51 protein-coding genes, 1 tRNA gene and 1 pseudogene (1 of these 53 running past the window's edge) are annotated in these 57,671 nt (G+C 61.1%); 18 read left to right on the forward strand and 35 right to left on the reverse strand.

Annotated features, from left to right (window positions below):
- The 12 genes and pseudogenes from J5M73_RS15545 to J5M73_RS15600 all read left to right on the forward strand — a co-directional run.
- A pseudogene (locus tag J5M73_RS15545) lies at window positions 1-194 on the forward strand (arginine-ornithine antiporter); the annotation flags it as partial.
- A gap of 52 nt (window positions 195-246) precedes the next feature.
- Complete coding sequence (arcA, locus tag J5M73_RS15550) at window positions 247-1,503, forward strand: arginine deiminase (RefSeq protein ID WP_102860582.1); 1,257 nt, start codon at window positions 247-249, stop codon at window positions 1,501-1,503.
- Window positions 1,504-1,580: 77 nt separating this feature from the next.
- Window positions 1,581-2,591 carry an ornithine carbamoyltransferase gene (locus J5M73_RS15555; RefSeq protein ID WP_015636749.1) on the forward strand — a complete coding sequence of 337 codons (1,011 nt, stop codon included), beginning with the start codon at window positions 1,581-1,583 and terminating at the stop codon, window positions 2,589-2,591.
- Window positions 2,592-2,679: 88 nt separating this feature from the next.
- A complete protein-coding gene (gene arcC, locus J5M73_RS15560) occupies window positions 2,680-3,609 on the forward strand; it encodes a carbamate kinase (RefSeq protein ID WP_102860581.1) in 930 nt (309 codons plus the stop codon).
- Between the two features lie 71 nt (window positions 3,610-3,680).
- The gene (locus J5M73_RS15565) at window positions 3,681-4,040 is read left to right on the forward strand and encodes a DUF5064 family protein (protein ID WP_102860580.1); all 360 of its coding nucleotides are present in this window, start codon (window positions 3,681-3,683) and stop codon (window positions 4,038-4,040) included.
- A 125-nt stretch (window positions 4,041-4,165) separates the two neighbouring features.
- Entirely contained in the window at window positions 4,166-5,674 is a 1,509-nt protein-coding gene (locus J5M73_RS15570) for a sigma-54-dependent transcriptional regulator (RefSeq protein WP_102860579.1), read from the forward strand.
- A 433-nt stretch (window positions 5,675-6,107) separates the two neighbouring features.
- Window positions 6,108-6,491: a glycine cleavage system protein GcvH gene (gene gcvH / locus J5M73_RS15575; RefSeq protein WP_102860578.1), complete on the forward strand. Its 384-nt coding sequence runs from the start codon at window positions 6,108-6,110 to the stop codon at window positions 6,489-6,491.
- A 10-nt stretch (window positions 6,492-6,501) separates the two neighbouring features.
- The gene (gene gcvP / locus J5M73_RS15580) at window positions 6,502-9,357 is read left to right on the forward strand and encodes an aminomethyl-transferring glycine dehydrogenase (protein ID WP_102860577.1); all 2,856 of its coding nucleotides are present in this window, start codon (window positions 6,502-6,504) and stop codon (window positions 9,355-9,357) included.
- 180 nt (window positions 9,358-9,537) lie between these two features.
- Complete coding sequence (locus J5M73_RS15585; RefSeq protein ID WP_102860576.1) at window positions 9,538-10,914, forward strand: L-serine ammonia-lyase; 1,377 nt, start codon at window positions 9,538-9,540, stop codon at window positions 10,912-10,914.
- Window positions 10,915-10,954: 40 nt separating this feature from the next.
- Entirely contained in the window at window positions 10,955-12,079 is a 1,125-nt protein-coding gene (gene gcvT, locus J5M73_RS15590) for a glycine cleavage system aminomethyltransferase GcvT (RefSeq protein ID WP_102860575.1), read from the forward strand.
- 392 nt (window positions 12,080-12,471) lie between these two features.
- A complete protein-coding gene (locus J5M73_RS15595; RefSeq protein ID WP_007977299.1) occupies window positions 12,472-12,684 on the forward strand; it encodes a cold-shock protein in 213 nt (70 codons plus the stop codon).
- Between the two features lie 96 nt (window positions 12,685-12,780).
- Complete coding sequence (locus tag J5M73_RS15600) at window positions 12,781-13,266, forward strand: RDD family protein (protein WP_102860574.1); 486 nt, start codon at window positions 12,781-12,783, stop codon at window positions 13,264-13,266.
- Window positions 13,267-13,329: 63 nt separating this feature from the next.
- On the opposite strand, the gene nadA is transcribed toward J5M73_RS15600, so the two are convergent.
- From nadA to J5M73_RS15735, 27 genes are all read right to left on the reverse strand, one after another.
- Window positions 13,330-14,388, reverse strand: coding sequence for a quinolinate synthase NadA (gene nadA / locus J5M73_RS15605; protein ID WP_102860573.1), 1,059 nt, complete (start codon window positions 14,386-14,388; stop codon window positions 13,330-13,332).
- A 331-nt stretch (window positions 14,389-14,719) separates the two neighbouring features.
- Window positions 14,720-15,361, reverse strand: a complete 642-nt coding sequence (locus J5M73_RS15610; protein WP_207815846.1) for a thioesterase domain-containing protein — start codon at window positions 15,359-15,361, stop codon at window positions 14,720-14,722.
- Entirely contained in the window at window positions 15,358-18,426 is a 3,069-nt protein-coding gene (locus J5M73_RS15615) for an AMP-binding protein (RefSeq protein ID WP_102860571.1), read from the reverse strand. Before J5M73_RS15615 ends, J5M73_RS15610 begins: the two co-directional genes overlap by 4 nt.
- Window positions 18,427-18,430: 4 nt before the next feature.
- Entirely contained in the window at window positions 18,431-19,441 is a 1,011-nt protein-coding gene (locus J5M73_RS15620) for a zinc-binding alcohol dehydrogenase (protein WP_102860570.1), read from the reverse strand.
- On the reverse strand, window positions 19,441-20,784 hold the full coding sequence (locus tag J5M73_RS15625; protein WP_102860569.1) for a 3-phosphoshikimate 1-carboxyvinyltransferase: 1,344 nt from the start codon (window positions 20,782-20,784) through the stop codon (window positions 19,441-19,443). Before J5M73_RS15625 ends, J5M73_RS15620 begins: the two co-directional genes overlap by 1 nt.
- A complete protein-coding gene (locus J5M73_RS15630; RefSeq protein ID WP_243433818.1) occupies window positions 20,781-21,989 on the reverse strand; it encodes a Coenzyme F420 hydrogenase/dehydrogenase, beta subunit C-terminal domain in 1,209 nt (402 codons plus the stop codon). The genes J5M73_RS15625 and J5M73_RS15630 overlap by 4 nt, the downstream gene beginning before the upstream one ends.
- 113 nt (window positions 21,990-22,102) lie before the next feature.
- A complete protein-coding gene (locus J5M73_RS15635; protein ID WP_102860567.1) occupies window positions 22,103-22,570 on the reverse strand; it encodes a GNAT family N-acetyltransferase in 468 nt (155 codons plus the stop codon).
- Entirely contained in the window at window positions 22,571-23,506 is a 936-nt protein-coding gene (locus J5M73_RS15640; RefSeq protein WP_102860566.1) for a DMT family transporter, read from the reverse strand.
- Complete coding sequence (locus J5M73_RS15645; RefSeq protein ID WP_102860565.1) at window positions 23,487-26,387, reverse strand: AMP-binding protein; 2,901 nt, start codon at window positions 26,385-26,387, stop codon at window positions 23,487-23,489. The genes J5M73_RS15640 and J5M73_RS15645 overlap by 20 nt, the downstream gene beginning before the upstream one ends.
- 21 nt (window positions 26,388-26,408) lie before the next feature.
- Window positions 26,409-27,647: an aspartate aminotransferase family protein gene (locus J5M73_RS15650; RefSeq protein ID WP_102860564.1), complete on the reverse strand. Its 1,239-nt coding sequence runs from the start codon at window positions 27,645-27,647 to the stop codon at window positions 26,409-26,411.
- 451 nt (window positions 27,648-28,098) lie between these two features.
- Window positions 28,099-28,174 (reverse strand) — tRNA-Lys (locus J5M73_RS15655).
- A 63-nt stretch (window positions 28,175-28,237) separates the two neighbouring features.
- Window positions 28,238-28,939, reverse strand: coding sequence for a 7-cyano-7-deazaguanine synthase QueC (gene queC / locus J5M73_RS15660; protein ID WP_102860563.1), 702 nt, complete (start codon window positions 28,937-28,939; stop codon window positions 28,238-28,240).
- 1 nt (window position 28,940) lies between these two features.
- Window positions 28,941-29,588, reverse strand: a complete 648-nt coding sequence (gene queE / locus J5M73_RS15665) for a 7-carboxy-7-deazaguanine synthase QueE (protein WP_102860562.1) — start codon at window positions 29,586-29,588, stop codon at window positions 28,941-28,943.
- Between the two features lie 167 nt (window positions 29,589-29,755).
- Window positions 29,756-30,577, reverse strand: a complete 822-nt coding sequence (gene ybgF / locus J5M73_RS15670; RefSeq protein ID WP_102860561.1) for a tol-pal system protein YbgF — start codon at window positions 30,575-30,577, stop codon at window positions 29,756-29,758.
- Window positions 30,578-30,583: 6 nt separating this feature from the next.
- Entirely contained in the window at window positions 30,584-31,081 is a 498-nt protein-coding gene (pal, locus tag J5M73_RS15675) for a peptidoglycan-associated lipoprotein Pal (RefSeq protein WP_003227510.1), read from the reverse strand.
- Between the two features lie 53 nt (window positions 31,082-31,134).
- Window positions 31,135-32,415 carry a Tol-Pal system beta propeller repeat protein TolB gene (gene tolB / locus J5M73_RS15680; protein ID WP_170001676.1) on the reverse strand — a complete coding sequence of 427 codons (1,281 nt, stop codon included), beginning with the start codon at window positions 32,413-32,415 and terminating at the stop codon, window positions 31,135-31,137.
- Between the two features lie 17 nt (window positions 32,416-32,432).
- The gene (gene tolA, locus J5M73_RS15685; protein ID WP_102860559.1) at window positions 32,433-33,494 is read right to left on the reverse strand and encodes a cell envelope integrity protein TolA; all 1,062 of its coding nucleotides are present in this window, start codon (window positions 33,492-33,494) and stop codon (window positions 32,433-32,435) included.
- On the reverse strand, window positions 33,494-33,946 hold the full coding sequence (tolR, locus tag J5M73_RS15690; protein ID WP_011063015.1) for a protein TolR: 453 nt from the start codon (window positions 33,944-33,946) through the stop codon (window positions 33,494-33,496). The genes tolA and tolR overlap by 1 nt, the downstream gene beginning before the upstream one ends.
- Before the next feature lie 13 nt (window positions 33,947-33,959).
- Window positions 33,960-34,655 carry a protein TolQ gene (gene tolQ / locus J5M73_RS15695; RefSeq protein WP_011063016.1) on the reverse strand — a complete coding sequence of 232 codons (696 nt, stop codon included), beginning with the start codon at window positions 34,653-34,655 and terminating at the stop codon, window positions 33,960-33,962.
- The gene (ybgC, locus tag J5M73_RS15700) at window positions 34,645-35,112 is read right to left on the reverse strand and encodes a tol-pal system-associated acyl-CoA thioesterase (protein WP_102860558.1); all 468 of its coding nucleotides are present in this window, start codon (window positions 35,110-35,112) and stop codon (window positions 34,645-34,647) included. The genes tolQ and ybgC overlap by 11 nt, the downstream gene beginning before the upstream one ends.
- A gap of 138 nt (window positions 35,113-35,250) precedes the next feature.
- Window positions 35,251-36,309 (reverse strand): Holliday junction branch migration DNA helicase RuvB, encoded by a 1,059-nt coding sequence (ruvB, locus tag J5M73_RS15705; protein ID WP_011063018.1) that lies wholly within the window; start codon window positions 36,307-36,309, stop codon window positions 35,251-35,253.
- The gene (ruvA, locus tag J5M73_RS15710; RefSeq protein ID WP_110594877.1) at window positions 36,310-36,918 is read right to left on the reverse strand and encodes a Holliday junction branch migration protein RuvA; all 609 of its coding nucleotides are present in this window, start codon (window positions 36,916-36,918) and stop codon (window positions 36,310-36,312) included.
- Between the two features lie 114 nt (window positions 36,919-37,032).
- Complete coding sequence (gene ruvC / locus J5M73_RS15715) at window positions 37,033-37,557, reverse strand: crossover junction endodeoxyribonuclease RuvC (protein ID WP_016963215.1); 525 nt, start codon at window positions 37,555-37,557, stop codon at window positions 37,033-37,035.
- Between the two features lie 129 nt (window positions 37,558-37,686).
- Window positions 37,687-38,433 carry a YebC/PmpR family DNA-binding transcriptional regulator gene (locus J5M73_RS15720; protein WP_102860556.1) on the reverse strand — a complete coding sequence of 249 codons (747 nt, stop codon included), beginning with the start codon at window positions 38,431-38,433 and terminating at the stop codon, window positions 37,687-37,689.
- A 112-nt stretch (window positions 38,434-38,545) separates the two neighbouring features.
- On the reverse strand, window positions 38,546-40,321 hold the full coding sequence (gene aspS / locus J5M73_RS15725) for an aspartate--tRNA ligase (protein ID WP_011063022.1): 1,776 nt from the start codon (window positions 40,319-40,321) through the stop codon (window positions 38,546-38,548).
- A 95-nt stretch (window positions 40,322-40,416) separates the two neighbouring features.
- Window positions 40,417-40,638, reverse strand: a complete 222-nt coding sequence (locus tag J5M73_RS15730) for a zinc ribbon domain-containing protein (RefSeq protein ID WP_207815848.1) — start codon at window positions 40,636-40,638, stop codon at window positions 40,417-40,419.
- Window positions 40,639-40,826: 188 nt separating this feature from the next.
- Window positions 40,827-41,300 carry a Dps family protein gene (locus J5M73_RS15735; protein WP_011063023.1) on the reverse strand — a complete coding sequence of 158 codons (474 nt, stop codon included), beginning with the start codon at window positions 41,298-41,300 and terminating at the stop codon, window positions 40,827-40,829.
- A gap of 464 nt (window positions 41,301-41,764) precedes the next feature.
- On the opposite strand from J5M73_RS15735, the gene J5M73_RS32065 reads away from it, so the two are divergent.
- Window positions 41,765-42,370 carry a cold-shock protein gene (locus J5M73_RS32065; protein ID WP_102860555.1) on the forward strand — a complete coding sequence of 202 codons (606 nt, stop codon included), beginning with the start codon at window positions 41,765-41,767 and terminating at the stop codon, window positions 42,368-42,370.
- Between the two features lie 66 nt (window positions 42,371-42,436).
- Here the strand turns inward: J5M73_RS32065 and J5M73_RS15745 are convergent, their stop codons facing one another.
- Together J5M73_RS15745 and J5M73_RS15750 are read right to left on the reverse strand one after the other, a co-directional pair.
- Window positions 42,437-42,643 carry a SlyX family protein gene (locus J5M73_RS15745; RefSeq protein WP_207815850.1) on the reverse strand — a complete coding sequence of 69 codons (207 nt, stop codon included), beginning with the start codon at window positions 42,641-42,643 and terminating at the stop codon, window positions 42,437-42,439.
- A 3-nt stretch (window positions 42,644-42,646) separates the two neighbouring features.
- Entirely contained in the window at window positions 42,647-43,072 is a 426-nt protein-coding gene (locus J5M73_RS15750; protein ID WP_102860553.1) for an HIT domain-containing protein, read from the reverse strand.
- 933 nt (window positions 43,073-44,005) lie between these two features.
- On the opposite strand from J5M73_RS15750, the gene J5M73_RS15755 reads away from it, so the two are divergent.
- On the forward strand, window positions 44,006-45,346 hold the full coding sequence (locus J5M73_RS15755) for an OprD family porin (RefSeq protein WP_102860552.1): 1,341 nt from the start codon (window positions 44,006-44,008) through the stop codon (window positions 45,344-45,346).
- A 278-nt stretch (window positions 45,347-45,624) separates the two neighbouring features.
- Here the strand turns inward: J5M73_RS15755 and J5M73_RS15760 are convergent, their stop codons facing one another.
- Both J5M73_RS15760 and J5M73_RS15765 read right to left on the reverse strand, forming a co-directional pair.
- Complete coding sequence (locus tag J5M73_RS15760; protein WP_102860551.1) at window positions 45,625-46,464, reverse strand: mechanosensitive ion channel family protein; 840 nt, start codon at window positions 46,462-46,464, stop codon at window positions 45,625-45,627.
- Between the two features lie 136 nt (window positions 46,465-46,600).
- Window positions 46,601-47,086 carry a YajQ family cyclic di-GMP-binding protein gene (locus J5M73_RS15765; protein WP_102860550.1) on the reverse strand — a complete coding sequence of 162 codons (486 nt, stop codon included), beginning with the start codon at window positions 47,084-47,086 and terminating at the stop codon, window positions 46,601-46,603.
- Between the two features lie 143 nt (window positions 47,087-47,229).
- On the opposite strand from J5M73_RS15765, the gene J5M73_RS15770 reads away from it, so the two are divergent.
- Genes J5M73_RS15770 through J5M73_RS15780 form a run of 3 tightly spaced genes read left to right on the forward strand, consistent with a single transcriptional unit; the run spans window position 47,230 to window position 50,813 of the window.
- Entirely contained in the window at window positions 47,230-48,147 is a 918-nt protein-coding gene (locus J5M73_RS15770; RefSeq protein WP_102860549.1) for a putative 2-dehydropantoate 2-reductase, read from the forward strand.
- Window positions 48,148-48,192: 45 nt separating this feature from the next.
- The gene (locus J5M73_RS15775; protein ID WP_102860548.1) at window positions 48,193-50,229 is read left to right on the forward strand and encodes an ATP-binding protein; all 2,037 of its coding nucleotides are present in this window, start codon (window positions 48,193-48,195) and stop codon (window positions 50,227-50,229) included.
- Between the two features lie 2 nt (window positions 50,230-50,231).
- Complete coding sequence (locus tag J5M73_RS15780; RefSeq protein ID WP_102860547.1) at window positions 50,232-50,813, forward strand: cob(I)yrinic acid a,c-diamide adenosyltransferase; 582 nt, start codon at window positions 50,232-50,234, stop codon at window positions 50,811-50,813.
- A 110-nt stretch (window positions 50,814-50,923) separates the two neighbouring features.
- Here J5M73_RS15780 and J5M73_RS15785 read toward each other — a convergent pair whose 3' ends face one another.
- The 3 genes from J5M73_RS15785 to secA form a co-directional block, all read right to left on the reverse strand.
- Window positions 50,924-51,868, reverse strand: a complete 945-nt coding sequence (locus J5M73_RS15785; protein WP_102860546.1) for a Nudix family hydrolase — start codon at window positions 51,866-51,868, stop codon at window positions 50,924-50,926.
- A gap of 118 nt (window positions 51,869-51,986) precedes the next feature.
- Window positions 51,987-53,204, reverse strand: a complete 1,218-nt coding sequence (argJ, locus tag J5M73_RS15790; RefSeq protein ID WP_102860545.1) for a bifunctional glutamate N-acetyltransferase/amino-acid acetyltransferase ArgJ — start codon at window positions 53,202-53,204, stop codon at window positions 51,987-51,989.
- A 120-nt stretch (window positions 53,205-53,324) separates the two neighbouring features.
- Window positions 53,325-56,066: a preprotein translocase subunit SecA gene (secA, locus tag J5M73_RS15795; protein WP_102860544.1), complete on the reverse strand. Its 2,742-nt coding sequence runs from the start codon at window positions 56,064-56,066 to the stop codon at window positions 53,325-53,327.
- A 322-nt stretch (window positions 56,067-56,388) separates the two neighbouring features.
- Between secA and J5M73_RS15800 the strand changes: the two genes are divergently transcribed.
- Window positions 56,389-56,844, forward strand: a complete 456-nt coding sequence (locus tag J5M73_RS15800) for a DciA family protein (protein WP_102860543.1) — start codon at window positions 56,389-56,391, stop codon at window positions 56,842-56,844.
- Window positions 56,845-56,859: 15 nt separating this feature from the next.
- Here J5M73_RS15800 and J5M73_RS15805 read toward each other — a convergent pair whose 3' ends face one another.
- Window positions 56,860-57,671, reverse strand: partial view of a helicase HerA-like domain-containing protein gene (locus J5M73_RS15805; RefSeq protein WP_102860542.1) — the 3' portion only. 676 nt of this gene lie beyond the right edge of the window; the window shows 812 of its 1,488 coding nt (coding positions 677-1,488); its start codon lies beyond the right edge, outside the window; it ends in the stop codon at window positions 56,860-56,862.

Here is a 57,671-nt window from a genome sequence, read left to right on the forward strand (position 1 = left end):
TGTACGCCGGCGGGGTCAAGTACCTGCTGCTCTCGGCCCTGCTCTACGCCCCCGGCGTGGTGCTGTTCGCCAAGGCCAAGATGGAACTGCACAAACCGATTTTCACCAACGTCGAGAAGCTGATTTTTGCCGCGGTGGTCATAGGCGCCCTGGTGGCGGCCTACGGGCTCTACGACGGCTTCCTGACCCTGTAACACCGCCTTTCAAGCAACACCCCGATTGTTTTGTCTCTGGAGGATCACAGTAATGACCACGGAAAAAGTTAAGTACGGCGTCCATTCCGAAGCCGGTAAACTGCGCAAAGTCATGGTTTGCTCCCCAGGCCTGGCCCACCAGCGGCTGACCCCGAACAACTGCGACGAACTGCTGTTCGATGATGTGCTGTGGGTGGCCCAGGCCAAACGCGACCATTTCGACTTCGTCACCAAGATGCGCGAGCGGGACATTGATGTGCTGGAAATGCACAACCTGCTGACCGACATCGTCGCCATCCCCGAAGCCCTGGACTGGATTCTGGAGCGCAAGATCACCGCCAATCAGGTCGGCCTGGGCCTGGTCAACGAAGTCGGCTCGTGGCTGCGCAGCCTGGAACCACGCAAGGTCGCCGAGTTCCTCATTGGCGGCGTCTCCGCCGACGACCTGCCCAGCAGCTTCGGCGGCAAGACCATCGAGATGTTCCGCGACTTCCTCGGCCACTCCAGCTTCATCCTGCCGCCACTGCCCAACACTCAGTTCACCCGCGACACCACTTGCTGGATTTATGGCGGCGTGACCCTGAACCCGATGTACTGGCCGGCGCGACGTCAGGAAACCCTGCTGACCACCGCCATCTACAAATTCCACCCCGAGTTCACCCACGCCGACTTCCAGATCTGGTACGGCGACCCGGACCAGGAACACGGCAATGCCACCCTGGAAGGCGGCGACGTGATGCCGATCGGCAATGGCGTGGTCCTGATCGGCATGGGCGAACGCTCATCGCGCCAGGCCATCGGCCAACTGGCACTGAGCCTGTTCAAGCACAAGGCCGTGGAGCGCGTGATCGTTGCCGGCCTGCCCAAATCCCGCGCGGCCATGCACCTGGATACCGTGTTCAGCTTCTGCGACCGCGACCTGGTCACGGTCTTCCCGGAAGTGGTGAGCCAGATCGTCGCCTTCAGCCTGCGCCCTGACGAAAGCAAACCGGGTGGCATTGACGTGCGCCGCGAGGAAACCAGCTTCCTCGACACCGTGGCCAAGGCCCTCAACCTCAAGGCCCTGCGCGTGGTGGAAACCGGTGGCAACAGCTTCGCCGCCGAGCGCGAGCAATGGGACGACGGCAACAACGTGGTGGCCGTGGAGCCGGGCGTGGTCATCGGCTACGACCGCAACACCTACACCAACACCCTGCTGCGCAAGGCCGGGGTCGAGGTCATCACCATCAGCGCCGGCGAACTGGGTCGCGGCCGTGGCGGTGGCCACTGCATGACCTGCCCGATCATCCGCGATCCGATCGACTACTAAGCCTTTAGACGACACCCTCTCCGACCGCGCCTACCCGGCGCCGGTCGGACCGATTACCGAATCCGAGGAAAACAATCATGGCGTTCAACATCCACAACCGTAACCTGCTGAGCCTGGAACACCACACCCCACGCGAACTGCGCTACCTGCTGGACCTGTCCCGTGACCTCAAGCGCGCCAAGTACACCGGCACCGAGCAGCAGCACCTCAAGGGCAACAACATCGCCCTGATCTTCGAAAAGACCTCCACCCGTACCCGCTGTGCCTTCGAAGTGGCCGCCTATGACCAGGGCGCCAACGTCACCTACATCGACCCCAACTCGTCGCAGATCGGCCACAAGGAAAGCATGAAGGACACCGCCCGGGTGCTGGGGCGCATGTACGACGCCATCGAGTACCGCGGCTTCAAGCAGGAAATCGTCGAAGAACTGGCGAAGTTCGCCGGGGTGCCGGTGTTCAACGGCCTGACCGACGAATACCACCCAACCCAGATGATCGCCGACGTGCTGACCATGCGTGAACACGCCGACAAGCCGATCCACGAGATCAGCTACGCCTACCTGGGCGACGCCCGCAACAACATGGGCAACTCGCTGCTGCTGGTGGGCGCCAAGCTCGGCATGGACGTGCGCATCTGCGCGCCCAAGGCCCTGTGGCCCCATGACGACCTGGTGCAGCGCTGCAAGCAATACGCCGAGGAAAGCGGTGCCCGCATCACCCTCACCGAAGACCCGAAGGCTGCGGTCAAGGGCGTGGACTTCATCCACACCGACGTCTGGGTCTCCATGGGCGAGCCAGTGGAAGCCTGGGCCGAACGTATCGAACAACTGCTGCCGTATCAGGTCAACGCCCAGTTGATGAAAGCCACCGGCAACCCTCGGACCAAGTTCATGCACTGCCTGCCGGCCTTCCACAACAGCGACACCAAGGTGGGCAAGCAGATCGCCGAGCAGTATCCGCACCTGGCCAACGGCATCGAAGTCACCGACGACGTATTTGAGTCCCCGGCCTGCATCGCCTTCGAGCAAGCGGAAAACCGCATGCACACCATCAAGGCGATCCTGGTTTCGACCCTGGCCGACCTCTAACCCGCCTCCCCCTGCCGGGGCCGGCTTGCCAGCGAACCGCTGTTCGCCGGCAAGCCGGCTCCTACAGAGCCTCTAGAAGGACTGCATTATGCGTATCGTCGTTGCACTGGGCGGTAACGCCCTGCTCCGCCGTGGTGAACCCATGACCGCGGACAACCAACGCGCCAATATCCGCATCGCCACCGAACAGATCGCCAAGATCCATCCCGGCAACCAGCTGGTGATCGCTCACGGCAATGGTCCGCAGGTGGGCCTGCTGTCGCTGCAGGCGGCGGCCTATACCCAGGTTTCGCCCTACCCGCTGGACGTGCTCGGTGCCGAGACCGAAGGCATGATCGGCTACATCATCGAACAGGAACTGGGCAACCTGCTGGACTTCGAGGTGCCCTTCGCCACCTTGCTGACCCAGGTGGAAGTGGACGCCAAGGACCCGGCCTTCAAGAACCCGACCAAGCCCATCGGCCCGGTCTACAGCCAGGAAGAAGCCGAGAAGCTGGCCAAGGAGAAAGGCTGGGCCATCGCCCCGGACGGCGACAAGTACCGCCGGGTGGTGGCCAGCCCGAAACCCAAGCGCATCTTCGAGATCCGCCCGATCAAGTGGCTGCTGGAAAAGAGCAGCATCGTGATCTGCGCCGGCGGTGGCGGCATTCCGACCATGTACGGCGAGGACGGCAAGCTCAAGGGTATCGAGGCGGTGATCGACAAGGACCTGTGTTCGGCGCTGCTGGCCGAGCAACTCGAAGCCGATCTGCTAGTGATCGCCACCGACGTCAACGCGGCATTCATCGACTTCGGCAAGCCGACCCAGAAGGCCATCGCCCAGGCCCACCCGGATGAAATGGACAAGCTGGGCTTTGCCGCCGGCTCCATGGGGCCCAAGGTCCAGGCTGCCTGCGAATTTGCCCGGCACACTGGCAAAGTCGCGGTGATCGGTTCACTCTCGGACATCGAAGCGATCGTCCAGGGCAAGGCCGGCACCCGCATCAGCACAGCGAAAACCGGCATCAGCTACCTGTAAGACGCTTGCTGTGAGAACACGGGGCAGGCCCGCTGCCTGCCCTCATTCAAAGCCCTGGAGGAGAGACGCCTATGGCCATGTTTGAGCCCGGTCACCTGCATATAGAGCGCCATGCGCTGAGCAAGGACGACTTCAGCTACAACCTGTGCATCGACTATGAACTGGCCCAGGACCCCAAGGAGGGTCATGGCATGCTGTTCACCCTGCACGGCACCATTGAAGACAAATCCTTGAAAGAGCAGTTCTTCCTGGCCAAGGACCTGGCCTTTGACTTCGCCCGTCACGCCACCCGCATCGCCCAACAGTACGGCTTGCCCAAGAGCGCCAGCATTGCCTCCATGCACAAGTACTACGACGAGATGTTCGAAGACGTACGCAAACAACTGAACGTCAAGCCCGGCGACCCGATCAACCCCGAACACCTGGCATGACCCCCCTTCTGTAGGAGCCGGCTTGCCGGCACGCCGGCTCCTACAACGCCCCCATCGATTTCGACTAAGGCCCTCGCCCAAGGCATACTGGCGCACTTCAGTGTCCCAGAATCTTCTGTCATCCCATGCGTATCCACGTCAGTTTCATCGACCGCGTCGGCATTACCCAGGAAGTCCTGGCCCTGCTGGGCGGACGCAATCTCAACCTGGATGCGGTGGAGATGGTGCCGCCCAACGTCTATATCGATGCCCCGACCCTGAGCCCCCAGGTACTGGAAGAGCTGCGTGATGCGCTGTTCAACGTACAGGGCGTGCAGGCGGTAACGGTGGTCGATATCCTGCCCGGCCAGCGTCGCCACTTGCAGTTGGACGCCTTGCTGGCGGCCATGACCGATCCGGTACTGGCCCTGGACAGCGCCGGCAAGGTATTGCTGGCCAACCCGGCGCTGATCGCCCTGTATGGTCGTGAACCGGCGGGAGAAAGCGTCGCCGAACTGTTTGCCGATGCCGCACTGCTGGAGGCCCTGCTGGAAAACGGCTTTCGCCTGCCGCTGCGGGAAATCATGGTCAACGGACAGACGCTGCTGCTGGATGCCACGCCCATTACCGATGCCGGCGCGCTGCTGACCCTGTATCAACCCAACCGCATCGGCGAGCGTCTCTCGGCCCTGCACCATGATCACGCCGAAGGCTTCGATGCCCTGCTCGGCGAATCCCCGGCGATCCGCACGCTCAAGGCCCGGGCCCAACGGGTCGCGGCCCTGGATGCACCGCTGTTGATCCAAGGGGAAACCGGCACCGGCAAGGAGCTGGTGGCCCGCGCCTGCCACGCCATCAGCGCTCGGCACAGTGCGCCCTTCCTGGCCTTGAACTGCGCAGCACTACCGGAAAACCTCGCCGAGAGCGAACTGTTCGGCTACGCCCCCGGGGCCTTCACCGGGGCCCAGCGCGGCGGCAAGCCGGGGCTGATGGAGCTGGCCAACCAGGGCACGGTGTTTCTCGATGAGATCGGCGAGATGTCGCCTTACCTGCAAGCCAAGCTGCTGCGTTTTCTCAACGACGGCAGTTTTCGCCGGGTCGGTGGCGATCGCGAGATCAAGGTCAATGTGCGCATCCTCAGCGCCACCCATCGTGACCTGGAAAAGATGGTCGGCGAAGGCAGCTTCCGCGAAGACCTGTTCTACCGCCTCAACGTATTGAATGTCGAAGTGCCGCCGCTGCGCGAACGTGGCCAGGACATCCTGCTGCTGGCCCGCTACTTCATGCAGCAGGCCTGCGCGCAGATCCAGCGCCCGGTGTGTCGCCTGACCCCGGGCACCTACCCCGCCCTGCTGGGCAACCGCTGGCCGGGCAACGTGCGGCAGTTGCAGAACGTGATCTTTCGCGCGGCGGCCATCTGCGAAAGCAACCTGGTGGATATCGGCGACCTGGACATCGCCGGCACCTCGGTGGCACGGCAGAACGACACCGAAATCGAAAGCCTGGAACAGGCCGTGGAAAGCTTCGAGAAAGAGCTGCTGGAAAACCTCTACGTGCACTACCCCTCGACCCGGCAACTGGCCAACCGCCTGCAGACCTCCCACACCGCCATCGCCCATCGCCTGCGCAAGTACGGCATTCCCAACAAGGCCTGACCTGCCCCCTCACCCGTAGGAGCCGGCTCGCCGGCGAAGAGGCCCTCAAGCCCTGTGTAGTTCATCAGGGTGCCTTCGCTGACAAACCCGCCCCCACACCAGCCCCTCACTGTCAGAGCCAGTCGCCGATATAGGTCTGAAAGCGACCTGCAACTGTACTGAAAGCGCTACAGCGGAACGATTTCGCTACACAGCCTTGTAATCGCTGCCGTGCAAGGCTTTGATCCTCAAAGCCTTTTTTCTACAGCATCAGGTGTAGCGATTTCGCTACACGCGAAAATTTCAGGCCAAAGAGAAAATCACTCAAGCCATTGTTTTTAAAGGATTAAATATTTATTGGCCGTGTTCTTGCTATGGTCATTGTCATTCGGCTCGGCCCTGCACGAGCATTCAATCGCGTCCACCAGACGAGTCTGGCCCTTGAGGAGTTTCCATGAGCGAGTTGCGTTTTACTGAAGATCACGAATGGCTGCGTAGCGAAGCGGATGGCAGTGTCACCGTCGGCATCACGGCTTTCGCCCAGAACGCTCTGGGTGATGTGGTGTTTGTGCAACTGCCGGAGCTGCAGAGCTACGACAAGGGCGCCGAAGCCGCCACCGTGGAATCGGTAAAGGCCGCCAGCGGCGTGTACATGCCACTGGACGGTGAAGTGGTCGCCACCAACCCGGCCCTGGAAGACAGCCCGGAACTGGTCAACGAAGATCCGCTGGGTGAAGGCTGGTTCTTCCGCTTCATTCCCGCCGATGCCGCCGCTGTCGGCCAACTGCTGGATCAGGACGCCTACGACCGCCTGATCAAAGCCAGCGCCGAAGCCTGAGGAGCCCGTCATGACCGTCAACCTGACTACCGCCAACGAATTCATCGCGCGCCACATCGGCCCGCGCCAGGCCGATGAGCAAGCCATGCTCAACAGCCTGGGCTTCGACTCCCTGGAAGCCCTGAGCGCCAGCGTGATTCCCGACAGCATCAAGGGCACCAGCGTGCTGGACCTGGGTCAGGGCCAGAGCGAAGCCCAGGCCCTGGCCTCGATCAAGGCCATCGCTGCCAAGAACCAGCTGTTCAAGACCTACATCGGCCAGGGCTACTACAGCTGTCACACCCCCTCGCCAATCCTGCGCAACCTGCTGGAAAACCCGGCCTGGTACACCGCCTACACCCCCTACCAGCCAGAAATCTCCCAAGGTCGCCTGGAAGCCCTGCTGAACTTCCAGACCCTGATCAGCGACCTGACCGGCCTGCCGATCGCCAACGCCTCGCTGCTGGACGAAGGCACTGCCGCCGCCGAAGCCATGACCTTCTGCAAGCGCCTGAGCAAGAACAAGGGCAGCCACGCCTTCTTCGCTTCCGTGCATTGCCACCCGCAAACCCTGGACGTACTGCGCACTCGCGCCGAGCCCCTGGGGATCAACGTGGTGGTTGGCGATGAGCGCAAACTGACCGATGTCAGCCCGTTCTTCGGTGCCCTTCTGCAATACCCGGCGAGCAACGGCGACCTGTTCGACTACCGCGAACTGGCCGAGCGCTTCCACAACGCCAACGCCCTGGTGGCCGTGGCCGCCGACCTGCTGGCCCTGACCCTGCTGACCCCGCCGGGCGAATTCGGTGCCGACGTGGCCATCGGCAGCGCCCAGCGCTTCGGTGTACCACTGGGCTTCGGTGGCCCGCACGCGGCTTACTTCTCCACTCGCGATGCGTTCAAGCGCGACATGCCGGGCCGTCTGGTCGGTGTCTCGGTAGACCGTTTCGGCAAGCCGGCCCTGCGCCTGGCCATGCAGACCCGCGAGCAGCATATCCGCCGTGAAAAGGCCACCAGCAACATCTGCACCGCCCAGGTACTGCTGGCCAACATCGCCAGCATGTACGCCGTGTACCACGGCCCCAAAGGCCTGATCCAGATTGCCCAGCGCATCCACCAACTGACCGCGATCCTGGCCAAGGGCCTGAAGGATCTGGGGCTGGCCGTGGAGCAGGACAACTTCTTCGACACCCTGAGCCTGCGCACCGGTGCCGACACCGCCGCGCTGCACGACAAGGCTCATGCCCGAGGCATCAACCTGCGGGTGATCGACGCCGAGCGCCTGGGCCTGTCCCTGGACGAAACCACCACCCAGGCCGACGTTGAAGGCCTGTGGAACCTGCTGGGCGAAGGCAAGGCCGCACCGGACTTCGCCGCCCTGGCGGCTGCGGTCACCAGCAGCATCCCCGCCGCCCTGGTCCGTCAGTCGGCAATCCTCAGCCACCCGGTGTTCAACCGCTATCACTCGGAAACCGAGCTGATGCGCTACCTGCGCAAATTGGCGGACAAGGACCTGGCCCTGGATCGCACCATGATCCCGCTGGGTTCCTGCACCATGAAGCTCAACGCCGCCAGCGAGATGATCCCGATCACCTGGGCCGAGTTCGGTGCTCTGCACCCCTTCGCTCCGGCCGAGCAGAGTGCTGGCTACCAGCAACTGACCACCGAGCTGGAAGCCATGCTCTGCGCCGCCACCGGCTACGACGCCGTCTCCCTGCAGCCCAACGCCGGCTCCCAGGGTGAGTACGCCGGTCTCCTGGCCATCCGCGCCTATCACCAGAGTCGTGGCGATGACCGTCGCGACATCTGCCTGATTCCTTCCTCGGCCCACGGCACCAACCCGGCCACCGCCAACATGGCCGGCATGCGCGTGGTGGTCACCGCCTGCGACGCCCGCGGCAACGTCGATATTGAAGACCTGCGGGCCAAGGCCATCGAGCACCGCGAACACCTCGCCGCGCTGATGATCACTTACCCGTCGACCCACGGTGTGTTCGAAGAAGGCATCCGCGAAATCTGCGGCATCATTCATGACAACGGCGGCCAGGTGTACATCGACGGCGCCAACATGAACGCCATGGTCGGCCTCTGCGCGCCGGGCAAATTCGGTGGCGATGTGTCCCACCTGAACCTGCACAAGACCTTCTGCATTCCCCACGGCGGTGGCGGCCCGGGCGTTGGCCCGATCGGCGTCAAATCGCACCTGGCGCCTTTCCTGCCGGGCCACGCGGCGCTGGAAAACAAGACAGGCGCGGTGTGTGCCGCGCCGTTCGGCAGCGCCAGCATCCTGCCGATCACCTGGATGTACATCCGCATGATGGGCGGCGTCGGCCTCAAGCGCGCATCGCAGCTGGCGATCCTCAATGCCAACTACATTTCCCGGCGCCTGGAAGAGCACTACCCCGTGCTCTACACCGGCAGCAACGGCCTGGTGGCCCACGAATGCATCCTCGACCTGCGTCCTTTGAAAGACAGCAGCGGCATCAGCGTCGATGACGTGGCCAAGCGCCTGATCGATTTTGGCTTCCACGCGCCGACCATGTCGTTCCCGGTGGCCGGTACCCTGATGATCGAACCGACCGAAAGCGAATCCAAGGAAGAACTGGACCGCTTCTGCGACGCCATGATCCGCATCCGCGAGGAAATCCGCGCCGTGGAAAACGGCACTCTGGACAAGGACGACAACCCGCTGAAGAACGCTCCGCACACAGCAGCAGAACTGGTGGGCGAATGGTCCCATCCGTACAGCCGCGAGCAGGCCGTGTACCCAGTGGCATCGCTGATCGAAGGCAAGTACTGGCCGCCGGTTGGTCGGGTCGACAACGTGTTTGGCGACCGCAACCTGGTGTGCGCCTGCCCGTCGATCGAAAGCTACCAGGACGCCTAAGCCGTCCATCACAGGAGAGCCGTGCCCCTGCAGATACCGCGTATACCTGTAGGAGCCGGCTCGCCGGCGATGAGCGATAACGCATCAATCGGGCAGAGCAGCGGCGCCTGAATCGCGGGCAAGCCCGCTCCTGCAAGTGCCTGCTTGCCGATCAATACAATAAGAAACCGGAGAACCAACATGTCCCTGAGCGTGTTCGACCTGTTCAAGATTGGCATCGGCCCCTCCAGCTCCCACACCGTCGGCCCGATGCGCGCCGCCGCGCGTTTTGTCGAAGGCCTGCGGCGCGATCAGCTGCTGGCCAGCACCACCTGCGTCAAAGTCGAGCTGTACGGCTCGCTGGGCGCCACCGGTAAAGGCCATGGCAGCGACAAGGCGGTGCTGCTGGGCCTGGAAGGTGAACACCCGGACACCGTGAACACCGAAAACATCTCCGCACGCCTGCAGCAAATACGCAGCAGCGGACGTATCGATCTGCTCGGCGAACACAGCATTGCGTTCAACGAGAAAGAACACCTGGCAATGATCCGCAAACCCCTGGCCTATCACCCCAATGGCATGATTTTCCGTGCCTTCGATAGCGCCGGTCTGCAGATCCGCAGCCGTGAGTACTATTCCGTTGGCGGCGGTTTCGTGGTCGATGAAGACGCCGCCGGCGCCGACCGTATCGTCGAAGACACCACCCGTTTGACCTTTCCTTTCAGGAACGCCAAGGAACTGCTGCAGCACTGCAGCACTTACGGCTTGTCCATCAGCCAGGTGATGCTGACCAACGAAAGCGCCTGGCGCCCGGAAGCGGAAACCCGTGCCGGGCTGCTGAAAATCTGGCAGGTGATGCAGGACTGCGTGGACGCCGGTTGTCGCAATGAAGGGATTCTGCCCGGCGGACTCAAGGTCAAGCGCCGCGCCGCCGCCTTGCATCGCCAACTGTGCAAACACCCGGAAGCGGCACTGCGCGATGCCCTGTCAGTACTGGACTGGGTCAACCTCTACGCCCTGGCGGTGAATGAAGAAAACGCCAACGGCGGGCGAGTGGTCACCGCCCCTACCAATGGCGCGGCCGGAATCATTCCGGCGGTGCTGCATTACTACATGCGCTTCATCCCCGGGGCCAACGAAGACGGGGTGGTGCGCTTTCTCCTCACGGCTGCGGCCATCGGCATTCTGTACAAGGAAAACGCCTCGATCTCCGGCGCCGAAGTCGGCTGCCAGGGCGAAGTGGGCGTGGCCTGCTCAATGGCGGCCGGGGCCTTGTGCGAAGTCCTCGGAGGCAGCGTGCAGCAGGTGGAGAACGCCGCGGAAATCGGCATGGAACACAATCTGGGTTTGACCTGCGACCCGATTGGCGGCCTGGTGCAAGTGCCCTGCATCGAGCGCAACGCCATGGGTTCGGTCAAAGCCATCAACGCGGTGCGCATGGCTCTGCGCGGCGACGGGCAGCATTTCGTCTCCCTGGACAAGGTCATTCGCACCATGCGCCAGACCGGCGCCGACATGAAAAGCAAATACAAGGAAACCGCCCGTGGCGGTCTGGCCGTGAACATTATCGAGTGCTGATGCCCAAGCGACGCATCCGCACATTTTTCAGGAGTTGCCCATGTCCACCGAAACACTGTTGAAAACCCCATTGCACAGCCTGCACCTGGAACTCGGCGCCCGCATGGTGCCGTTCGCCGGCTACGACATGCCGGTGCAGTACCCGCTTGGGGTGATGAAAGAGCATCAGCACACCCGTGAGCACGCCGGTCTGTTCGATGTGTCCCACATGGGGCAGATCCGCTTGAGCGGCGCCAATGCCGCCCAGGCCCTGGAAACCCTGGTGCCGGTAGACATCATCGACTTGCCGGTGGGCATGCAGCGCTACGCCATGTTCACCAACGAACAGGGCGGCATCCTCGACGACCTGATGGTCGCCAACCTGGGCGACGGGCAACTGTTCCTGGTGGTCAACGCCGCGTGCAAGGAGCAGGACCTGGCCCATCTGCGCCAGCACATCGGCGATCAATGCGACATCCAACCCCTGTTCGAAGAACGCGCCCTGCTGGCACTGCAAGGACCGGCAGCAGTCACCGTACTGGCACGCCTGGCGCCGGAAGTGGCGCAGATGACCTTCATGCAGTTCAAGCCGGTGCAGGTGCTGGGCGCCGACTGTTTTGTCAGCCGTTCGGGTTACACCGGAGAGGACGGCTTCGAAATCTCGGTACCGGCTGATCAGGCGGAAAAACTTGCCCGGGCGCTGTTGGCCGAGCCAGAAGTGGCGGCCATTGGGCTGGGCGCCCGTGACTCCCTGCGCCTGGAAGCCGGCCTGTGCCTGTATGGCCACGATATGAACAGCGACACCACGCCGATCCAGGCCAGCCTGCTGTGGGCTATCTCCAAGGTCCGCCGTGCCGATGGTGCCAGGGCTGGGGGTTTCCCAGGCGCCCAGGCGATCTTTGCCCAACAGCAAGATGGCGTCAGTCGCAAACGCGTCGGCCTGCTGCCCCAGGAACGGACACCGGTACGAGAAGGCGCGGAAATCGTCGACGCCGAAGGCAACATCATCGGTAGCGTCTGCAGCGGCGGCTTCGGCCCCACCTTGGGCGGTCCATTGGCCATGGGTTACCTCGATGTGAAGCACAGCGCACTTGATACGCCGGTTGCTGCAATAGTTCGTGGGAAAAAGGTGCCAATGCTTGTAAGCAAAATGCCATTCGTGCCACAACGCTACTACCGTGGCTAAAGGACTGTTTCTATAAGTAACGCGGTTGCGTTAGAAGTGCACTAATCTGTAACGCAACCGCCATAAAACAGTGCATATTTTCGATACTGAACGCTACTTATAACGCCCGAAAACAATTGAACAACTCTATCGAATAAGCCCTGCACGCTAGTTCCGCCAAACCTCGGAAAGCTGAGTAAAACCGGGGCTTCGCGGGGCTTGTTTTTTCTCCCATAGTTGGCGTAGAGTTTCCCCACTGTGTTTGCATGGGTCGCTTGGAATCGTGACCTGGGCAGTAGCTAACAAGTTTGCTACAACCCGTTCGACGTCTCTTACTTTCCTGCAACCCAGCCCAGTACTCTTTCATGAGGAAGAGACTGTCATTAATTTTTTAGCGTCAAAGGAAATAAGAAATGTCCCAACGTCAGAGCGGTACCGTCAAGTGGTTTAACGACGAGAAAGGTTTTGGTTTTATCACTCCAGAAAGCGGTCCGGATCTGTTCGTACACTTCCGCGCCATTCAGGGCAACGGCTTCAAGAGCCTGAAAGAAGGCCAAAAAGTGACCTTCATCGCTGTGCAAGGCCAGAAAGGCATGCAGGCTGACGAAGTACAAGCAGAAGCTTAATCGTCTGTAACGAAAAAGCCCCTGATGCTGACATCAGGGGCTTTTTTGTGCGCGCAATTCCGTAAAATGGCTTCTTTTTTCAGTCGAGAGCCTGTCATGTCGAAGCATCTGCTAAGCCCCCAAGGCGATTTCCCTACTGTCGGCCTGGGACGTCGCCTGGCAGCGATGTTCTATGATTTTCTACTGTGCGTCGCCCTGCTGATCGTCACCGGCGGCATCTACAAATTTATCCAGATGCAGATCATCGGCGAAGCGCGGATGCGTGCCTTGACCGAATCCGGCGCTCTGGATGGCGACCCGCTGTACTCCACCGTCCTGCTGTTTGTGCTGTTCGGCTTCTTCGCCAAATTTTGGACCCATTCAGGGCAGACCCTGGGCATGCAGGTCTGGGGCATCCGCGTACAGAACGCCGATGGCAGCCGCATCAGCCTGTGGCAGGCATTGCTGCGCTTCATGGTATCGATCGCGTCCTGGCTGTGCGCCGGCCTGGGCTTCTTCTGGGTGCTGGTGGACAAGCAGAAACGCAGCTGGCACGACATCTATTCCAATACCCAGCTGGTGCGTATCCCCAAGAAGAAATAGCCCGCCACTCACAAAAACGCCCCGACAGATCGGGGCGTTTTCATGACCACGGGAGAAAACCGATCAGGCGTTACCCGCCAGTTTCATCCGCGCCGCCTGGGTGAAGTCCAGCATGCGCTTGAGCGGCCGAACCGCATTAGGGATCAGCGCCGGGTCCACATGGATCTCGTTGCTGCCCTGCTGCAGGCACTGCAAGGTGCGCTCAAGGGTATTCATGGCCATCCACGGGCAATGGGCGCAACTGCGGCATGCCGCGCCGTTACCGGCAGTAGGCGCCTCGATGAACACCTTGTCCGGGCACAGCTGCTGCATCTTGTAGAAGATGCCGCGGTCGGTAGCGACGATGAAGGTCTTGTTCGGCAAGCGCTGCGCGGCCGCGATCAACTGGCTGGTGGAGCCAACCGCGTCAGCCAGATCGATCACCGAACTGGGGGACTCCGGGTGCACCAGGATCGCCGCCTCTGGGTACAGCGCCTTCATGTCTTCCAGTTGCTTGGACTTGAACTCTTCATGAACGATGCATGCACCGTCCCAGAGCAGCATGTCGGCACCGGTCTGGCGCTGGATGTAAGTCCCCAGGTGCTTGTCCGGACCCCAGATGATCTTCTCGCCGTTATCCATCAGGCTTTCGACGATCTCCAGGGCGCAGCTGGAGGTGACCACCCAATCGGCGCGGGCTTTGACCGCAGCCGAGGTGTTGGCATACACCACCACGGTACGCTCGGGATGCTGATCGCAAAAAGCCGAGAACTCATCCACCGGGCAACCCAGATCGAGAGAGCAAGTGGCTTCCAGCGTCGGCATCAGCACGCGTTTTTCAGGATTGAGAATCTTCGCCGTTTCCCCCATGAAGCGGACACCGGCAACCACGACGGTCTTGGCCGGATGGGCATTGCCGAAGCGCGCCATTTCCAGGGAGTCGGAAACACAGCCACCGGTTTCTTCGGCCAGGGCCTGAATCACCGGATCACAATAGAAATGTGCAACCAGCACCGCATCCTGAGCCTTGAGCTCGGCAGCGATGGCGGTACGCAGATGGGCCTCTTGCTCAGCGCTCAAGGGTTTGGGCTGCTTGGCGTCGAGGTGGGCTTGAACCAGAAGGCGTTCAGAAATTTGCGTCATGTTCGCAAGACCTGCAGGCGCTTGGGCGCGAAAGTCGAGTATACCACCGGCTCCGGACCGCTTAGGGCCCCGCCGGGAGAGTGAGTTCATCAGATACGGACAGCATTGGAGCCGCGCAAGGCTACAGAATATCCAGGGTATTCAAAAGCCTATTCTGCCCAACAGCCACGCCCCGCCCCGCCGGCTCCGTATCTGCCCCGGGCGGGTTCAAGACGCGCCTGGACCGTCGGTCGGGCCGAACACTACCCTGCCCCGGTCCGGCATGCACCAGCAGGAGGTACAAGGAACGACCCGACGGGAACTTCACTCGCCTCGAACAACCCACAACCGCTCACCAAGCGATTCGCGGCAGGGCGCTGCGATCCAGAAGCCAGGTCGCCACATCAGGGCTGTTGATCACTGAAGCATGGTGACTCCGCTCATCCCGCCAGTAGCGATTGTCCTGGGCCGGATCGAGGCCCAAGCCCTGGGCCAGCGCCTCGGCGCTGCGGCCAGCAGACAGCAGCACATCCACCGAGCGCCCCTTCAGCGACACAGCCTGCCACTCAGAGAGCAGCAGGATATTGCCGTGAACGCAGTCACGGCTGACCAACTGTGCATCCACCAAGTCGTCGATATAGGCGTACTGCGGGTCGGCTTCCAGGCGCTGGGCAATGGCGGCCGGGGCCAGTCCCCGTAGCTCCGCCAGCCGTGGCGGGTCCACCAGCAATACGGGCTGCGGCGCACTCGCCGGGCCCCGCTGTGCCACGCAACAAGCGGCCACATAGGCGCCGAATGAGTAACCCAGCACCGCGTCCACTGTATTCAGGTCGTGCTCCTGGGCAATGTTTCGGGCCAGGGCGCCGACACTGGAATAGGGCCAGTAGTCGCTGTAGTTGACCTGCACCAGCGACACCCGCCCCTTGAGCGCCCGCCCCAGGGCGGAGAAACAGATCGGATGGCCGACAAAGTCGGGAAAGCAGATCAGCTTCATCGCCGTTCCCCTGCCGCAACAAAAGACTCAAGGAAGGCCCGGGCCTGCGGCTCTGGCAAATAGCTGTTGAGCAGCACCTCGCAGCCCTGGGCCGACTTGACCACTGTCAGGTCAAGCAGGGTCTTGGGCCACTCCGTGACCGGGTTGGCGATCCGGGTGTGCAGCCACTGTGCATCACTGGCCGGCAGCTCGACGAAGTTGCACAGGAACGCCGGGGCAAAGCCATACAAGCCCAGCGCGGCGAGTATCTCCTCATAGCCGAGCGCCGCTCGGGCCAGCTTGGCATTCAGGTAGTCCATGGTGGCTTGCGGCTCGCAACCCTGGGCAAATCGCTCCGGTGTCAGCGGCACCGGCACGGTGTAAGTGGAGAAACCGCTGATCACCGCCTGCTCGGCCCAGGCGAACAGCAGATTGACGATAGGCGCTTCGATCCCCAATCCCCCGGCACAGCCCTGGCGAAACGCCTGCAACAGGTGGAACAGACGTTGCGGCGAGGCCAGCTTCAACGGGTCCATGGCCAACCGCGCCCGCATCTGTACCGGCTGGGCGGTGGCCGCCGGCGCCGCGACATCGGCCAGCGGCGCATACTCCTCGGCCTCCTGCTCCCAGGCCTCGGTGCCGCCATCCGCCAGGCGTTCATAGTCCTCGACCTGCATCAGGTTGTTGCCGATAAAGGAAAAATCCGCCCCCTCCGCTGTCAACTGCGGGTCCTGCGCCAACTGCTCAACGCTGCGCAGCAGGCTCAGTTGTCCAACGTGGTTGCCGAGAATGTGATGCAGCCACAGCCCCAGGTGCAGGACGCCGTCGATGCGCACCTTGAACAGGCTGCACAGGTCCTGTTCGAACAACGACAGCGGCCGCTGGAGGAAGTGTTCCACGCAGGCCTCCTGGCTGGGGAACTCCGCCACGGCGTCTAGCCACAGGCGCGCCGGCGGCTCGGGAGCCAGGTCGAAACAGTACTCGCCCTCGACCCGGGCCACTCGACAGCCCGCTAGCGGATAACGCTGCTTCAGCCCCTGGGCCAGCGTCGCCAGGTCCAGCCCGGCGGCCGGCAACTGCTCGGGCCGGAACAGATAGAGCACGTTGTTGGCCCGCAGGTCCTTGTGCAACAGCTCGGCATACACCATCGACAGCTGGCTCTTGTTCAGGCCGATCCAGCGACTGTCGCCAGCCGCCTGCAACGGCTCGGGAACGTTGCGCAACACCTCCCGGGCCTGGCTGGCGGAGGTGGCGCGGAGCACGGCAAAACGCCCCAGGTGGCTGTTGATCGAAAACCCTGCATGGGCTTCGGACAGCGACTCCTGCTGCAGTGGCGTGACGTAGTACTGCTCGGTGCCCCTTTCCAGCAACGACGCCAAAATGGGCTGCGCCTGCAGCCAGTCCAGCAACTGCTGCAGGCTGCTCATGCGGTAGAACTGCTCCAGGCCCAGGCCCTCCCGACCCAGGTGCCGGTTCACCGTATCCACCAGCTTGATTGCACCCAGTGAGTTGCCTCCGTTGTCGAAGAAACTGCGCTGACGGTCATGAGCCAACACGCCAAAGCGCGCGAGAAAACGCCCCGCAGCCGAATCGTCCACGTCCCGGGGCCGATGCTCGCCGCACAGGCGCTGCTTCAGTTCAGCGATATCCAGCTTGCCGGACGCCCGCAGGGGAAAGCGTTCAAGCCCGACAAAGCGCTGCGGCAGCATGAACGGCGGCAGGCGTTGCCGACCATACTCGGCCAGCGCCCCAGGCTCGACACCGGGGGCTTGCAGGTACACCAGCAGCAACTGCGCCTCGCTCCCCAGATCATCCAGCAGCACCGCACAGTCGAGCATTCCCGGATAACGCTTGAAGGCCGCAGCCACCTCAGTCAACGACAGGCGCTGGCCACGCAACTTGATCTGGTCATCGCTGCGGCCGTGAAAGTGATACAGCCCCTGGCCATCGCGGGAAACCAGATCACCGCTGCGGTAGCAACGCAGCGTCTGGCCCTGCCACGGCCGTTCGATGAAGCGCTCCCGGGTCAGCGCCGCGTCCCCAAGATAACCGGGGGACAGCCCATCTCCGGCAATCAGCAATTCACCGGGCTCATCCACATCGCATTCCTGCCCGTCGGCCCGCACCAGCAGCAAGACAGCATCGTCCACGCCATGGCCGATGGGAATCTCCCGGGTGCTGTCAAAGTCCCGGGGAATGGCATAGACACAGGTGCCCATGGTGTTTTCCGTGGGGCCATAACCGTTGTACAGCGTCAGCCCGTCGGCGGCGGCATAGGCCTGCTGGATATGCCCCGCGGACAGCACCTCACCGCCGACCATCAGCCGCTGGACACCCCGCAGCCAGTCGCGATCGATGTCGATGAAGGTGTTGAACAGGGTCGAGGTCAGCCACAGGCTGTCGACCCCGGCGTCATGGATGTAACGCCGCAGGTGCCCGAGGGTCAGCGGACCGGGGACATGAATATGCAGCTCGCCGCCATTGAGCAGCGCAGTCCAGATCTCGAACTGCGAGGCATCGAAGGTCAGGTTCGAGGCATAGAGCATGCGAAAACCCGGCTGCAACGGAAAGTGTCGCGGGCGGTCGCAAAAGCCCAACACCCCGCGATGGGTGCAGGGAATGATCTTCGGTGCGCCGGTAGTGCCGCTGGAAAAGTTCACGTACACCGGCTCGGCACCGGTTAGCTGTGGCCAGCACGGCCGCTCGTCCGGCGGCGCCAGCAATGGCCCCAGTGCCAGATACCCGGGGCCACCGGCAGCCTCCTGAGTGATGCGCCAATGCACGCCGCTGCGTTCACAGACCGACTGGTTCCACTGGGGCGGATTGCTGCGGTCCAGATAGCAGTACGACAGGCCTGCCCGGACCATGCCCACCAGCAGCACCAGTTGCTCGATCGAACGCTCCACTTCCAGGCCCAGGGTGCTGCCCGGCGACAGGCCGAGGCCCAGCAGCCGCGCCGCCACAGCGGCCGAGCGCTGCTCCAGCTCTCGGTAGCTGAGCCGTGCGCCGTTGCAGCTCAGTGCGGTGTCCGTGGCGTGGCGAGCGAAGACTTCATCCAGGCGCGAAGCAATAGATAGATGGCCCATGCCGTTAATCGTCCCTGTGCTTGATCAGGTTGATTCCAGGGGCGAAGAACGCCTCTGAGTTGTAGGTCTGCAACGCCTTGTCCAGGTTCATCTCGACACGTTGCAAGTGCTCCAACCAGGCCTTGCCGGCCACCAGGTAGTCGAGGCAGCGCGCGATGTTGCGCTCCACACTGGCTTCCCCCGCCGGACACTGCACATTCTTGAGGCCATGATGGTAGGCGTCGTCGCGATAACCGTTACCGCAGCGGGAAACGTTGACGATGTCGATGTTGCCCATTTGCGGCGAGAGCTCCAGGGTCAGGCTGACTCGCCCGACATTCACCAGCCGCGAACGGGTTTGCCCGTTGCCCTGCGGATCGAGCAGCGCCAGCAAGCGCGGGAACAAGGCGCTGATATCGCCGTCGATGCACAGGAAGATCCGGGTGAAGCGCCCGGCCATCGCCCCAGGCTCGGCCAGCAGGTCGAGCACCCGCACCGGCAGGCCCGGATCGATGGCGGCCGGGTTCAGGTCGGCCACCCAGATCTGCGCGTCATGACAGGCCGCCACCAGGCCGAGCATCTTGCCCACCAGGCCCATGCCCACCACCAGGATCTGTTCCCCCGCCTGCAATTGCGCACGGTCCACCGCATGCACGGCCGTGGCGCCCAGGGTGGCGAGAATCGCCTGGTCCTGAGTCAGTGACGGCGGCACCTTGCACACCAGGCGCTGCGGCACCTGGATCCAGTTGGAATGGGTGGCGATCCTCCAGCCCATGGCCACCACCCGGTCCCCCGGTTGCAAGCCTGCAACCTTGGCCCCCACTGCGTGAACCACCCCGACCGCGCAATAGCCCAGTGGCAACTGCTCGCCCGTCTCGCGAACCTGCTGCAGGTAGTGGCGCTCGGTCCCCGGACTGACCATGGAATAGTCCACCGCCACCCGCACTTCGGTGGCCGCCAGTGCGGCGAGCGGCGCCTCAAGGGCGATCACGCCATTGGCGCCACAGGCGGTGAGTGTGTAGCAATCGGCGCGCATCAGGCCTCCCGTCCGGTCAGGCGATCCAGGCATTGGGCGAACCCTGGAAAGGAAGTCTGGTAGCAATGCCCTTCGAGGATGGTGGCCTTGAGCCCGTGGGCCAGCAGTAGCACATGGGCAGTCATCGACAGGCGATGATCGCCGAAGGTCGGGATCGCCCCCTGCACTCGCGGTGTCTGCCCGCCCGACACCTGCACGTCGTAGCCCTCGACCCGATAGTCCAGGCCCAGGGCGTTGAGCATGCTGCGGGTGGCGGCGATCCGGTCCGACTCCTTGAAGGTCAGTTCGTAAAGGTCACTGAAGGTCGCACTTCCCGGCAGCACGCAGCTGATGGCCAGGGCCAGCGGCACCTCGTCGATCATCGCGTGGAACTGATGCTTGTCGCGCAAGTCGTGGGCCCTGGGTCGGCCACCGCCGCGCAGCAGCAGACGCCCCACCGGCTCGCCATGGCGAATGCTGTCCACTTCCAGCGTCAGGTTGAAGCCGCAGGCCAGCAGCCAGTTGAAGAAGCCCAGGCGCGTCGGGTTCAGGCACAGGTTGTCGAAGCTCAGGCACTGCTGCTCCTGGTGGCGGTTGCACAGCAGGAACAACGCCGCGGGATAGGCAATGGCCGATGGGTCGCGGGGCACGCTGATCTCGGTGGGGATTGCACAGTCACGGGGCTGATAGTGGATCTGCAGTTGCTCGTCCTGCAGCCAGTCGCCAAAACTGTTGATGATGCGCTGGGTGTGATCCCGGGCCACCACCGGGTAACGGATCGACATCGGCTTGCGTGCCGCGACCCCGGCAAACAGCAAGGTGCTGATGGCCTGGGCGCTGCCAATCCGGATCTGCGCCGCACCGCCCTGGAACGACGCCTGATGAATGCGGATTGGCAGCGCTCCCGGCCGGCCCAGGTACTCCAGGTGGGCACCCATCTGGTTCAAGGGCTCGACGATCCAGTCGAAGGGACGATTGCGCAGGGTCTCGTCGCCGTCGACGATGCACGGCACATTGAGCCCCACCAGCATCCCGATCAATAGCCGCGCCGCAGCGCTGGAGGGCCCCAGGTCGACCCGCCGATCATGGGTTGCCTGGGCGAACTCACCGCTGATCTCCAGGCTCTGTGGCGCTTGCCCCGGCGTGACCTCAAGGCCCAGTTGCTGCAGGGCATCGAGCAACAGGGTCACCGCCTTGCCCCGGTTCAGGTCCCGCAGGCGCACCGGGTGCCGAGCCAGTGCAGCGAACAGGATCATCCGGTGGCTGATGGACTTGTCCGACGGCAAGTAGTCGTCGATGTTGGCCCAGACCTGCTGTTCACGGTCCAGGGTGAAATCGATGGGCCGGTCCGGATAATCGATCATGGGGTACTCCTGTACTTGGCGGGGTTGATCAGTTCGGCGTCGTCCACCAGCGCTTCGTCGTCGAAGGAGTCGCCCACACCGGGGCCGGCGGGCAGCACCAGCGGCTGGGTTTCGTAGAAGCGCCGGCGATTCTTCTTGCGTTCAAGGCCGAGGTTGAAGCCACTCAGGTCGACGCCCCAGCTTTCCAGCCGGCCGTGGGCGATCGCACTGTCCACCAGGGCCTGGCCCCTTTCGGTACGGATCAGCGCACGGCCGTGTTTCTGCTCCTGGGAGCCGTTGAGACTGGCTTCAAAAATGTTCGGGTCGCCGTCACAGACGCTGACGTCGGCCAGCCCGCTCATCCAGTCACCGCAACTGAGGCAGCGAAAGGTCTTGTTGTCCTTGAGCTTGCCGAGGATTTCCCAGAAATCGATGCCGAAGGTCTGGCTGTCCAGCAGGGTGACTTGCAGGCGCCCGGGGTAATCGCCTTCGCGGTACTTGATGCCGCGGACCTGTTGCGGGTCCTGCCCCAGCACTTCGCTGATGATGCTGCGGGTGCCGGCCGGCAAGGTGTTGGAGGAACAGGCGGTCTCGATCACGCAAACGATCTGGCTGCGGGCCCAGTGGCCGATGGCCGTGTCCCGACGCTGCAACTTGCGGATCGCCTGCACGTGGCAAGCCAGCCCCACCAGGGCGATGCGTGCCTTGGGCTGCTGCTCGTAAACTTCACGCAGGGCATTCAGGTAAGGCGCCAACTGGTAGGTGGACTGGGCATTGTTGATGATCGCCTGTGCGGCGCTGCCCAGCTGCGGGGCACTGCGCCAGCCCTGCTCGGGGTGACGGCCCATGGTCAGGGTCAGGTCCACGCCGAAGTGGTCCCGAGCAGTCAGCAACAAGGTGGTGGCGGTGCCGCCGCTGGCCGAGCGCCGGACAATCTGCGGATCGGTGGAGCGCGCGCCGATGGCGTGGCGACTGATTCCCAGCCAGCGCTCATCGGCGCGGCGGGTACGACCGAACAACTCCAGCTCGGCGCGATCGGTATCCGGCTGCAACCCCGGACACACCGCCAGGCACTCGGTGCAAGTTCCACAACTGTCGCCGATGCCCTCCAGCAAGGGCACCACCCGATCCGGGTCGAAGCTGATCACCTGCTCTGGACACACCAGGGCACAAGCGCCGCAACCGGCACACAGATTCTGATCGAGCACCGTTAGTTTCAATAACATCCCTGTCATCTTGGACAAGCCTCGTGTGCCGTTTTCCGGGTGCAGCCGGCCGCGCCCCTGCGAATCAGGGGCGGGCAGAACCTGCAGTGCTGAAGGGGCCGCTGACGGTCAGCTCAAAGCGGGCGTTCCATCTTGATGATTTCGATGGAGACCGGGCTGTTGCCCCGGCTGAAAGTACCTTCGCCGATCTTCTGGAAGCCGTGATGGGCATAGAAGCCTTCGGCCGTCAGAGTCGCCTCCAGGTAAGCGGAGCGGGCACCGCTGGCCCGCAGTCGAGCGAGCGCCACCTCCAGCAAGCGGCTGCCGATACCGCGCCTGGCACCGTCGCCACGCATGAACAACTTGCTGATCTCGTTGCCGTCGAGCTCGACGAAACCTTCGATCTGCTCGCCCTCGGCCAGCCACAACAAGCCCTTTTCCACGGCTTCGCGGTAGGTTTCCGGCGAGCGCCCATCGAGCCACATGCGGATCTGCTGATCGCTGTATTCAGAGGTGCACAGGCGCTCTACCGAGTTGCGGTGGGCCTCGAAAATACCGATCAGATCGTCCGTGGTTGCCTGGCGTATCCGTACATTGCTCATTCAGCTGAACTCCACTTTCTTGGGGGCGGGGTGGTAGCGAAACTTGAAGTTGATCAGGCTGCCCAACATCACCAGGGCACTGCCGAGCATCAGGTGCAGGCTCAGGGGCGTCTCCCCCAGCCACGCTGACAGGTAGCTGGCACCGATCGGGTACAGCACGCCGACGTAGCCGGCGTTCTCGGCGCCCATGCGCTTGATCAGGTCGATGAACAGCACGAACACCAATGCCGAGCACACCACCCCCAGGTACAGCAGGATGCCGAGGTCGACCAGGGTTGCGGGCAGCTGCAGCCTGTGGCCGCTGAGCAGCAGGCTGATGGCGTACAGGGCGCAAGCCCAGCCGGACGCGACCTTGTTGATGTGCAAGGTGCCGAGCTGGAAGGTCTTCTGGATATGTTCGGAAAGCACCGAGGCGATGGCCACCGCCAGAAAGGACGTCAGCCCCAGAGCCACCCCAGCCAGCGACAGCGGCCGTCCCGGATCGCCAAGCATGAACACCCCCAGCCCGGCAATGCACACCACTGCGCCGAGCAGGTTGTGCAAGGCAACCGGCACATGCAGGAACACCCGTTTGAGACCGATGATGAAGAAAATCACGAAGGCGCTGAGGCAGGCCATCTGCGCAGCGCCCAGATAGGCAGTGGCCAGGTAGGCCAGGCCAATGCCGGCATAGAAGTACACCGCACCCACCGTGGCCATCAGCAGGTAGGCCTTGCGTGCCACCGGTTGCCGGGGGCCGGCGAACAGCCGTTGCCACAACCACAGCACGCCATAGGCGATCAGGAAGCGCAGCATCAGCGACGAGCCGACGTCGCTGCGCTCCACCTGCAGGGAGATGGCGATCCAGTTGGTGGACCAGATCAGCAGGCAACCGAGAAACATCAGCACGGCAACCAATGAACGAGGTTTCTTGTTGTTATCGAGCATGGCGTTCATGGAGGTGTCTCTCGTTCAAGGCAGTGACGATCCCGCTCAACAACGACTCCAGGCGCTCGGCGCCGAAGACCTGCGGGTCGTAATCGATTTTCAGCAACAGCTCGCCCGCAGCCAGGTAGCCGGTGAACTCCAGGTGATGGCTGGGGCTGCCCTGCATCAACTGCAGGCTCAAGGGATGCACGCCGACCCGGGCCCCGGGTTCGTTCTCCACGGCGCCGAGGAAGTTGTAGCTGTAGCCACAATCGAACAGACCCTTGAGCCGCTCGGCCTCGGGCGTGGCGAAATAGCGGTTGCCGAAACTGTGGGCGATCCCCTGGCTGGCCTGTTGGCTGGCCTTGATTGCGCCAGCAATCGCCTGCAGGTCCAGGCTGGTGATCTGCAACACCAGGGGGTAGATCACCGTCAGCCAACCGAACACGCTGTTGAGCTCGGCGCCACTCTTGTCCAGGGCCCGGCCGTGATCCAGCACATGGACTTTCTGGAACGGGTTGTCGTCGCCCTGGCTCATGACGCGAAGGATCGCCGCCAGCAACAGCTGGCTGGTCTCGGCAACGCCCTGGGCCCACTGCGGCAGGTCGCGGACCGGGCCCAAAGACAGTTCTACCCGCCCAAAGGCCTCGCGCCGGGGAAACTCGGGCTGCTGCGCCGTCAACGGCCCGCAGCGGCTCCACGGCAGCGCCTCCCAGAACGCCTCATGGGTAGCAGCGGCATGCTCACGCTGGTAGGTCTGCTGCCACTCCTCGAAAGCCGTTGGCCGAGCCCAGCGCTGCATGCACTCCAGGCCCCGTACCAAGCATTCGTCCAGCTCGGAAACCAATAGCATCCAGGAGTACCGATCGACCTGGAACTGATGCCCGGCAATGATCAGGTGGTGGCCATCGGCGTCCTGTTGCTGACTGAAACACAAGTGCTGCCCCTGACTCAGGGAGATGGTCGCGCAGGTCTGGGCCACGGCTTGTTGCAGGTCCGTCGTGGCGGGCAGCAAGCCGAGGTCCTGCACGCCGTGCTCGATGAAGTGATGGCTGAATATCGCCCGCAACGCCTGGCTGACCCGCCCTGGCTCCTCGCCCGCGGCGATATCCAGCACCAGGGCCTGGTTCCAGTGGTCCAGGTCGCTGATCCCGCGGCTGAGCAGAAAACGCCGATTGGGCAAGCCGATGGCCTGTGCTCGGGAAACCCCGGGACGAGCCTTGGCCTTCGCCGGCTGAAGCTGCAACTGCCCCAGCGCCTGATCCGACAGCAGCTCTTCCAGGTCCAGCACCAGACCTTTTCTCTTCAGCGTGGCGACCACCTGCAAGGCCCGCAGCGAATCACCGCCATTGTCGATAAAACTCCTGGCCGGGTCCGCACTCTGCCCGCCGAGCACCTGGCCGATGGCCTGCCACAAAGGCTCCGATGCGGCCTCTGTTGACGTTGGTGCCATGGCACTGGCGGCCAGTTGCGCGAGCGCCTGCCGGTCGATCTTGTTATTGCGGTTCAGGGCGAAACGCTCCACCAGCATGAACCGCGCCGGCACCCTGTGCGCCGGTAGCGCGGCCCTGGCGGCCTGACGCAGCAGGTCTTCGTCGAGGCTGGCGTCGCGGGCAATGACAAAGGCCACCAGGGCCACGTTATCCCCCGCCTGATGGGCGATCACACAGGCTTCCTGCACCTGGGCCAGGGCCTTGAGCTCCGACTCCACCTGAACCAGGCTGACCTTCTGCCCGTTGACCTTGACGATGGAGTCCTTGCGCCCCAGCAGGCGAATGGCGCCATCAGGCAGGCGGCACGCCAGATCGCCGGTGGCGTAGCACGGGCGCTGCGGGTCCGTGGGGCTGGGTTGGGTCAGCTCGACGATCAGCCCGCTGGCCGGGTCCAGGCGCCGGGCAATCAGGGAGGAATAGAGCAGCAATTCACCCACGCCCTCGCCATAGGGCTGCCCCGGCTCCTGGGCAATCTCCAGGGTTACACCCTCCACCGGACGATCCAGGGCCCAGGTCGGGTCCTGCAGGGTCTGCCCCTGATCGATCCTGGCGTAGAGCGCGGTGGTGCACTCGGTCGGTCCGTAGGCGTTGAACAATTGCGAACCTGGCGCAAAGGCCTGGTTGAAACGCTGGATGTCCGAGGGGTGGATGATCTCGCCACCGATCACCAACCGCTTGGGCTGGGCGTAAGTGGCGCTGGCGTCGCTGTAGAAGGCTCGCAGGTAGGGCACGGTCATGTGCAGCACGTCGATGTCGTGCTCGGCGATCATTGCCTCGACGGCGGCGAAGTCATGTTCCCGGGGATTGAGGCTGCACAGGGTGGAGCCGGTCTTCAGGCTGGCAAAGATGTCCATCAGGCCGGCGTCCCAGCCAGCGGAAGCCAGTTGCAGGACACGCTGCCCAGGGCCGATACCGACATAGCCGATGTAGTTGTCGATGTGCCGACCCAGGGCCTCGATGCGTTGCACTATGGCCTTGGGCTCACCGGTGGAGCCGCTGGTGAAGATCACGTACTCCTGGCAGCGCAGCGGGTATGCACGGCCAGGGGCTACGGGCCGGGGCTGCAGCTGCAGCAGGTCGAGCACCGGCAAGGAGGCGCTCAGTTGCGCGCCGGGCCGCGACGTGCCATTGAGGATCAGGTTCACGCCCAGGCGCTCAAGCACCGGCGCCAGTTCGTCCAGGTTGCTCGCCGGGTCAATGAACACCACGCGCCGGGCGCTGGACAGGGCCGCGATCAGCGCCGCATACATGGCCCGGCCATGGCTGGCATACAACGCCACCACCGGCTGCTGCAACCCTTTCAATTCGGCACTGACGGCCTCGCGCAACCGGTCTAGCTCGGCAAAACCAAGGCTGCCCTGGACATCAATGATTCCTGCAACATCGGTACCCGCCATGCGAGCAAAAGCCTGCAACATGATATCCCTGCCTTGTTGTTATTAGAGGGAGCGGCAAACGCCCTGCAGCGTCTGCATGAATGCCTGGATTTCCTGCCGGGAGATGCTCAGTGGCGGGGTCAGCTTGACCGTCGCCGGATTGCGTCCGCCGGTGCGCACGATCACGCCGTGCTCCAGCAGGCGGTTGCGCAGGGCCAGTACATCACCGCCCTGACCCTGGCCCTCGAAATCGAAGGCGAGCATCAGGCCGCGACCGCGCACATTGACCAAACGCGCATCCTGCGCCCCCTGTTCCTCGAGGGCCTGGCGCAGATAGGCGCCGTTGCTCGCCGCCCACTCCCAGGGTTGTTCCTGGTGATAGATGTCCAGCACCTTGGAGGCCACGGCGCAGGCCAGGGGCATCAGGGTGAAGGTGGAGGAATGCTCGGCATACCCCAGGCAGTCCACCAACTCCGGGCGGCCCACCACTGCAGAAATCGGCAGGCCGTTGCCCAGGGCCTTGCCCAGGACCAGCAAGTCCGGCAGTAGCTGCGGGTTGCTGAAAAATGGGGTCCCGGTGCGACCGAAACCGGTGTAGATCTCATCGAAGATGGTGATCACGCCGAAGGTCTTGCCCAGTTCGACAATCGCTTCGAGCAACGCCTGGGGCACCGGGTACATGCCTTCCGCCGCCTGGATCGGTTCGATGATCAGCGCCGCCGGCAAGCGATTGGCCTGCTGCGCCTGGCGCAGATCCTCGGCCAGTTGCTCGCGCCACAAGGCGGCTCGGGCCGGGTCCTGGTCGGCGTCATAATCCAGGGCCAGGGCGGTCAGTTGCAGGCTGTCGCTACCGGCAAGGTGCTTGCGAAAACCGCGGTTGGAGGTCACCGACAAGGCGCCCTGGGTCTTGCCATGGAAGGAATTGTGGAAATACATCACACCCGGGCGTCCGGTCGCGGCGCGGGCGATTTTCAGCGCTACCTCGATCGCCTCGGCACCGGTGACCGCGGCAAACACCGAAGCTTGCGCGTAGGGCACCAGGCCCTCCAGCTTGGCCACCACTTCATGGCGCTGCGGGTTGTCGATATTCCAGCCGGTATGAATCAGCAGTTCGGATTGACGCTTGAGGGCCTCGACCAGGTCATCGCGCTGATAACCCAGGTTGGCGGCGCCGCTGCCACCGGACATGTCGAGAAAGGATTTGCCCTGCTCATCGTAAAGAAAGCATCCCTTGCCACGAACAACGGAAGGGCTGGAGGGGGCGCTGCGCTTAACGGATATTGCAACCGCTTCTGTGAACATCCTGTCACCTTGAGTAAGCCGGGCTTGTGACTCACGCACATACTCAGGGGCAGATTCGTGCAGGCAGGGCAAAGCCCTGCTGGTTGCGAAGTTACCGACCCTGGTACGTGTTCTCCTTGCCAGGGACGCAACCCCTGTCGGCAATGGCGGCAAGATTTACGCGGGAGGCATTTGCACTGTCAACGAGACCCGCACTTATTTCGAATTTAAAGCGATAACCACTGAAAAAAAGTGGGAATTCAGATAAAGCCCCTGAATTTATCAAGGTTTTTAGGGAGGAGTCGGGCTACCGGCAAAAGGCCAGTCTTTATAGAAACACGGGGTCTTTGAGTCGTGGGGGGAGTTGGTGAGTTGAACCATCGCAGCGCGGCAGGGACGTTTTTGCAAGGCAAAAAAAAACCCGGAAATCCTCACTTGCGTGGGCCTTCCGGATTTTCTAAACCGCCAAATATGGTGGGTCGTGTGGGATTCGAACCTACGACCAATTGGTTAAAAGCCAACTGCTCTACCAACTGAGCTAACGACCCGCTGTGTGGTGGCGCGTATAATACTGATTTCTAACGGGAATTCAACACCCTATGTGAAAAAAATCAAAAATAAGGTGTTGGATCGCTGATACCGGCTGCATTGAAGCCCTCCGCACGCAGACGGCAGCTGTCACATTTACCGCACGCATGCCCCCTGTCGTCCGCCTGGTAGCAGGAAACCGTCAGCCCGTAATCCACTCCCAGGCGCACCCCGGCCTTGATGATCTCGGCCTTGCTGAGGTTCTGCAGAGGCGCCTGGATACGGAAGCCCTGCCCTTCGACACCGGCCTTGGTCGCCAGATTGGCCATGCGCTCGAACGCTTCGACGAACTCGGGACGGCAATCCGGGTAGCCGGAGTAATCCACGGCGTTGACGCCAATGAAGATATCCCGCGCCTCCAGGACTTCCGCCCAGCCCAGAGCCAGGGACAGGAATACAGTGTTACGTGCCGGCACATAAGTCACCGGAATACCTTCACCGGGAGTTTCCGGCACATCAATGGAACTGTCAGTCAGTGCCGAGCCGCCAATACCGTTGAGGTTCAGGCCAATCACCTTGTGCTCCACCACGCCCAGATCCCGCGCCACGCGCTCGGCAGCGTGCAACTCGGCACGATGGCGCTGGCCGTAATCGAAACTCATGGTGTAGCAGCGGTAGCCTTCGGCGCGGGCCATGGCCACCACGGTGGCCGAGTCCAGGCCACCGGAGAGCAGGATCACTGCACGCTTTTCGGTCAAGGTTTGGTTCTGTGCTTGCTCAGTCATGTCAGCGCCCCGGCTCATCATTCCAAAGGTATTTGTGCAGCTGCAATTGCAGGCGTACCGGCAGGTTGTCAGCGACGATCCAGTCCGCCAGGTCCCGTGCATTCAGGTCGTGATGGCTCGGCGAAAACAGCACTTCGCCGGCACGTCGCTCAAGGCCGTACTGGATCAGCTTGGACACGGCCCAGTCATAGTCCTCGCGGGAACAGATGACAAACTTGACCTGATCGTTGGCGGTCAGCAGCTCGATGTTCTCGTAGCGATTGCGATGAGCTTCCTTGGAGCCCGGCGTCTTCAGATCAAGGATCCGACTGACGCGCTGATCCACGGCCGAGATATCCAGGGCGCCGCTGGTTTCCAGCGACACTTCATAACCGGCATCGCACAGCTGCTTGAGCAAGGGAATGGCATTGGGTTGGGCCAACGGCTCGCCGCCGGTGACGCAGACGTAACGCGGACGGAAATCGGCAACCTGCTCCAGCAGGCTGTCGAGAGTACGCAGGGTGCCGCCGCTGAAGGCGTAGGCACTGTCGCAGTATTGGCAACGCAACGGACAACCGGTCAGGCGCACAAAAACCGTGGGCAGCCCGGCAGTCCGAGTTTCCCCCTGCAACGAGTAGAAAACTTCGGTGATTCTCAATGTGTCTTGCATAGTCGCCACGGGCGTAACAGCTAAACAGGCTGTCCGCCTCCGTCAGGCACTTCAAGGAACCCCGCCATCGCGCAGATCCCAGGAAGCGTGTTTCAGAAAAAAGGGCATGGATTCTAACGAAAAAACCCGCGGCAAGCGCGGGTTTCTTGTAACGGCCGCCAACGCATTTACATGCGTTGCAGATCCCGTTGTGCCAACTGAGCGGCAGAAGTGCCCGGATACTGGGCTACCACCTGCTGCAGAATGCCTTTGACCCGGTCGGTATGACCCAGGCGGCGCTCTACATCAGCCAGCTTGTACAGCGAGTCCGGCACCTTGGCGTGCTTGGGATACAGCTGGGAAACCTTGGCGAACGCCTGACCTGCGCCTTGCAGATCGCCCTTGGCCAGGTTCACTTCACCCAGCCAGTACTGGGCATTGCCGGCGTACTGACTGTTGGGGTACTTGCGCAGGAATGCCGAGAAAGCTTGGCTCGCCTTGTCGAAATCCTTGGCTTTGATCAGGTCGAAGGCAGCATCGTAATAGAGCTTTTCCTTGGCCGGATCACCGGGTTCGCTGCTGGCAGCTGGTGCCTGGGCAGCAGCGCCGGCGGCACCGGCGGCATTGCTATCGCCACCGGCAGAAGAATTCTCAGGAGTCGCGGCAGGTGCAACACCGCTTCCTATGCGCCGATCAAGATCCTGGTATCGCTCCAGGCTTTCTTGCTTCATGCGCGCTACATCATTTTGCAGAACTTCGATCACACCTTGCTGCCGTGCAATCTGCTCCTGCATTTGCTGCAGTTGCTGGAACAGCTCGCCCTGTGCCGAGACAGGGGGCGAAACCCCTCCCCCGGCATAGGCGCCGTTCGTGCCATAACCCGCTGGCGGATAACTGCTCCCGCTATTGTTATAGCCGGAGTTGTTATCGACCACAGGAACCGCAGACCACGCCACAAGCGGCGTGAGACTGAGAGCCAAAATAGTTACAGCACGACGGCACGTTCGCATGACGAATTACTTACGCAGTTCGACGCGACGGTTTTGAGCCCAGGACTGCTCGTCGTGGCCAGTAGCAACTGGACGCTCTTTACCGTAGGAAACCAGCTCCAGCTGTGCAGGGGAAACGCCCTGCAGAACCAGGTAGCGCTGAACGGCTTTCGCACGACGCTCGCCCAGAGCCATGTTGTACTCACGAGTACCACGTTCGTCGGTGTTGCCTTCCAGAACAACGCGAGCGCCGTTTGCTTTCAGGTCTTTGGCGTGAACGTCCAGAGCGCGCATGGCTTCTGGCTTCAGGTCCGAGCTGTCGTATTCGAAGTAGAAGGTGGTGATTGCGCGCAGAGCAGCTTCTTCGCTCAGGGAGCCATCAACAGCACCAGTGTTAGCGCCGTAACCAGCGTTTGGATCAACAGCGCCTTCGCCGGCGTTGTCGCCACCTTTGGAGGAGCAACCTACAGCCACAGCCATGGCCAGAGCCAGCGCAGCAAACTTACCAAACTTCAACATTTCCATCGTGAAACTCCTAATGAACCCCAGTGTGTTAAGTGAAACATTGTAGCGCCGCGTCAGTTCAGGTAAGGGGACCAGGACGGTTCTCTGACTTCGCCTTGAGCGGTAGGAAGCGGGAGCCTCACACGTCCATTAATGGACACGAGCATCAAGACTCCCCGGCCCTGCTGGCGGGTGGCGTAGATTACCATGGTGCCGTTGGGCGCAACAGTAGCTGACTCATCAAGGTTGGTGTCTGTAAGGATTTTTACGCTACCGCGCTGCAAATCCTGAGCCGCCACCCGGAAGTTGGTGAAACCATCCTGGCGGTGAATCATTACCAGGGTCTTTTCGTCAGCAGAAAGTTTCGGGTTGGCGTTGTAGTTACCAATAAAGGTCACACGCTCGGCGCCACCACCGTTGATATTGCTTTTATAGACCTGCGGCTTGCCGCCACGGTCGGATGTGAAATAGATGGTGGAACCATCCTTGCCCCAGAACGGCTCGGTATTGATGCCCGGGCCACTGGTGACACGGCTGATTTGCCGGGATGCCATGTTCATCACATAGATATCCGGGTTGCCATCCTTGGACAGCACGAATGCCAGGCGGCTGCCATCAGGCGACCAGGCAGGTGCACCGTTCAAGCCTTCGAAGTTGGTGATCTGCTCACGACGCCCGGTATCGATGTGCTGGACGAAGATGCGCGGACGCTTCTGCTCGAACGACACGTACGCAATGCGCTTGCCATCCGGTGCAAAACGCGGCGACAGAATCGGCTCGCGGGACTGCAACAGAGTCACGGCCCGCGCACCGTCGTAGTCCGAACGCTGCAGGGTGTAACGGGTGTTGTTCACCGAAAAGCGCTCAGCCGTCACATACAGCAGGCGCGTCGAGAACGCGCCCTTGATGCCGGTGAGCTTTTCAAAGGACTGGTCGGAAATGTAGTGCGACATGTCACGCAACTGATCGACGCTGCCCGACACGCTACCGGTCAGCACTTGCTGCTCGGTGGCGACGTTGAACAGTGCGTATTGCACCTGCAGGCGACCACCCGCTGGAACAATGCTGCCGACCATCACGTACTGCGCGCCCAGGGCTTTCCAGTCACGGAAGATGACTTCGCTGGCCTGGGTCGGCAGGCTGATCATGTTCTGCTTGGGGATAGGTGCGTAGTAACCCGAGTTGCGCAGGTCGTCACCGATGATCTGCGCCATGTCGTCCGGCAGCACGCTACCGCCCTGCCAGCCAAACGGCACTACCGCGATCGGAGTGGCCCGATCACTGCCGCTGGTGACCAGAATGTTTTTTTCATCCGCTGCCGCTATCCCTGCCATACAGCAAATAACGACAAGCATTCCTCGAAGAAGGTTTCTCACAAGGCTAGATCCTCAGGTGTGAATGTCATCTTGAATGAACGATAGGGAGCGAAGTCCTTCGGACTCAAACCCTGCATTTCTGTCAAACGCCCAATATTCTTGACTGCCGCCACCGCCGAAGCGTCGAACGGACCATCACCACTGGACTTGATCACGCTAACCGTAGTCACCGTGCCATCAGGCAACATGCCGATCCGCAGTTCCACCGTCATGCCCTTGCGCGCCGAAGGAGGACGAGCCCAGCCTTCCGCTGCACGGATACGAATCAGGTCATCGAAACTGCCCGCGACACTGTCCCCCACCTCATCCGACTTCGTGGCTTCACGCTCCGGCGTATCGGATAGCAAGTCTGCCAGGGCCTGAGCCTTTTTCTCTTCGGCAGATTTGCGCGCTGCTTCCTGGGCCTTTTTCTTCGCGGCGTCGGCAGCAGCTTTTTTCTTCGCATCCTCAGCGATCTTTTTCTTCGCCTCGTCAGCTTCAGCTTTCTTCTTCGCGTCTTCCGCGGCTTTCTTCTTCGCGTCTTCGACGATTTTCTTCTTCGCTTCTTCAGCGGCCTTTTTCTTGGCCTCTTCTTCCGCGGCTTTCTTGGCTTCTTCTTCGGCTTTCTTCTTGGCTACATCAGCCAATTGCTTCTCTTCAGCCTTCTTGGCTTCCGCAGCTTTCTTGGCTTCATCAGCCTTCTTCGCCTCGTCAGCTTTCTTGGCTTCATCGGCCTTTTTCGCTTCCGCGGCCTTTTGAGCAGCCTCTTCTTTCTTTTGTTCCGCAGCCTTGATCTCTTCCTGCTCGACCTTCTTCTGCTCCAACTGCTCGGCTTCGGTCTGACGCGCGGCGGATTTCTTCGCCTCACCCGCAATTTTTTGATTGGTCTGGGTGGTCGCCGGGCTCTTGGATTTCAGCTGATACAGGGTCGCCTGGACGATCGGCTTGGCCGGGGGCAATTCCGGGGTCATGGCGAAGCTGACGAACAGCATGCCAAACACCAGCACGTGCAAGGCAATTGCCCAGACACTAGGCCAGAAGTAGCTTTCCGAGGCGGACGGCTCTCGCTGTTGGTGCATCAGGGCGCCTCGGTAATCAAGCCAACGTTACCGACTCCGGCTTTCTGCAGGCCGCCCATGGCACCCATCACGGCGCCGTAGTCGACGGATTTATCACCGCGAATGAACACCTGGGTGTGTTTGCCGCCTTCGTTGCCGGCACGGATGATCTTGGTCACCGCGTCGGTCATCTGCGGCAAGGTCATCGCCTTGTCCTGTTGCTTTTCGGTGTCGACTTCACTGCCAAGGTTCCAGTAGTAGGTCTTGTCAGCCTTGATCGAAATGGTCAGTACCTGGGTGTTGTTGTCCTGGGGCAAGGCTTCACTGGAAACCTTGGGCAGATCAACTTTCACGCCCTGGTTGAGCATCGGCGCGGTCACCATGAAGATAACCAGCAGTACCAACATCACGTCGATGTAGGGCACCACGTTCATCTCGGCAACCGGCTTGCGTTTGTGGCGAACTCGGGCCATTGGGTTTACCTGCTCACTCTTCGCTGGTGTGCACTTTACGGTGCAGGATCGCCTGGAACTCGTCGGCGAAGGTGTAGTAGCGGCTGATCAGCGTCTCGCCACGAGCGGCGAAACGGTTGTAGGCGATCACCGCCGGGATGGCCGCGAACAGGCCGATGGCCGTAGCGATCAGGGCTTCGGCGATACCCGGGGCCACAGTGGCCAGGGTCGCTTGCTGTGCCTGAGCCAGGCCGCGGAAGGAGTTCATGATCCCCCAGACAGTACCGAACAGACCGATGTACGGGCTGACCGAACCGACGGTGGCGAGGAACGGCAGGCTCTGTTCGAGCTTTTCTTCTTCGCGGGAAATCGCTACACGCATGGCGCGGGCCACGCCTTCCATGACCGCTTCAGGATCGACGCCTGGTTGCTGGCGCAGACGGGAGAACTCCTTGAAACCGGCACGGAAGATCTGCTCTACGCCCGAATCCGGGTCAGGGTTGCTGCCCGCCTGACGGTACAGCTTGGACAGGTCGATACCGGACCAGAAGCGCTCTTCGAAGCTCTCCAGGGCACGTCGACCGGCGCGCAGCAGGTTGCTGCGCTGAAAGATCATGATCCATGAAGTCACCGATGCGGCAACCAGGGTCAGCATTACCAACTGCACTACAACGCTGGCATTGCTGACCAGGCTCCACATGGAGGAATGGTCGACGACGTTAGCTTCCACGCTTTATCTCCTGCTCTGAGTGTGTACCCGCGCTGCTCTCGTCGGCAAAGGCCGTACGCAGAGCGTCTGGAATGGCGCGGGGTTTGAAAGTGTCGGCGCGCACACAGGCCACCAAAAACTGCCCTTCACAGAGCAGCGCATTATCCGTGGATCGCCTGACCTGCTGAGTGAAGCGCAGGCTGACCCGGTTCAATTCGGTGACTTGGGCACTGACCAGAAGCTCGTCGTCCAGTCGCGCCGGCGCGTGATAACGCGCTTCGCTGGAATGCACGACGAATAACAGGTTCTCCCCTGCCAGCTGCGATTGGGCAAAGCCCAAGTGTCGTAGCCGCTCGGTTCGAGCCCGCTCCATAAACTTAAGGTAATTAACGTAATACACGATGCCGCCAGCATCGGTGTCCTCGTAATAAACGCGACAACGATGTGCGAACGGCTCAAGCCCGTTTTGCGCGCGCATACTCTAGTGCTTACTCCTCAGGTTGCCAATCCGGCCAGGCAACTGTTTTTTCATTCTTGAACGACTTTTCGTGAAGTTTTAACGACGCCAGTCCCTAGGACAGCACAAACCCCGAATAAATCGACAAGGCGCGGGTTACTAATCGTCCACGGCATCGAGGAATTCGTCTACCACGGGCATGTCCCCCATTCGTGACGGAATGTTTAGACCGAAGTGCAGGTACGCATGCCGGGTCACCACACGACCACGAGGGGTACGCATGATGTAGCCCTGCTGGATCAGGTACGGTTCCAGCACATCCTCGATGGTATGACGCTCTTCGCTGATGGCCGCAGCCAGGCTGTCGACCCCTACCGGGCCACCGTCGAACTTCTCGATCATGGTCAGCAGTAGACGCCGGTCCTGGTGGTCGAAGCCACGCTCATCAACGTCCAGCAGGTTCAGTGCCAGATCAGCGATCGGCTTGGTGATATGGCCCTTGGCTCGCACTTCGGCAAAATCCCGCACCCGGCGCAATAGCCGATTGGCGATCCGCGGAGTACCCCGGGCACGCCGAGCCACCTCGAAGGCGCCCTCCGGGTCCAACGGCAAGCCGAGAATGCCGGCGGAACGACTGACAATAGTCGCCAGATCCGCCGTGCTGTAGAACTCCAGGCGCTGGACGATACCGAAACGATCGCGCAACGGGTTGGTCAGCATCCCCGCACGCGTGGTCGCCCCCACCAGAGTGAACGGCGGCAGGTCCAGTTTGATCGAGCGCGCCGCAGGGCCTTCGCCGATCATGATGTCGAGCTGGAAGTCCTCCATGGCCGGGTACAGCACTTCCTCGACGATCGGCGACAGCCGATGAATCTCGTCGATAAACAGTACGTCATGGGGTTCAAGATTGGTCAGCAGCGCCGCCAGATCACCAGGGCGCTCCAGCACCGGGCCGGAAGTGCTCTTGATCGATACCCCCATTTCCTCGGCAATGATGTTGGCCAGGGTGGTCTTGCCCAGCCCCGGAGGGCCGAAGATCAAGGTGTGATCCAAAGACTCGTTGCGCCCGCGGGCCGCCTGGATGAACAGCTCCATCTGCTCGCGCACGCTAGGCTGGCCAATATAGTCGGCCAGACTGACTGGACGAATCGCCCGGTCCTGGATTTCCTCGCGCTCACGGGGGCCCGTGGCGGCGATCAGACGGTCAGCTTCAATCACTTAAATCATTCCCTTCAGGGCTCGGCGGATCATGTCTTCACTGCTCAAGCCTTTGTCTTTGATCGCGGAAACCGCCTTGCTGGCTTCCTGCGGCTTGTAGCCCAGGGAGATCAGCGCACTGACCGCATCCGACTCGGCGCTGGCCACCGGCACCGGCGCATCCGGCTGGTTCGGCACCAGGGCAAACATGCTCGGTACGGTTTCCCAGGCTTTGAAGCGGTCCTTGAGCTCCACCAGCAAGCGCTCGGCGGTTTTCTTGCCGACTCCGGGCACCTTGGTCAAGGCCGAGGTGTCCTGGGCCTGCACGCAACGCACCAGCTCATCCACCTCAAGGCTGGACATCAAGGCCAGGGCCAGTTTCGGGCCCACACCGTTGAGACGGATCAACTCGCGGAAAAAGTCTCGCTCGCGCTTGCTGGCGAAGCCGTAGAGTAACTGCGCATCCTCGCGGACGACCAAATGGGTGTGCAAGGTCAGGGGTTCGCCGACCGACGGCAGGCGATACAGGGTGGTCATCGGCACTTCGACTTCATACCCCAGCCCATTTACATCAAGAATCAGGTGCGGCGGCTGTTTCTCAGCCAGAGTGCCGCGCAAGCGTCCAATCACGTTTCAGATCCTTAGGCGATGGCCAGCCCGCAGCTGGCGACTCACAGAGCAAGCGTGCGGGCCGGGGACTCGGCCGCGCAACGCTCCACTCCTAAAATGACTGCGCTGATGCTATCAGAGACGCAAGCGACCGCCACGACTGCGTGCCGTTCCCAGCCCATGAGGCAGCAGACTGGAACGGGTGTGGGCGTGACAGATGGCGATGGCCAGGGCGTCCGAGGCATCGATCTGCGGCTTGGTGGTCAATTTGAGCAAGTGCATGACCATCATTTGCACCTGTTCCTTATTGGCGCCACCGGTACCGGCCACGGCCTGCTTGACCTGGGTGGCGGTGTACTCGGCAATCTCCAGTCCTTCTTCGGCGCCGGCGACAATCGCCGCGCCACGTGCCTGACCGAGCTTCAGCGCCGAGTCGGCATTGCGCGCCATGAACACCTTCTCGATCCCCATGGTCACCGGACCGTAGGTCTGGATGACCTCACGAACACCGCGATAGACGATCTGCAGCCGTTCGGGCAATTCGCCGGCGCCGGTACGGATGCAACCGGAGGCCACGTACACACAGCCGCGCCCCGTGTCTCGAACCACGCCATAGCCGGTAATGCGCGAACCGGGGTCGATGCCAAGAATAAGAGTCATAACGCCTGCTGCTTGAATAAAGAGGCTTGCCGGCCACGACCGGAACAGCGAAAAGGCAGAAGCCGGAGGCACCCCGCCGCGTAACACTCGCGGCTTCGCACATCCGGCCTCAAGGTTAGTGCAGTTGAATCAGCCGAGCTGCTCGGCAACCGACTCAGGAATATCGGCGTTGGAATAGACGTTCTGCACGTCATCCAGGTCTTCCAGCATGTCGATCAGCTTGAGAACCTTTTCCGCGCCTTCCAGATCCAGTTCGGCACTGGTGGTGGGCAGCATGACGATTTCTGCGTCCGCAGCAGTGAAACCTGCCGCTTCCAGGGCATTGCGCACGCCATAGAAACCGGCGAACGAGGTGAACACGTCGATGGAACCGTCTTCGTTGGTGACCACGTCGTCGGCATCGGCTTCCATCGCTGCTTCCATCAGCGCGTCTTCATCGACACCTTCGGCGAAGGTGATCTGCCCCTTGCGCTCGAACAGATAGGCCACCGAACCGTCGGTGCCCAGATTGCCGCCGCACTTGCTGAAGGCATGACGAACAGCAGCCGCTGTACGGTTGCGGTTGTCGGTCATGCATTCGACCATCACCGCCACGCCGTTGGGGCCGTAACCTTCATAAGTCAGCTCGACCACGTCGTCGCTGCCGGCAGCGCCGGTGCCACGGGCGATGGCACGATCGATGATGTCGCGACTCATGTTGGCGCCCAGGGCCTTGTCCAGGGCCAGGCGCAGGCGTGGATTGGAGTTCGGATCGCCACCGCCCTGGCGGGCGGCAACAGTCAGCTCACGAATCCACTTGGTGAAGATCTTGCCTCTCTTGGCATCCTGACGCTCTTTGCGGTGCTTGATGTTCGCCCACTTGGAATGACCTGCCATAACTTGCTCCAAATTCTCTTTGAAACATCGCCCGTGCCACTTGGCGGGTACGGGCAACAAAAACTCGACCCATAGAAAAAGCGCACCCGAAGGTGCGCCTTATCGGGCCGGCTTATTCAGCCTTAGGCTGTTCACGCAGACGGATGTGCAGCTCGCGCAGAGCCTTGGCATCCACCAGACCCGGTGCCTGAGTCATGACGCAGGCCGCGCTCTGGGTTTTCGGGAAGGCGATCACTTCACGGATCGACTGGGCGCCGGTCATCAGCATCACCAGACGGTCCAGACCGAAGGCCAGGCCACCGTGCGGCGGCGCGCCGTATTTGAGGGCGTCCAGCAGGAAGCCGAACTTCTCTTCCTGCTCGGCTTCGCTGATACCCAGCAGGCGGAACACCGCTTGCTGCATTTCCTTGCGGTGGATACGGATCGAACCGCCACCCAGCTCGGTGCCGTTCAGAACCATGTCGTAAGCGCGCGACAGAGCAGTAGCCGGGTTGGCTTCCAGCTCTTCAGGCGAGCATTTCGGTGCGGTGAACGGGTGGTGCAAGGCGGTGAAGCTACCGTCGTCGTTCTCTTCGAACATCGGGAAGTCGACTACCCACATCGGAGCCCATTCGCAGGTCAGCAGGTTCAGGTCGTGACCGAGCTTGATGCGCAGGGCGCCCAGGGCTTCGCTGACGATCTTGGCCTTGTCGGCACCAAAGAACACGATATCGCCGTCGACCGCACCCACGCGATCCAGGATCACGTTCAGGTTGGCTTCCGGAATGTTTTTCACGATCGGCGATTGCAGGCCTTCAACACCCTTGGCGCGCTCGTTGACCTTGATGTACGCCAGGCCCTTGGCACCGTAGATGCCGACAAACTTGGTGTAATCATCGATCTGCTTGCGCGGCATGCTCGCCCCGCCAGGAACGCGCAGGGCGGCGATACGGCATTTCGGATCGTTGGCCGGGCCGCTGAAGACCTTGAATTCCACTTCCTTGAGCTGGTCGGCAACGTCCACCAGTTCCAGCGGGTTGCGCAGGTCCGGCTTGTCGGAACCGTAGCGACGCATGGCTTCTTCAAAGGTCATGTGCGGGAATTCGCCGAACTCCAGACCCAGCACTTCCTTGAACAGGTTGCGGATCATGCCTTCGGTCAGGCCCATGATGTCTTTTTCGTCGAGGAAGCTGGTCTCGATGTCGATCTGAGTGAACTCAGGCTGACGGTCGGCACGCAGGTCTTCGTCACGGAAGCACTTGGCGATCTGGTAGTAGCGGTCGAAGCCGGCCACCATCAGCAACTGTTTGAACAGCTGTGGCGATTGCGGCAGGGCGAAGAAGCTGCCGGCGTGGGTACGGCTCGGCACCAGATAGTCGCGGGCGCCTTCCGGAGTGGCGCGAGTCAGGATCGGGGTTTCCACGTCGAGGAAACCGTTCTCGTCCAGGTAGCGACGGATGCTGGTGGTCATGCGCGAACGCAGACGCAGCTTCTCGGCCATTTCCGGACGGCGCAGGTCGATAAAGCGATAGCGCAGACGGGTTTCTTCACCCACGTCGGAGTATTCGTTGAGCGGGAACGGCGGGGTTTCCGCTTCGTTCAGCACTTCCAGCTCGTAGCCCAGGACTTCGATCATGCCCGAAGCCATGTTGGCGTTGCCGGCACCGGCCGGGCGCAGACGCACCTTGCCGGTGATCTTGACTACGTATTCACTGCGCACGCGGTCGGCGGCGGCGAAGGTTTCAGCGCGGTCCGGGTCGAACACCACCTGGGCCAGACCTTCACGATCACGGATATCGAGGAAAATCACTCCGCCATGGTCACGGCGACGGTGGACCCATCCGCAAAGGGTTACTTCCTGACCTTCCAGGCTTTCGTTCAGTTGGCCGCAATAATGGCTGCGCATCATGGTAGTGGTTTCACTTCTCGTAATTCGAAATTCGATGGAGGCCTTGCGCACCTCAAGGTGCCGGATAGTGCAAGAACTCGCGCGTGTCGTTCAACTTAGTCAGCTTTGTCGCCACCGGCCAGATTCTTCTTGGAGCCGGTCTTGAAGTCGGTTTCATACCAGCCGGTACCGCTGAGACGGAAACCGGGCATGGACAGCATCTTTTTCAGCTCAGGCGCCTGGCAGGCAGGGCAGTCGACCAGCGGCGCGGCGCTGATCTTTTGAATGGCTTCCAACTGATGACCACAGGAAGCGCATTGGTAGTCGTATATGGGCATGGGGGGCGTCTCGGCGATCCAGATTACTGCTTGAACTACAGCCAGAGCCCACGCCAAAGCTCGGGCTACTTAGCAAAGAGCGGGATTATATCCATTAAATCGGCCCTGTGCAGCCGTATGACCATATAGATAGCGGACGCTGTGAAAAGGCGCGAATGACGCCCGGGGCGCCATTCGCGATTACAGGCTTAACGATTTTCCAGCAGAGAACGCAGCATCCATGCGGTTTTTTCATGCACCTGCATACGTTGGGTCAGCAGATCCGCTGTCGGTTCATCGCTGACCTTGTCCAGCAACGGAAAGATGCCGCGGGCGGTGCGGGTTACCGCTTCCTGACCGGCCACCAGCTGCTTGATCATTTCTTCAGCCGCCGGCACGCCCTCCTCCTCCTTGATCGAGGACAGTCGGGCATAAATGGAATAGGCACCCGGAGCCGGGAAGCCCAAGGCACGGATACGTTCGGCAATCAGGTCGACGGCCAGGGCCAGTTCGTTGTATTGCTCCTCGAACATCAGGTGCAGAGTACGAAACTGTGGACCGGTGACGTTCCAATGGAAGTTATGGGTTTTCAGGTACAACACGTAGGTATCCGAAAGCAGACGGGAAAGGCCGTCGACGATGGATTTACGATCTTCTTCGCTGATACCGATATCAATTGCCATGTTTCTCTCCGTTAACGGGATGGATTCACCCAATCAGCTGCCGGACCACTCTAGCAAGAGTACTGCTCGCTCGCCGACCAGGATCGTCGATCAGCCTGCGGTGGATTGTCTCGCGGCCCAGCCAAGGCGTTTAAGCCTTGAGTTCGAGCCGATTTTGACAGCAGGGAAAAACCGACGTTCCTTGGCAAACCCTCTGCCATCCGTCTAGAACAGGCCTTTGCCCAATACTGCGAACCCACCGCCTGAGCCACGGCATTTGCGCCCCCCGCCAACGTGCCGCTGCTGATTTGAGAAGGCCTGGGCTTTGCTGTTAAATAGAGCCCGTGTCGCTGTTGCCTATTTCTTCGGCCAGCGCGCATAGGCTGACACCGCGTACGTAACCACCGCCTCACCTATTTGTTCAGAAGCGAACCGTGCGTAATCAGCTCTTCCTTGTGCTTCCTTCTTAACGTGAGTTAATCAAAATGTTGAAAATAGTCCACCTGCTGACAGGCATTGCAGCTCTGCTGCTGTCCTTGATTCCGAGCCTTAGATCCGACGCAATTCCCTACCTGCAACAACCCGATGCTATTTACCTGGCCCTTTTCGGCCTGCTCAACCTGATCCTCGCTCCAGTTATCCCTTACTGGAACAAAGGCTCGCGCCATCATCTGCAGAACCTGGTCAGTGCCCTGCTGGTGCTGGTTGTGGTCCTGCAAACCCTCACCCTGCTGGCACCCATGCCTGTCATTGGCGGCCAACCGGCAGTCCTGGCCAGTTTGTTGATCGCTGTGCTCGCCGTGGCCCTGCATCTGGCCATCAGCTTTTACAAGTCCTCACCGGCGGCCTCCACCGCGCCTACTTACGACATGAGCAATCGCGATACCGGCACCGTGAAGTGGTTCAACACCTCCAAGGGTTTCGGCTTTATCTCCCGGGACTCCGGGGACGATATCTTCGTGCACTTTCGCGCCATTCGCGGAGAAGGCCACCGTGTCCTGGTAGAAGGCCAGCGCGTAGAGTTTTCGGTGATGAACCGCGACAAGGGCCTGCAAGCCGAAGATGTCATCGCCGCATTGCCACGCCGCTGATCAACGCCCACAAAAAAACCGCGCCAAGGCGCGGTTTTTTTATGCATCAAAGACACCTGCTCTCCCTCAATAATGTGGCGGCGGCGCCTCCTCATCGAAAGATTCGAACTGCCCGACCATTTCTTCCTGACGCTTGAGCAAGGCACTCATCTGCAGCTGCAGGCGTTCCACAACCTTCTGTTGCGATACCAGCACATCGTTCAAGGCTTGAATGGTGTCATCCTGGAACGCCAGACGGCTCTCCAGATCGGTTACACGTTCTTCCAGACTCATAGCTCAGTCCTCCAGAAACTGGAAATCATCGGCCAACACCACCCGCAACCGATCACGGATCGCCTCAACCTGCTGCGCACTATAAGGCTTGGCCGGATGCTTGCCCCAAACCGGCGCGGGCCAGGCGGCATCATCACGCTTACGCACGATCACATGCATATGCAACTGGCTGACCACATTACCCAGGGTCGCCACATTCATCTTGTCGGCGTCGAAGGCGTCCTTGAGCACTTCAGCCAGAGCCGTGGTTTCCCGCCACAGTTGCTGCTGGTCGGTGACATCCAGCTGAAACAACTCACTGATATCTTCCCGACGTGGTACCAGGATGAACCAGGGATAGTTTGCATCATTGGACAGCAACAACCGGCAGAGGGGGAAATCCCCGATGGGCAATGTGTCTTGTTGCAGCCGTGAATCTAAAGTGAACACCGCGCTTACTCCCGCTCAACTCATTCCAACCTGGTTTTCAGCATCAACGGCACTGGCCAGGCGACAGACGCGCAGCATACCTGCGAATGCATCGGGCTTCATGATCAATGAGCCTGAGCCCGGATAGCGCCCCCGCACCACTTGGCAAGGAGCCACCTCAATGCAAGAGCCACGCCCCACAGCAGGACACTTTCCGGCGCTTCGCACCATTTGCGTACAAGGCACAGGAAACACCCGAAAAGTGACTGGCCAAGCCATTGATGTTCCTCACCCTACTTGCCCATGACTGTATGAACCGTGCACAGCGTTGCAAAAGTTTTGCACCAGAATCGTACAGACGGTCTACGCTGGAATCCTCAAGCATCCGCCGTCTACTCACTTTGCAGTGTGCGGCGGTAACGTTTTGGCACGCTGTGCAACTTATTGCACAGCCCTGCACCAGGAAGAGCATGGCGTCAAGCCAAACAAAAAGACGCTTGGAAGAGCGATTTTATGCGGTTTTTACAGGTCAGCATGCCGCCCAGCAGAAAAAACACGGGGCAAAATCGGTTTGTGCACGCTTGTTGCATTCAACCCGACATTGTCTGCGGCGGACCACCCGAAGTGGCCCGTCACAGACTCATAATAATAGTGGCAGGGTTGCCCCGCGGTGCTTTGTAGAGTGTGTACATGGGGGGGGGCTCAATTCCTCGTGATATTGCTTCGAAGAACACTGCATAAGTTGTTGGTCCGAATACAGACTGGCTGCAGAATTGCGACACCAATCGAGCAATTTGCGACAGGGTCGTAAAGAAGCTGAAAGGATAGATAGGCAAGTATCGCCAACATTGTCAGCGTGATATAAGTTTGCGCCGACACAAAAAGAAAGAGCCGCCCAGATAATAAAACAGGTGGGACGGCAGTACTCTTCTAAAACCAAAGGAGCAAATCACGATGCGCGTGATGAAGTGGAGCATGATCGCCCTGGCTGTATCAGCAGGCACCTCGCAGTTCGCAATCGCGTCCTCCCAGGACGACGCAAAGGGCTTTATCGAAGACAGCACCCTGACCGCGAAAACCCGTGCGATGTACATGAACCGTGACTATAAAGACGGCGTGGGCAACGTACGTCGTGGTAACGGTACTTACACCACTGGCACCGACGATAAAACCAGCGGCTACCGTCAAGACACCGGCATCAGCGAGTTGCTCAACTATCAATCCGGCTTCACCCAAGGCACCGTCGGTGTTGGTGTCGATGCCATGGCCATGGGCAGCGTGAAACTCGACGGCGGCGCAGGTCGTGCCGGTAACGGTCTGTTCGCCACCAATGGTTCCGGCGAACCGGAAAACACCCAGTCCAAACTGGGCGCAGCAGCGAAATTCCGCATCTCCGACACCGTTCTGAAATACGGCAACCAGTTCGTATCCAGCCCAGTCTTCACCACCGACGACGGCCGCCTGCTGCCTGAAGTCGCCACCGGTACCCTGATCACCAGCAACGAGATCAAAGGTCTGGAACTGAGCGCCGGTCGCTTCACCGCTCTAAGCGCGCAAACTGGCATGGGCCGTGACAGCATCAACGGTCGCAGCCGTGTCACAGGCAAGCAAAACCCAGGGCTGAGCGCAGCGAACATCGCTGGTTTCACCTACTCGGGTCTTGAGAACTTCATTTTCGCCGTGCACGCTTCCGACGTTGAAGACTACTGGAAGAAGCAGTACGTCAACGTCAACTACACCCTGCCGCTGAGCGACAAACAGTCGCTGAACTTCGACTTCAACGGCTACCGCAGCAAGGACGACGGCAAGAAGCTGGCCGGCGACCTGGACAACCGCGTCTGGAGCCTGGCAGCCGCCTATAGCATCGAAGCCCACAAGTTCACCCTGGCCTTCCAGCAGTCCGCTGGTAAAACCGGCTACAACTACGGCGTCGACGGTGGCGGTACCGTTTACGTAGCCAACTCCGTGCAGATCTCCGACTTCGTTGGTGAAGATGAGAAATCCTGGCAGGCGCGCTACGACCTGAACATGGCCTCCTTTGGTGTACCAGGCCTGAGCTTCATGACCCGCTACATTCGTGGCAGCAACGTTACCGTTGCTGACTCCAGCGATGGTAAAGAGCACGAATGGGACGTAGAAGCCAAGTACGTACTTCAGGAAGGCCCGGCCAAGGACCTGTCCTTCCGTCTGCGTAACGCGATCTATCGTGGCACCAACAGCGACTACCGCGCGACTAACTACGACAACCTGAACGACCTGCGCCTGATCGTTGAGTACCCACTGAGCATCTTGTAATTTCAGTGCTCAGCTGAGTACGCTAACACGCAGTTAAAATAAAGACCGCCGTCCTGAATCAGGGCGGCGGTTTTTTATGCTTGCAAAAGCACTGACGACGAACAGCAAACTTAATAGCAAGCTAACTAAGAAAACAGACATCAATAGTTGATGTTCGCTGATACTGGTTACAACTTGATAGCTATCAATGGCCGCCCCCTGAAACCAACAAGGGGCCGATAGCCCCCTGTCTTGAACAGCATTAGTTGACTGTACGGCCAACTTTTGAAACTGACTTACTACACAGCGGCTTCCTGAACCACACGAATCACTCGCTGCGGGAAGGGAATATCGATTCCAGCTGCCTTCAAGCGATCACGGGACAGTTCATTGAACTGGAACATTACGTCCCAGTAGTCCTCAGTCTTGACCCAAACCCGCAGCGACAGGGTAATCGCGCTGTCTCCAAGAGTGGACACCACAGCTACCGGTGCAGGATCGGCCAGCACACGTTCGTCTTTCGCCAACTCCAGCAGCACCTCGCGGGCTTTCTGCAGATCCGCGTCGTAGTCCACACCCACGTCGAACACTACCTTGCGGGTCGGCTGACGGTTGTAGTTGGTAATAATGCCGTTGGACAGGTTGCCGTTAGGCACGATCACCGTCTTGTTGTCACCGGTACGCAACACGGTGTGGAAGATCTGAATGCTGTCCACGCTACCGCTGATGCCCTGGGCTTCAATGAAGTCGCCAATACGAAATGGGCGGAACAGCAGGATCAGCACCCCGCCGGCGAAGTTCGCCAGGCTGCCTTGCAAGGCCAGGCCGATGGCCAGACCGGCAGCACCGATCGCGGCGACGAAAGAGGTGGTTTCGACACCAATCATCGAGGCCACGCTGACGATCAGCAGCACTTTGAGAATGATGTTGGCCAAGCTGCTGATAAAACCCTGCAACGCCAGGTCGGCATTGCGCAGCGCCAGCAGCTTGCCCACTTTATGAGTCAGTTTGTTGATCAGCCACCAGCCGATGGCCAGGGTGATGACCGCCAGCAGCACCCGGCTGCCGTATTCCATGATCATGGGAATCCAGGCTTGGGAAGCCCGGACCAGGTTGTCTACTTCAGCGTTCAAATCCATCTATCTCTCCAGATTCCCGGGGTTGCGGCGTGCATGACTGATCGGCAGAACGACCGGCTCACCTGGAGCTCAATCGTTTCTGCCATAGCTCCGGCCTCGGACGCCAAAAAGCTCTAGAGGTTCCCGGAGAAGTGGGTCAGTCGCGGAAGTTGTTGAACTGCAGCGGCATGCCGAATTCCTTGGCACGCAGAGCAGCGATGGCCTCTTGCAGGTCGTCGCGCTTCTTGCCGGTAACCCGTACCTGCTCGCCTTGAATCGCCGCCTGCACTTTCAGCTTGGCATCCTTGATATGGGCGACGATCTTCTTCGCCAGCTCTTTATCGATGCCTTCCTTTAATACGGCTTCCTGCTTCATCACCTTGCCCGAGGCAAAAGCGTCCTTGACCTCCAGGCACTGCACGTCGATCTTGCGCTTGACCAGGGCCAGCTTGAGGATCTCGATCATGGCCTCAAGCTGGAATTCAGCTTCGGCGGTCAGGTTGACAGTCAGTTCCTTGTCCTTGAACTCGAAGCTGCCCTTGCCCTTGAGGTCATAACGGCGATCCAGTTCCTTGACGGCGTTTTCCACCGCGTTGGTGACTTCGTGCTTGTCCAGTTCGGATACCACGTCAAACGACGGCATGTAATCTCTCCAAATAAAAAGGGGCGCTGTTCAAAACATCGAACACGCCCGGCTTGCGGTTAAAATCCGCGCTCATTATAACGGGTCTTTCCACTCCTTCACCGCGCGCCCTTTGCGGGGCTGCGAAACAGAGCGAAAACTTGATGTCCACGACCTGGCATGTTCTCGGCGCCGGCAGCCTCGGCACCTTGTGGGCCACCCGCCTGGCCCGCGCCGGCTTGCCCGTGCGCCTGATCCTGCGCGATCAGTCACGCCTGCAGGCCTATCAGGCGGCAGGCGGCCTGACCCTGGTGGAGCAGGGCCAAAGCAGCTTGCAGGCCATACCCGGGGAAACCTGCGATAGCACCGCCCCCATCCATCGCCTGCTGCTGGCGTGCAAGGCCTACGACGCCGAAGCCGCGGTAGCAAGCATCGCCCCCCGCCTGGCCCAGGGAGCCGAATTGATCCTGCTGCAAAATGGCCTGGGCAGCCAGGACGCAGTGGCCGCCAGAGTACCCCAAGCGCGCTGCATTGCCGCCTCCAGCACCGAAGGCGCATTTCGCGACGGTGACTGGCGAGTAGTCTTCGCCGGCCATGGCTACACCTGGCTGGGCGACTCAGGCCACCCTACCCCGCCGATCTGGCTGGATGAGTTGAGCAGCAGTGGCATCCCCCACGAATGGAGCACCCAGATACTGACCCGACTCTGGCGCAAGCTGGCGCTCAATTGTGCGATCAATCCTTTGACGGTGCTGCACGACTGTCGCAACGGCGGCCTGCAGCAACACCAATGCGAAGTGGCAACCTTGTGCGCCGAGCTGAGCGAGTTGCTGCAATGCTGCGGCCAACCTACTGCGGCGCAGAACCTGCAGCAGGAGGTGGAGCGGGTCATCCAGGCCACCGCTGCCAACTACTCCTCGATGCATCAGGATGTGGCCAGTCAACGGCGGACCGAAATCAGCTACTTACTGGGCTACGCCTGCCAGGCCGCCGCCCGTCACCGCTTGCAACTGCCTCATCTGCAACAGTTGCAGCAACGTCTGGTGAGTCACCTGCGTTTACTCGGATTGCCCAGCGACTGAGCAGCGGCTACGCTGCCCACTTGCTCATTTCCAGCGATACAGCCGATGCCATTGCGCCAGCGTCTTGAAAACCTGCCCGTGGGCCAAAAGCTCCTGGCTGCCCTGCTTGTCCTGCTGACCACCGTGCTGTTGGTCGCCAACCTAACCTTTATCAGCGCCGCTTACTGGATATCCCAGGAAAGCATGGCGCCCCAGGCGCTACAGACCATAGGTCGGCTGGTGTCCAACCCGGCCCTGGCGGCACAGGCCCTGAACTCTCCCGAGGACGCGCAAAAGCTGCTCAGCGAGCTGGACAGCTATACCCCCCTGCGGGCGGCCGCTCTCTATGACGGCAAGGGCATGCGCCTGGCCCAACTGCAACACGGTGAACACCTCAAGCTGCCCGAACGTTACCGACACATCGAAGCCTGGCAACTGACCGAATTTCGCAGCAACCAAGTGATTGCCCTGCCCCGCCCGGGCCAGGCGCCTGGCCATCTGCTGCTGGTGGCCACCAGCGAACTGCCGATGGCGTTCTACACCGGCACCCTCACCGCAAGCCTGGGGATCCTGATTTTCAGCGTGTTGCTGTGGCTGATCATCGCCCGGCAGATCAAGCGCCTGATCACCCAGCCCATTCACCAGCTCGAGGTGCTTTCGCGCCAGGTGACTCGCGAAGAGAACTACTCTCTGCGCGCCTCCCGAGGCAACCACGATGAAATCGGCAGCCTGGCGGAAGCCTTCAACACCATGCTGTCGCGCATCGAAGCCCGGGAACAACAGCTCAAACGTGCCCGGGACGACTCCCAGGCCGCCTACGATCAAGCCCAGGGGCTGGCGGAGGAAACCCGCCATACCAACCGCAAGCTGGAACTGGAAGTCCAGGTGCGCAGCAAGATCGAGAAGAAACTCACCGGCTTCCAGAACTATCTCAACAGCATCATCGACTCCATGCCCTCGGCGCTGATCGCCCTGGATGAGCAGTTATACGTCACCCAATGGAACCAGGAAGCCAGTGCCCTGTCCGGCACTCGCCTGGACGAAGCCCTGAACCAGCCGATCTTCCTCGCCTTCGAACCCCTCAAGCCGTTCCTGCCGCAACTCAAGGAAACCGTCGAGCAGCACACCGTCACCAAGGTCGAGCGGGTGACCTGGTTCAAGGATGAGGAAGCCAAGCACTACGCCCTGACCTTCTACCCACTGATGGGCGGTGCCGGTCGCGGCGTGGTGATTCGGATCGACGACATCACCCAGCGCCTGTCCCTGGAAGAAATGATGGTGCAATCAGAGAAGATGCTGTCGGTGGGTGGTCTTGCGGCCGGCATGGCCCACGAGATCAACAACCCTTTGGGAGCGATCCTGCACAACGTGCAGAACATTCGTCGCCGGCTGTCTCCCGATCTGCCCAAGAACCTGGAACACGCGCAGCAGATCGGCGTCGAACTGCAAACCGTCAACCACTATCTGGAAAGCCGCGAAGTGCCGCAGTTGCTCGATGGTATTCAACAAGCCGGGGCCCGCGCCGCCAAGATCGTCACTCACATGCTCAGTTTCAGCCGGCGCAGCAATCGCCAGATGGCCCCCTGCGATCTGCCGGCACTGATTGATCAGGCGGTGGAAATCGCCAGCAATGACTTTGACCTGGCCATAGGCTTCGACTTCAAGGGGCAGGCGATTATCCGTCAGTTCGACCCGAACCTGGGGCCCGTGCCCGGCACCGCCAACGAGCTGGAGCAAGTGTTGCTCAACCTGCTGAAGAACGCCGCCCAGGCCATTCACCAGCGTGAGGACGACAGCGAACCCGGTCGTATCATCCTGCGCACCAAGCTGAATCCGCCCTGGGCGGAAATCCAGGTGGAAGACAACGGTGTCGGCATGAGCGAAAGCGTGCGCAAACGCACCTTCGAGCCCTTCTTCACCACCAAGGAGATCGGCCAGGGCACCGGACTCGGACTGTCGGTGTCGTACTTCATCATCACCAACAACCACAAGGGGCAAATGGAAGTGCAATCGACCCGGGGCCAAGGCACCTGCTTTACCTTGCGCCTGCCCCTGGCCAGCAGCCAGCCCCAGATTCAAGAACCCCTACCACTGGAGAATTAAGCATGGGTTTTCGCTTGTCGAAGATTTACACCCGCACCGGCGACAAAGGCGAAACCGGACTCGGAGACGGCCGCCGGGTTGCCAAGGATCATCCTCGAGTGGAAGCCATCGGTGAAGTCGACACCTTGAACAGCCAGTTGGGACTGCTCCTGGCCGGCCTGGAAGAGCAGGCTGATACCTGCCAGGGCTTCAAGGAAATCATCGAGGTGTTGGCCCCCTGTCAGCACCGGCTGTTCGATCTGGGGGGCGAACTGGCAATGCCGGTGTATCAAGCCCTCAATGAAGCAGAGGTGGAGCGTCTTGAGACGGCCATCGATATCTGGAATGAAGAGCTGGGCCCCCTGGAGAACTTCATCCTCCCCGGTGGTTCGTCACTGATCGCCCAGGCCCACGTTTGCCGCAGCCTGGCTCGCAGCGCCGAGCGTCGCTGCCAACACCTGAATGCCGTGGAACCCTTGCAGGGAGTGGGACTGGCCTACATCAATCGCCTGTCGGACTTGCTGTTTGTCGCGGCGCGCCTGATTGCCAAGCGCCAGGGCATCGCCGAAATCCTCTGGCAGGCCGCCGCCAAACCCTCCGCGTAGGAGCAGGCTTGCCGGCGATCAGGACCACGGGCCTTGGGCAACGGCCGACGATGCGCTGGCAAGCCAGTTCCATAGACAGCCGCTAGCCAGCACTGCCACAGAGGATGCCTTCAGTCCTGGGGCCAGAAGGCACGGATACCGGCAACACCTTGAGCACCGGCTTCCCAGGCTTGCCGGCACTCGGCAGGCCCCACGCCTCCCAGCAGATAGGCAGGCCTGTTGAAACCACTGAGCAACTGCTGCGCCTGCTCCCAGCCCAGGGGTTGGGCATCGGGGTGAGTCTGGGTCGGCTGCACCGGGGACAAGGTCACGAAATCCACATCCATCTGCTGCGCCAGGGACAGCTCCTCAGCGTTATGGCAGGAGGCGGCCAACCAGCGATCCTTGCCAAAAGGCCGCCCCGCGCTGGCGTACTTGCGCAATTGCGCCGCAGTAATGTGCCAGCCGGCGGAGGGAAAATCCCCCAGCCACTCGAAAGGCCCCTTGAGCATCAACTGCGCCTTGCCCGCACACAGGCCCACTGCGTCCACCGCCAGATCGCGGTACTGCGGATCGTAGCCACCAGGGGCGCGCAACTGAATCAGCTTGCTGCCCTGGGCTATGGCTTTCTGCATGCCTCGCAGCAAGGTCGGAGTTTCCAAGCCTTCTGGGGTAATCAGGTAGTGAGCGGGTAAACGCGCTGCAGCGACAATCGGCTGATTGGCCGCGGGGAATTCATAATCGGCCAGCTCACGAGGGCTGACCCAGGCCAAGGGCTGGCCTTCGGCGCCGTGAGGCTCGCCGCTGAATGCCGAAACCTCCCAGACATCCAGCAACACCTGTTTATCCGGGTAATCGTGCTGCACCTTGATCAGTGGGCGCGCCGTCTGTACGACGATACCCAACTCTTCCTGCAGCTCGCGGGCCAGCGCGGTTTGTACCGCTTCGCCAGCCTCGACCTTGCCTCCGGGAAACTCCCACAGGCCACCTTGATGCTGAGTATCGGCACGCCGGGCAATCAGGATCTTGCCGCTGGCATCCCGGATGACGGCCGCAGCCACATGTACTCGTTTCACCGCACTGTTTCCTCTGATCAGGCATTGGGCCTGGCCCTCACGGACCAGGCGTTGAGATGCGCGCTTCGCCGGCAAGCCGGCTCCCACAGTGGCTGGAGCAGCGTTGCCGGAGAGGTGCTTAAGTGCGGTATTCCGCGTTGATCTTCACGTACTCGTGAGACAGATCAGTGGTCCAGATGGTTTCGCTGCACGCACCACGCCCCAATTCGATGCGAATGGTGATTTCTTCCTGCTGCATCACGGCCGCGCCCTGGGCCTCGGTGTAGCTGGCAGCACGCGCACCACGGCTGGCAATGCAGACTTCACCGAGGAACACATCGATCTTGCTGACATCCAGATCCGCTACGCCAGCACGGCCGACGGCGGCGAGAATGCGGCCCCAGTTCGGATCGGAGGCGAACAGGGCGGTCTTGATCAGCGGCGAGTGAGCCACGGTGTAGCCCACGTCCAGGCATTCCTGATGAGTGCCACCGCCGTTGACTTCAACGGTGACGAACTTGGTTGCACCTTCGCCATCACGGACGATGGCCTGGGCCACCTCCATGCACACCTCGAACACCGCCTGCTTCAGGGCAGCGAACAGCGGGCCCTCGGCCTTAGTGATTTCCGGCAGCTTGGCCTGACCGGTAGCGATCAGCATGCAGCAATCGTTGGTGGAGGTATCGCCGTCGATGGTGATGCGGTTGAAAGACTTGTTGGCACCGTCGAGCAACAGGTTCTGCAGCACTTCCCGGGAGACTTTGGCATCGGTGGCGATGTAGCCGAGCATGGTAGCCATGTTCGGACGGATCATCCCCGCCCCCTTGCTGATACCGGTCACGGTGATGGTCACGCCATCGTGCTGGAACTGGCGGCTGGCGCCCTTGGGCAAGGTGTCAGTGGTCATGATCCCGGTGGCCGCAGCCGCCCAGTTGTCCACGGACAGGTCATCCAGTGCGGCTTGCAGAGCCCCCTCGATTTTCTCTACCGGCAGCGGTTCGCCAATCACCCCAGTGGAGTACGGCAGCACAGCGCTGGCATCGACGCCGGCCAGCTCCGCCAGCTTGGCGCAAGTGCGGGTGGCAGCAGCCAGGCCCGGCTCGCCGGTACCGGCGTTGGCATTACCGGTGTTGGTCAGCAGATAACGCACCGCCCCCTGCACACGCTGCTTGGCCAGAATCACCGGCGCGGCGCAGAACGCGTTGAGCGTGAACACACCGGCTACGGTGGAGCCTTCGGCACAGCGCATGACCACCACATCCTTGCGCCCGGGGCGCTTGATGCCGGCCGAAGCGATACCGAGCTCAAAACCGGCAACCGGGTGCAACGTAGGCAAAGGACCAAGACCAACAGCCATGAATGCGCTCCTCTTATCAGGTGTCTGCACCGTCGTCTCAAAAGACGGTGTTGCAAATGGAAAAACGCCGCGACGGCGGATGCCGTCACGGCGCGGGTGTTTCAGTGTCTGGCGAGGATCTTAGTTGATCTGGCCGTGACAGTGTTTGTACTTCTTGCCCGAACCGCAGTAGCACAGTTCGTTGCGTCCCAGTTTCTGTTCGTTGCGCACCGGCGCGGTAGCCAGGGCGACATCGACATCAACCCCTTCTTCCTGCGCTTGCGGCTGATCCAGACCCGGAGCCTCGGCGTGTTCGAACTGCAGGCGCTGAGCCAGTGCCTCGGCTTCCTGACGCAGGCGTGCCTCTTCCTCTGCCGGATCTTCGCGACGAACCTGCACATGGGACAGGACGCGGATCGAGTCGCGCTTGATGGAATCCAGCAACTCGGAGAACAGGGTGAAGGACTCGCGCTTGTACTCCTGCTTCGGGTTCTTCTGCGCATAACCGCGCAGGTGAATACCGTGGCGCAGGTGGTCCATGGTGGACAGGTGGTCTTTCCACAAGTCATCCAGTACCCGCAGTACGATCTGCTTCTCGAAAGAACGCAGCGCTTCGGCACCGGCCTGGTCTTCTTTCTCGTTGTACGCGGCGATCAACTCGTTGAGCAGCTTCTCGCGCAGGGTTTCTTCGTACAGGTGATCGTCTTCGTCGAGCCACTGCTGGATCGGCAGGCTTACACCGAAACCGCTCTGGATCGACTCTTCCAGACCGGCCACGTCCCACTGCTCGGGCAGCGATTGCGGCGGAATATGCGCGCTGACGGTGGCGTTGAGCACGTCCTGGCGGAAATCGGCGATGGTTTCGCCAATGTTGTCTGCAGCCAACAAGGTATTGCGCATGTGATAGATCACTTTACGCTGTTCGTTGTTGACGTCGTCGAACTCCAGCAATTGCTTACGGATGTCGAAGTTGCGGCCTTCCACCTTGCGCTGAGCCTTCTCGATGGCGTTGGTCACCATGCGGTGCTCGATCGCCTCGCCGGATTGCATGCCCAACGCTTTCATGAAGTTCTTCACCCGGTCAGAGGCAAAGATACGCATCAGGCTGTCTTCCAGGGACAGGTAGAAACGGCTGGAACCGGCGTCACCCTGACGACCGGCACGACCACGCAGCTGGTTGTCGATACGGCGCGACTCGTGACGCTCGGAAGCGATTACCTGCAGGCCACCGGACTCCAGCACTTGCTGGTGACGCTTCTGCCAATCGGCCTTGATCTGGGCGATCTGCTCAGGCGTCGGGTTCTCCAGAGAGGCGACCTCCACTTCCCAGTTACCACCCAGCAGGATGTCGGTACCACGACCGGCCATGTTGGTAGCGATGGTCAAGGCCCCCGGGCGACCGGCCTGGGCGATGATTTCCGCTTCCTTCTCGTGGAACTTGGCGTTCAGGACCTTGTGCTCGATGCCTTCCTTGTTGAGCAGGTTGGACATGTGCTCGGAAGTTTCGATGGTCGCAGTACCCACCAGCACCGGACGGCCCTGGGCCATGCACTCCTTGATGTCATTGATGATCGCGGCGTATTTCTCGTCCGCGGTCAGGAACACCAGGTCGTTGTAGTCCTTACGAGCCAGCGGCTTGTTCGGCGGAATCACCATCACCTGCAGGCCGTAGATCTGATGGAACTCGAAGGCTTCGGTGTCGGCGGTGCCGGTCATGCCGGACAGCTTGGTGTACAGACGGAAGTAGTTCTGGAAAGTGGTCGAGGCCAGGGTCTGGCTCTCGGCCTGGATGTTGAGGTTTTCCTTGGCTTCGATGGCCTGGTGCAGGCCTTCGGACAGGCGACGCCCCGGCATGGTCCGGCCGGTGTGCTCGTCCACCAGGACCACTTGGCCATCCTGGACGATGTATTCGACGTTGCGATTGAACAGCTTGTGGGCACGCAGGCCGGCATAGACGTGAGTCAACAAGCCCAGGTTGTGCGCCGAGTACAGGCTTTCGCCTTCCGCCAGCAGGCCGACCTGGGTCAGCATTTCTTCGATGAACTGGTGACCGGCTTCGTTGAGTTCGACCTGACGGGTCTTCTCGTCGACAGTAAAGTGACCAGCCTTGGTGACCTGGCCTTCCACTTCCTCGATGTGCTGCTCGAGACGCGGGATCAGCTTGTTGATCTCGGTGTACAGGCGGGAACTGTCTTCAGCCTGACCGGAGATGATCAACGGGGTACGGGCTTCGTCGATAAGGATCGAGTCGACTTCGTCGATCACGGCAAAATTGAGCTCGCGCTGGAACTTGTCTTCCATGCTGAAAGCCATGTTGTCGCGCAAGTAGTCGAAACCGAATTCGTTGTTTGTGCCGTAGGTGATGTCGGCGGCGTAGGCAGCGCGCTTCTCTTCCGGCGGCTGGAACGGCGTGACCACGCCAACAGTCAGGCCGAGGAATTCATAAAGCGGACGCATCCAGTTGGCGTCACGGCGAGCCAGGTAGTCGTTCACCGTCACTACGTGCACGCCTTTGCCGGACAGTGCGTTGAGGTAGACGCCCAGGGTTGCCACCAGGGTCTTGCCTTCACCGGTACGCATCTCGGCGATCTTGCCTTCATGCAAGGTCATGCCACCGATCAACTGCACATCGAAGTGACGCATGCCCATGACGCGCTTACCGGCTTCACGGGCGACCGCAAAGGCTTCGGGAAGCAGCTTGTCGAGGGTTTCACCCTTGGCGATACGGGCCTTGAACTCGGCAGTCTTGGCACGCAATTGATCGTCCGAAAGGGCCACCATTTGCTCTTCGAAGGCATTGACGATTTGTACCGTCTTGAGCATGCGTTTGACTTCACGCTCGTTCTTGCTTCCAAAAAGTTTCTTTAACAAAGGCGCAAACATATCGGCAGGATCTTCCACACATAGGGTTGGAGGGCGGCCCCGTGAGTCGCCCGAGCAGCCCTCATGGCCGCATGCGAACGAGCATTCTACCCGGAAACGATGGTGAGGAAAGTGGCGTTATTCCACGATGCTGGCACAGCGCTGTGACGGGGCTCACCTAAAATAAGGGCTTTTTGCCGAACTTCAAGCCCATTGACCACAGAACTTAATGATTACGATCAGCAAAGCGCCAGAAAGTAGTCAAAGTACGAAAAAGCAATGAGAGCGGTGCCCCGGGCGCTTTCTGCTACCATGGCGCCTCTGTAACTTCAGGTTTCTGATCATGGCATTTCGCCCCCTTACGGCACGCGCGCCTGCCGTTCTTCTTCGCGAAGCCAAGCCACTCAAAGCCATACTCGGCCACGCCCAGCGCCTGGCGCATCTGCAGCGCCTGCTGGAGAGCCAGTTACAGCCGGCTGCTCGCGAACATTGCCACGTCGCCTCCTGGCGAGAAGGCAGCTTGCTGCTGATCGTCACCGATGGCCACTGGGCTACGCGCCTGCGCTATCAGCAAAAACGCCTGCAGCGCCAATTGCAGGAGTTCAACGAGTTCAGCAACCTCACGCGCATCCTGTTCAAGGTCCAGCCACCCACGGTTCAACAGGGCGCAGTGGGGCACACCATGGATCTGTCGAACAACGCCGCCGAAACCATCCAGGCCACAGCCGAAGGCATCACTGATCCCAATCTGCGTGCCGCCCTGGAGCGCCTGGCCAGCCACGCCAAACCACGGGGCTGACCCAGACGCCAGGCTTCAGCGGCGCTTGCTGCCACCCAGCAACGACCCCATCAGCCCCCTGACCAATTGCCGGCCCAACTGATTGGCCGCCTGACGCATGGCTGACTTCAACGCCTGCCCGGCCGCCGTGCCGAGGAACTCACCCGCCCGATCAGCCAGGCTCGGTTCTTCAGCGCCAGGCTTGTCGGGCGTCGCCTGCGCTTCAGGCGCCAGGTCCTTGCGCCCCATCAACACCTCATAGGCAGACTCACGATCGATAGGCTTGTCATAACGCCCCTGTAACGGCGAACTGGCGATCAGGGCCTTGCGCTCAGCCTCGGTCAAAGGTCCGACTCGCGATTGCGGAGGCGCCACCAACACGCGCTGGACCATCTCCGGCGTGCCCTTGTCTTGCAGAGTACCCACCAGCGCCTCGCCGATACCCAGCTCAGTGAGCACCGCCAGTGCATCAAAGTCCGGGTTCGGACGGAAACCATCGGCCACAGCCCGCAACGACTTCTGCTCCTTGGCGGTGAACGCCCGCAAGCCATGCTGAATACGCAGGCCCAGTTGAGCCAGCACATCGTCCGGCAGATCCCCTGGCGATTGGGTTACGAAATAAACCCCCACTCCCTTGGAACGAATCAGCCGTACCACCTGTTCCAGTCGATCCTGCAAAGCCTTGGGAGTGCCCGCGAACAGCAAGTGGGCCTCGTCGAAAAACAGGGCCAGCACAGGCTTGTCCGCATCACCGCGTTCCGGCAGTTGCTCGAACAACTCAGCCAGCAGCCATAAAAGGAAGGTCGCATAGACTTTCGGTGCCTCGTGCACCAGACGGCTGGCATCGA

The sequence above is a fragment of the Pseudomonas sp. 50_B genome (genome assembly GCF_017491625.1).
Classification (GTDB): Bacteria; Pseudomonadota; Gammaproteobacteria; order Pseudomonadales; family Pseudomonadaceae; genus Aquipseudomonas; species Aquipseudomonas danubii.

What these genes read in the sequence shown, in the direction of transcription:
- J5M73_RS15800 (WP_102860543.1), top strand. Translation starts at nt 56,389, where the DNA reads ATGGCATTTCGCCCCCTTACGGCACGCGCGCCTGCCGTTCTTCTTCGC.
- arcC (WP_102860581.1), top strand. Translation starts at nt 2,680, where the DNA reads ATGCGTATCGTCGTTGCACTGGGCGGTAACGCCCTGCTCCGCCGTGGT.
- J5M73_RS15650 (WP_102860564.1), bottom strand. Translation starts at nt 27,647, where the DNA reads ATGTTCACAGAAGCGGTTGCAATATCCGTTAAGCGCAGCGCCCCCTCC.
- ybgC (WP_102860558.1), bottom strand. Translation starts at nt 35,112, where the DNA reads ATGCGCGCGCAAAACGGGCTTGAGCCGTTCGCACATCGTTGTCGCGTT.
- argJ (WP_102860545.1), bottom strand. Translation starts at nt 53,204, where the DNA reads ATGGCTGTTGGTCTTGGTCCTTTGCCTACGTTGCACCCGGTTGCCGGT.
- secA (WP_102860544.1), bottom strand. Translation starts at nt 56,066, where the DNA reads ATGTTTGCGCCTTTGTTAAAGAAACTTTTTGGAAGCAAGAACGAGCGT.
- J5M73_RS15635 (WP_102860567.1), bottom strand. Translation starts at nt 22,570, where the DNA reads ATGAGCAATGTACGGATACGCCAGGCAACCACGGACGATCTGATCGGT.
- J5M73_RS15610 (WP_207815846.1), bottom strand. Translation starts at nt 15,361, where the DNA reads ATGAAGCTGATCTGCTTTCCCGACTTTGTCGGCCATCCGATCTGTTTC.
- J5M73_RS15620 (WP_102860570.1), bottom strand. Translation starts at nt 19,441, where the DNA reads ATGCGCGCCGATTGCTACACACTCACCGCCTGTGGCGCCAATGGCGTG.
- J5M73_RS15625 (WP_102860569.1), bottom strand. Translation starts at nt 20,784, where the DNA reads ATGATCGATTATCCGGACCGGCCCATCGATTTCACCCTGGACCGTGAA.
- queE (WP_102860562.1), bottom strand. Translation starts at nt 29,588, where the DNA reads ATGCAAGACACATTGAGAATCACCGAAGTTTTCTACTCGTTGCAGGGG.
- gcvT (WP_102860575.1), top strand. Translation starts at nt 10,955, where the DNA reads ATGTCCACCGAAACACTGTTGAAAACCCCATTGCACAGCCTGCACCTG.
- J5M73_RS15775 (WP_102860548.1), top strand. Translation starts at nt 48,193, where the DNA reads ATGCCATTGCGCCAGCGTCTTGAAAACCTGCCCGTGGGCCAAAAGCTC.
- nadA (WP_102860573.1), bottom strand. Translation starts at nt 14,388, where the DNA reads ATGACGCAAATTTCTGAACGCCTTCTGGTTCAAGCCCACCTCGACGCC.
- J5M73_RS15645 (WP_102860565.1), bottom strand. Translation starts at nt 26,387, where the DNA reads ATGTTGCAGGCTTTTGCTCGCATGGCGGGTACCGATGTTGCAGGAATC.
- gcvH (WP_102860578.1), top strand. Translation starts at nt 6,108, where the DNA reads ATGAGCGAGTTGCGTTTTACTGAAGATCACGAATGGCTGCGTAGCGAA.
- J5M73_RS15585 (WP_102860576.1), top strand. Translation starts at nt 9,538, where the DNA reads ATGTCCCTGAGCGTGTTCGACCTGTTCAAGATTGGCATCGGCCCCTCC.
- J5M73_RS15630 (WP_243433818.1), bottom strand. Translation starts at nt 21,989, where the DNA reads ATGTTATTGAAACTAACGGTGCTCGATCAGAATCTGTGTGCCGGTTGC.
- J5M73_RS15640 (WP_102860566.1), bottom strand. Translation starts at nt 23,506, where the DNA reads ATGAACGCCATGCTCGATAACAACAAGAAACCTCGTTCATTGGTTGCC.
- tolB (WP_170001676.1), bottom strand. Translation starts at nt 32,415, where the DNA reads ATGCTTGTCGTTATTTGCTGTATGGCAGGGATAGCGGCAGCGGATGAA.
- J5M73_RS15555 (WP_015636749.1), top strand. Translation starts at nt 1,581, where the DNA reads ATGGCGTTCAACATCCACAACCGTAACCTGCTGAGCCTGGAACACCAC.
- pal (WP_003227510.1), bottom strand. Translation starts at nt 31,081, where the DNA reads ATGGAAATGTTGAAGTTTGGTAAGTTTGCTGCGCTGGCTCTGGCCATG.
- J5M73_RS32065 (WP_102860555.1), top strand. Translation starts at nt 41,765, where the DNA reads ATGTTGAAAATAGTCCACCTGCTGACAGGCATTGCAGCTCTGCTGCTG.
- J5M73_RS15780 (WP_102860547.1), top strand. Translation starts at nt 50,232, where the DNA reads ATGGGTTTTCGCTTGTCGAAGATTTACACCCGCACCGGCGACAAAGGC.
- J5M73_RS15735 (WP_011063023.1), bottom strand. Translation starts at nt 41,300, where the DNA reads ATGGCAATTGATATCGGTATCAGCGAAGAAGATCGTAAATCCATCGTC.
- J5M73_RS15770 (WP_102860549.1), top strand. Translation starts at nt 47,230, where the DNA reads ATGTCCACGACCTGGCATGTTCTCGGCGCCGGCAGCCTCGGCACCTTG.
- J5M73_RS15565 (WP_102860580.1), top strand. Translation starts at nt 3,681, where the DNA reads ATGGCCATGTTTGAGCCCGGTCACCTGCATATAGAGCGCCATGCGCTG.
- queC (WP_102860563.1), bottom strand. Translation starts at nt 28,939, where the DNA reads ATGACTGAGCAAGCACAGAACCAAACCTTGACCGAAAAGCGTGCAGTG.
- J5M73_RS15615 (WP_102860571.1), bottom strand. Translation starts at nt 18,426, where the DNA reads ATGGGCCATCTATCTATTGCTTCGCGCCTGGATGAAGTCTTCGCTCGC.
- J5M73_RS15600 (WP_102860574.1), top strand. Translation starts at nt 12,781, where the DNA reads ATGTCGAAGCATCTGCTAAGCCCCCAAGGCGATTTCCCTACTGTCGGC.
- J5M73_RS15570 (WP_102860579.1), top strand. Translation starts at nt 4,166, where the DNA reads ATGCGTATCCACGTCAGTTTCATCGACCGCGTCGGCATTACCCAGGAA.
- J5M73_RS15720 (WP_102860556.1), bottom strand. Translation starts at nt 38,433, where the DNA reads ATGGCAGGTCATTCCAAGTGGGCGAACATCAAGCACCGCAAAGAGCGT.
- gcvP (WP_102860577.1), top strand. Translation starts at nt 6,502, where the DNA reads ATGACCGTCAACCTGACTACCGCCAACGAATTCATCGCGCGCCACATC.
- arcA (WP_102860582.1), top strand. Translation starts at nt 247, where the DNA reads ATGACCACGGAAAAAGTTAAGTACGGCGTCCATTCCGAAGCCGGTAAA.
- J5M73_RS15595 (WP_007977299.1), top strand. Translation starts at nt 12,472, where the DNA reads ATGTCCCAACGTCAGAGCGGTACCGTCAAGTGGTTTAACGACGAGAAA.
- J5M73_RS15730 (WP_207815848.1), bottom strand. Translation starts at nt 40,638, where the DNA reads ATGCCCATATACGACTACCAATGCGCTTCCTGTGGTCATCAGTTGGAA.
- J5M73_RS15745 (WP_207815850.1), bottom strand. Translation starts at nt 42,643, where the DNA reads ATGAGTCTGGAAGAACGTGTAACCGATCTGGAGAGCCGTCTGGCGTTC.
- J5M73_RS15755 (WP_102860552.1), top strand. Translation starts at nt 44,006, where the DNA reads ATGCGCGTGATGAAGTGGAGCATGATCGCCCTGGCTGTATCAGCAGGC.
- tolA (WP_102860559.1), bottom strand. Translation starts at nt 33,494, where the DNA reads ATGCACCAACAGCGAGAGCCGTCCGCCTCGGAAAGCTACTTCTGGCCT.
- J5M73_RS15765 (WP_102860550.1), bottom strand. Translation starts at nt 47,086, where the DNA reads ATGCCGTCGTTTGACGTGGTATCCGAACTGGACAAGCACGAAGTCACC.
- J5M73_RS15760 (WP_102860551.1), bottom strand. Translation starts at nt 46,464, where the DNA reads ATGGATTTGAACGCTGAAGTAGACAACCTGGTCCGGGCTTCCCAAGCC.
- tolR (WP_011063015.1), bottom strand. Translation starts at nt 33,946, where the DNA reads ATGGCCCGAGTTCGCCACAAACGCAAGCCGGTTGCCGAGATGAACGTG.
- ruvC (WP_016963215.1), bottom strand. Translation starts at nt 37,557, where the DNA reads ATGACTCTTATTCTTGGCATCGACCCCGGTTCGCGCATTACCGGCTAT.
- ybgF (WP_102860561.1), bottom strand. Translation starts at nt 30,577, where the DNA reads ATGCGAACGTGCCGTCGTGCTGTAACTATTTTGGCTCTCAGTCTCACG.
- aspS (WP_011063022.1), bottom strand. Translation starts at nt 40,321, where the DNA reads ATGATGCGCAGCCATTATTGCGGCCAACTGAACGAAAGCCTGGAAGGT.